We start from the raw sequence: 57671 nt of genomic DNA, 5'->3' as shown, positions 1-57671 counted from the left end.
AACTGGATGTTTAGAGGTTACTTTACCTATGGTGATTGGAAATATTCTGGTAAGGCTCCAATCGACATCATAGATGAGCAGTCTGGTAATCAGATCGCAGATAAGTTTGAAGTTGATATGAATGGCATTAAGGTTGGTGATGCACCTCAGGCTACCTTTGGACTTGGTACAGAGTATAAGAAGGGTGGTTTCAGGATTTATGCAGACTACAACCATTACTTCAATCTCTATAGCATGGTGCTGATTGATAAGATTGTAGCGAATGCTTCTAAAGGTGAGAAATATCAGTCAGATAAGTTGAATAATTATGGTTTGCTTGACTTGGGTGCTTCATATAGATGGACCTTGGAAAATAGTCAAGGGCTTGTCTTTAGAGCAAATGTTTATAATGTTCTAAATAAAACCTATGTGGTATCGCAGAGCAACTATGGTATCTATTATGGCCCAGGAACTACCTTTAACGTGGGCGTGACCTATGAGTTCTAATCTGCAAGCGAGATTATTTGACTATTTATATTAAGTCTATGGATAAGAAGATCCACATTATACCTTTTGCAGTAATGAATTGCTAAGGAATATAATCTGGATTAATTTAGAAGGTCCTAAATATTGCATCATGAGAGATGTGATATTTAGGACCCTTTATTTTACTGTTGAGTCGGTACCTACAATTAGAAGATAATAAGTGTGGCTTTGTTTTCCACATGTTTAATGAGTGAAAATGATCATTGTTATGACAAAAAGTTGTCCATTTGATACTTATCAGCTACCTCATAAAATTACTAATAGATTAGCTCTGGTAGAGTGGGTTGAAATAATTGGGAATCAGCCTTATTTTATGTAATTTTGCACGTCGAATGAAAAGAAAGCAAACTGCTTAAGATATAAGAAGTCATGGAGTATAAATTCACGGAAATCGAGAAAAAGTGGCAGTCTCTTTGGGTAGAGAATGAAACCTATAAGGTAAAGGAAGATCCAAATAAACCAAAGTATTACATTCTTGATATGTTTCCCTATCCATCTGGAGCTGGGTTACATGTAGGGCACCCATTGGGATATATTGCATCTGATATCGTTAGCCGATATATGAGACATAAGGGATTCAACGTATTGCATCCTATGGGCTATGATGCTTATGGCCTTCCTGCTGAGCAGTATGCTATTCAGACGGGACAACATCCAGAGAAAACAACTCAAATCAATATTGCACGATATCGTGAGCAGTTGGATAATATAGGCTTTAACTACGATTGGAGCCGACAAGTAATGACCTGTGATCCAGAATTCTACAAGTGGACTCAGTGGGCATTCATTCAGATGTTCCATAGCTACTACGACACAAAAGCCAATCAAGCCCGTCCAATTGCTGAATTAGTTAAGCACCTAGAAGAGCATGGCACAGAAGGGCTAGCCGCAGCAGAAAGTGAGGAGCTAATCCTATCTGCAAATGAGTGGAACTCGATGAATGAACGTGAGCAGCAGGAGGTACTGATGAATTATCGTATCGCTTATCAAGGTGAAACCATGGTCAATTGGTGTCCTGGCTTAGGTACGGTTTTGGCGAATGATGAAGTCAGTGAAGGGCTTTCTGTGAGAGGTGGCTTTCCTGTAGAGCAAAAGTTGATGAGGCAGTGGCAATTAAGAGTCTCTGCTTATGCTGACCGCTTACTGGAGGGGCTTAAGAAGCTAGATTGGAGTAATGCTATTAAAGAGACTCAGCGGAACTGGATTGGAAAGTCCAGCGGTGCTAAGGTTACTTTTGCCCTTAAAAATAGCGAGGAAAAGATAACGGTCTTTACCACAAGGGCTGACACTCTATTTGGTGTGAGCTTCATGGTACTGGCACCAGAGAGCGAATTGGTAGCCGCGGTCACTAGCGATGAGCAAAAGGAAGCTGTATCAGCTTACTTAGATAGGACTAAAAAGAGGACCGAACGTGAACGCATGATAGATCATTCCGTTTCGGGTGTTTTCAGTGGAGGTTATGCCATTCATCCAATTACAGGAGCCGAACTTCCTATATGGATCAGTGATTATGTATTGGCTGGATATGGTACTGGAGCTGTAATGGCAGTCCCAGCTCATGACGGTAGAGACTTAGCTTTTGCTCAGCACTTTGAATTGCCTATTACTCCTGTGGTCCAACCTAAAGGCGTAGAGGACTTTGGGGATCCTATGACATGGAAGGAAGCCTTGGATAGTCACGAGGGGATCATGATTAACTCGGGTTTTCTTAACGGCATGAAGGTCAAGGATGCTATCTATAAGATGATTGATTACCTTAGGGAAAAGGGCATCGGTAAGCGTCAAGTTAATTATAGGTTAAGAGATGCCATTTTTAGTCGTCAGAGATATTGGGGAGAGCCCTTCCCTATATACTATAAAGATGGTATGCCTTATACTCTTGATGAGAGTGAATTGCCATTACATTTACCAGAGATAGATAAATTTTTACCAACAGAGAGCGGTGAGCCACCTCTAGGGCGTGCTAAGAACTGGGTGACAAAAGAGAGCTATCCACTTGAACTCAATACGATGCCTGGTTTCGCTGGTAGTTCAGCATACTTCATTCGTTACATGGACCCTCGCAATAGTGAGGCGTTAGTGGGTAAGGAGAAAAATGAGTATTGGCGTAATGTGGACGTATATTTTGGCGGTTCAGAACACGCAACTGGGCACTTGATTTATAGTCGTTTTTGGAATATGTTCCTCTATGACATAGGTGTTGTTTGCGAGGACGAGCCATTCAAAAAGATGATTAATCAAGGTATGATCCAGGGGGTCTCTAGCTTTGTCTATCGAATAAAAGGTACGGACAAGTACGTGACTCTTGGTAAGAAAGATGAGTACGATGTACAGCCTATACACGTCCATGTACAGCTGGTCCATAATGATAAGTTAGATATCGAAGGCTTCAAACTATCACAACCTGATAGAGAGAATGCTGAATTCATCCTTGAGGACGATGGCAGTTATATCTGCGGAAGTGCCGTAGAAAAGATGAGCAAAAGTTATCTGAATGTGGTTAATCCAGATGACATTATCGAAGAGTATGGTGCTGATACTCTAAGAGTTTATGAGATGTTCTTAGGCCCATTGGAGCAATCTAAGCCATGGGACACTAATGGAATCGATGGAGTATTTAGATTCTTAAGAAGGGTTTATGGGCTATTCTTTGATGCCCAAGACAATCTTAGTATTTCTGATGATAAAGCGACACCAGAGGAGTTGAAAGTGATGCATACTGCTATAATGAAAGTCAATCAGAGCTTGGAGCAGTACAGCTTCAATACCTGTGTGAGTGCTTTCATGATATGCTGTAATGAATTGGTGGCTCTTAAGTGTAATAAGAGAGAGATACTAGAAGACTTTACCGTGCTCCTATCACCATTTGCACCTCACTTAGCTGAAGAGCTCTGGTCGTTACTAGGTCATAATGATAGCGTGGTAGATCAAGCCTATCCTAAACATAATGATGCCTACCTTAAGGAGAGTGAGATTAACTATCCTATCTCCTTCAATGGAAAAGTGAGAGTCCAGATGAAGTTGGCCGCCGAGCTTCAGCCAAAAGCTATTGAAGAGCAAGTTTTGGCCAATGAGGACGTTCAGAAACATCTTGCTGGGAAAGAGATAAAGAAGATCATCGTAGTACCGGGTCGAATAGTTAACATTGTTGTTAGCAAGTAACGGAACAAACATTATTTTAAATATATCATTTGCGTATGGAACAAAAGAATATGTGGCGTGAGGTAAAGGATTATTTCACGATAATTGTCGCCTTGATTATTTACCTGATAGCCTATTTTGGCTTTATCTATAGTAATGAGATTACTAGTGGTGGATTAGCAGGTATCTCTTCTGTTATTAGTTGGGGGTTAAATATCCCTTTCTCTGTGCCGTATAACGTCATCAACATTATTTTAGTCATTGTTGCACTGAAAGTTATTGGGCTAAAATTCATGGTGCGAACCTTATTCAGTGTCATCGTTCTCGCTTTTGCTACCACGGGTATTGAGACATGGGTCCTACCAAACATTAAGGACAGCTTGCCCCTTCAGAATGACCCTCTATTGGCAGTACTTTTTGGCTCTGTGTTAATTGGTATCAGTCTCGGGATGGTCTTTTCTGCTAATGGATCAACTGGCGGGACAGATATTGTAGCGACAATCATTAATAAGTACAAGCAAATTTCTATTGGTAGAGCTCTGATCTACATTGATGTAATCACACTAAGTGCTAGCTGGTTTATCTTCAAGGATGCAGATAAGTTAGTGTACAGTATTGTACAGGTCTTAGTCGCTAATACAGCTGTGGATTATTATCTTAATGGAGCACGCCAGAGTATGCAATTCTTTATTATTAGCCAGAAACATCAGGAAATCTCTGATGCTATCATCGGTAAAGTGAATAGAGGAGTTACCCTATTAAATGGTGAAGGGGCTTATTCTCACTCTGAGATGAAGATTGTCATGGTAATCGCTAAGAAAACCGAAAGTACCGATATCTTTAGAGCGGTAAAAGAAGTAGATCCAAATGCCTTTATCACTCAAAGCTTAGTACGTGGTGTTTACGGAAATGGCTTTGACCTTATCAGAGTAGGTGATGATAATAAGAAGGTGAAGGTAGCGAATGCTCCTGATGGTATTGCGATTGAAAATCCCGAACATTAAAAAGAGTGGATCTGTAAAATAAATGAAATCTAAACTACTTGTAGCGACACACAATAAGCACAAGCTACATGAAATCAAAGATATTCTAGATCGTGAAGGGGTAAATATAGAGCTCGTCTCTTTATTTGACCTTCACGACTTTGAAGATATTCCAGAAGATGGCAACACTCTAGAAGATAATGCACTCCAAAAAGCTAGGACAGTGTATCAAAGACACCATTTGGATTGCTTTGCTGATGATACAGGTCTGGAAGTTGCTGCACTTGATGGAGCCCCTGGAGTATATTCTGCACGATATGCAGGGCCGGATTGTGACCCAGAGCAGAACATTGAGAAGCTTTTGGGTCAGTTAGAGGGACACGGCGAACGTACGGCTAAGTTTCGTACAGTGGTCGCTTTAATCCTGGATGGTAAGGAATATCTATTTGAAGGAACTGTGGAGGGCGAAATTCTTAGTGAAAAGAGAGGGAGTAGTGGCTTTGGCTACGACCCTATATTTCTACCAAAAGGATTTGATAAGAGCTTTGCGGAAATGAGTGATTCGGAAAAGAATAAAATCAGTCATAGAGGACGAGCTATAGAGGCTTTAGCTAATTATTTGAAGGAGCATAAGTTTTAATGATGAGTTTGGGGAGTTTTGCATTTCAGGAAAATAGTCAGGGACTACAAGCATTGTCGCTTGTAGATCTCCTTTCTGAAGTGAGAGATGTCCTAAATAGATCTTTTCGTGATGCTATATGGATTATAGCCGAGGTTAATAGCTTTAATCGCAATAACTTTAGTGGACATTGCTATTTAGAGCTAGTCCAAAATGAAGCAGGAAAAATTTTAGCCAAAACGAATGCAACTCTCTTTGCAGGAGTTGCCAATCGTGTTATTCCTAAGTTTCAGGCAGTCACAGGATCAGCGATCCAGTCAGGGATGCAATTGATGTTGTTGGTTCGAGTCGTTCATAGTCCGCAGTGGGGCTTTTCATTAAATATACTTGACATAAACCCCGACTTTACGCTAGGACAGCATGAACGAATAAAGCAAGAGACGATAAAGCGTTTGCACTCTGATGGGGTATGGGACTTGAATAAGTCATTTCAGCTTCCTATGCTGCTTCAGCGGATTGCGGTGATTTCTTCTGAAACAGCTGCCGGGCTGGGTGATTTCAAACGACAGATAGAGCAAAGTGCTGTTGGTGGGTTGATACACCTAGAGTACTTCCCTGCTATCATGCAAGGGCAGTCCACCACGGCCTCTGTAAGTGAGGCACTAATGTCTGTATATAATCGTCTTAATGAATTTGACGCCGTTGTGATTATACGAGGAGGAGGTAGTAAACTAGATCTTGCTGCCTTTGATGAATATAATCTATGCTGCTACATCGCCAATTTTCCAGGACCTATTATTACCGGGATTGGGCACGAACGAGACGAGTCCGTGTGTGATATGGTGGCAAATACTAGCCTTAAGACACCAACTGCCGTTGCTGATTTTCTAATTCGTCGAATGGAGCAGGTCGTCCTGCAGTTATTTGATGCTGAGGATCGTCTATCTGAGTTGCTTTCGGATAAGCTAAAAGAGGTCGTCGATCACTCTTCATTGATGACCCGAAGATGTAATCAAGCCTTACTCTCACTAGAGAAGCAAGCAGAAGTACAATTGAATGGGTTTGCTTCGTATATCCAAGAGTATTTAAGAGTGATGATGATTCAGCAACTGAATCGCCAGAGCAAGCTAGATGATCGGTTGACTCACCAGCTGACTGAGGTGGAAAAATCCATAGACATAAGCAAACAAGTGATGAGATTATCACATCACCTGAATATTACTCAAGGAAAACTAGAGCAGAAGAGGCATATAATCTCCGAGGGACACAAGAGGTTAGAGCGTCTACTAATCCCCTTAGAGGAGCGGTTGTCTAAGGATTTAGATCAATTCCAACAACTGATACGTTTGCAGGATCCGCGTCACATTATGAAGCGAGGGTTCTTACCTGTCCTAAAAGATGGAATTAATATATCCAAAGCCGAGGGGCTAAATAAGGGCGACACCCTTGAAATTATTATGCTTGACGGTTCAGTAAAAACAAATATACAAGAAGTATTACCAAACGATTAAGAGATATATGAGTGATAAAAATAACAACGAAGACATCCTAACGCTCTCCTATGACCAAGCAGTCCAGGAGACCGAGCAAATTTTGGACGAGTTAGAAAAGGGGGATTTACCTATCGATAAGGTTCTTGAGAAAAGCCGACGCGTAGTCGCTTTGATAAGTCATTGTCGCACTCAGATTCAAAAGATTGGTGCCGAGGTCAATGATATACTCAAAGAATTAAAGGAAGAGGATAAAGGCAATTGACCTTTATATATACATAATGAACATTATGGAGCTATGGGGCATGATTGATAATGCTACCATAGCTTTTTTTATTGCCTATAATACCCTTTAACCCTTTTCCCTTTAGCCTAATTTGGGTATATTGTGGAAGTTTTGAATAATCTAATATTTTAATTTATAAAAAGCGTAATAAGTTATGAAGAGAAGAATGCTGAGCTTAGTTCTAGGGCTAGTGTTACTATTGGGAGCGATCGTAGCACCAACAGCAAACGCTTGTACAGGACTAATTGTAGGTAAGAAAGCTTCGACTGATGGAAGCGTATTTATCAGTTATGCAGCTGATAGCCATACTCTGTATGGAGCACTTTACCACTGGCCTGCAGCGACATGGGCTGATGGATCAATCCTTGATGTTGTAGAGTGGGATACAGGTAGCTACAGTGGACAGATTGCTCAGGTAGGTAAGACCTATAACGTTGTTGGAAATCTTAATGAAAAGCAGGTAGCTATTACAGAAAGTACTTGGGGCGGATGTGATATCCTACGTGGTACTGAAGGGCTGATTGACTATGGTAGCTTGATCTACATTACCCTTCAGCGTGCTGCATCTGCTCGTGAAGCAATCAAGATAATGACCGGTTTAGTCGAAAAGTATGGATACAAGAGTACTGGAGAGTCCTTCACTATCGCTGATAAGAATGAGGTATGGGTGATGGAGATGATCGGTAAGGGTAAGGGCGAAACTGGTGCTGTATGGGTAGCCATTAGGATCCCAGATAATGCCATTTCTGCTCATGCTAATCAATCACGTATCCAGCAGATCCCATTTGATGACAAGGAGAACTGTATGTATAGCCCTGATGTAGTGGAGTTTGCTAGAGAGAAGGGCTTGTACGAAGGCAGTGATGAGGACTTTAGCTTCCAGAAGGCTTATAATCCTTACGATTTCAGTGGTCTTCGTGGTTGTGAAGCACGTGTTTGGTCATTCTTTAATCGTTTTGCAGATGGCATGGATAAGTATTTGCCACTTGTAATGGGTTACGAGCCAGACGCAGAGCCAATGCCTCTTTATGTGATTCCTAATCGCAAGCTATCTCTATCTGATGTACAGAATATGATGCGTGACCACTATGAAGGTACTCCTATGGATATGACACAAGATATAGGTGCTGGTCCATATAAAGTTCCATATCGTTGGAGACCAATGAACTTCGAAGTAGATGGTCAGACATACCTTAACGAACGTGCTATTGCTACTCAGCAGTCAGGCTTCGTGCTAGTGACACAGCTAAGAGCAGATATGCCTGATTACGTGGGTGGTATCCAGTGGTTCGCTACAGATGATGCAGATATGTCTGTATTTACTCCTATGTATGGCTCTATGACTAAAGTCCCATGGTGCTATGATGAGAAAAATGGTAGTATGACTGAGTTCTCATGGACTTCAGCATTCTGGATGCATAACTGGGTCGCAAATATGGCTTATAATAAGTATAGCTATATGATTAAGGACATCCGTAAGGTTCAGCAAAAGCTTGAGAACCAATACCAGACTGATCAACCATCTATCGAAGCTAAGGCAATGGAGATTGCAAAGGCAGAAGGTGAGGAGAAAGCGGTTGAGTTCTTAACAAACTACGCGACTAAACTGGCTGATGATATGACTGCTGAGTGGAAGAAGCTCGGGGAATATCTCCTAGTTAAGTATATTGATGGTAACGTTAAGTTGGAAAAGGATGGTAAGTTTATCGAGAAAGATGGGCTTGCGGTATTCCCAGACCAACCTGGATATGATGAAGCTTACTACCGTACTATTCATGAAGGTAACTACGAGCATCTTAAGGTACCAGCTAAGAAGTAATACATATTAGACTATCTTATTTTAGTTGAAATTAGGCTGAAGGAGATTTGTTCTCGTTCAGCCTAATTTTTTGTGATCACTCCTATAGTAATTGGCATATTCCTATCAATTACGAATAGATGATACCTCAATTTAATGCCTGAAGCTTTAGACGAAAGACTAGGCGATACTGTCCCCAAAAAGTGTGTAAGTCCCAAGAATGTTATCTTTGAAAAGTTAAAAACAAAAGATAAACAAGAAGATGAGACTTACACAAATGCAATTTAAGGAAATTCTATCAAACGTGATGACAGAGCCAAATGGAGTTGGTCGTTTAATGGAGTTAATCATCGAAATAGCGATGCAAGGGGAGAGGGAACTGTATAAAGAAGATAGTGGCGATGTGAGCAATGGATACCGCCCCCGTCGCATCTTTGCGAGTGGTAATATGCTAGAATTACGAGTACCCCGAACTCGACAGCAGGGCTTCATGCCCTTGATTTTAGGCGTTCTCAAAGATCAAGAGAAAGAGATGGGAGAACTAGCAGGTTATCTATATAGCTGCGGTAATACGATGGAGGATATCTCTGGAGTATTCGAGCGTTTGTATGGTAAACGTTATAGTACGAGTCAAATCAATCGTCTCTCCTTATCGACCCAAGAAGCAGTAGAAGAGTGGCGTCAAAGACGTCTACCGAGGACTTTAGAGGCACTTGTTATCGATGCTACATATCTTCCTGTACGGAGAGGAGAAAGTGTGAGCAAGGAGGCATTTTTTGTAGTGATGAGTTTAGATAGCGAAGGACGTCGAGACATCGTGGGTGTCTATAATAATCCAACAGAGGGAAGCGGCATCTGGGGCGAGTTTTTTGAGGATCTAAAAAGCCGAGGACTCGAAGAGGTAGGACTAATCATTTCAGACGGGTTGAATAACATTGAAGAGGTTGCACGTGAGCACTTTACAGAAGTGGAAGTCCAGCTCTGCACGGTGCATCTACAGCGAGAAATAACTCGAAAGATACGCCCTCGAGATAAGTCAGCCATCGCAAGTGATCTACAGGAGGTCTTTAGTAAAGACGGCTCAAGAAGCTCACCTTTAGATGGCCTAGAGAGCTTTAAAAACTTTGCGTTCAGATGGCGTAAGAGCTATCCTTTTCTCACAAAAATAGCTAACGGTCAGAGGATAGAGTATTACTTCACATACCTAAAATACGACGTCAGTGTTCGCAAGTACATTCATAGTACTAACTGGATAGAACGCTTCAATAGACAGGTAAAGAAAGGGGCTCGATATAAATGTGCATTACCTAGCGTAGAATCCGCTCTACACTTGATAGGTAGTATTGCAATCAATGCAAACTATCTGAAGAAAAGAATAGGAGATCTAACTCTTGGACTTAGGAAGAACAATGAAAAGTAAATAACAACAATGTGCTTTATTTTCCAACACAAAGATATCAACCTAAAAGAATACGGCAAGGCGGTGTCTCCGCGGTGCTACGACAGCCTTGCCTTAATTCTTTATTGGTCTATCTTTAATGTTTATGGAAAACAAAGCGAAAAAATATGTAGGTTTGCTTTTCAGAGACGCATTCTGCCGTACACACTTTTGGGGACACTACCGACTAGGCATTCGGATGCACCGAAATTCTAGACATATAAAACATAATTATTTCCTATAGGAAGAAGAACTCCTTTATATGAGAAGAATTTTCGTTCCTCATAAGTGATTTTTAGCAAGATGGACGTTTCTATTTATTGATTGTAACACGCTTATTAATAAAGATATATGAAAATAGGGTGTTTAATTACCTGTGTCTTTTGAGGCCTTGATAACAACGTTACATAACTACATGATAAATTGATAAGAAGGGTCACAAGAAGTAAAACCATAATTGCAATATGAAATTCCGAAGGAACTATTAAATCGCTTAGATATCAAAAAGAAATTAAGCTTGTTTACGTAAAAAATAATCTCTAATTTTGCATGGTTTAAGATTTGGTTGTGAGCTAGAAGTTTCTTCTCTCACTGAAAAGGGAATCTGGTGAAAATCCAGAACAGTACCCGCTACTGTAAGTTCCATAAAACCCAGCAAAACATTAGTCCACTGTCATATATTAGTTGTGATGGGAAGGAGTTTTGGTGGGGGAATAAGTCAGGAGACCTACCAGAGAATAATTCATTTAATTAGCTACGCTTCCGGGTGTGAAGTTTAATGCTCAATAATACAAGTCACATTCGTAACTGCAGTGCGACTTCTTATGAGCAAACAAGTTTTGTTCAAGATATGATTAAGACATTTAGATTCGTTCTCCTTTTATCAGCTATGGTGATCCTAGTTGGTCAGTTAAGAGCACAGGCATATACTGGATCATCCATCCAGAATGATAGTGTATCTGTCCTATGGGATCAATATTTGGATGAATTAGTAGTGACGGCAACAAGAACTCCCAAGACACTATCTCGTTCGCCTATACTAACACGTCTCATAGGAGAACTAGAAATCAAGTCAAATAGCTACGAAAACGTCACTGAAGTCTTAGAATATAATCTTCCAGGCTTGTCATTCAAGAAAGATGGAAGAGGAATCAATATGCAAGTGCAGGGACTTGAAAATGATTATATATTAGTGCTTATTGATGGAGAGCAGCTCACATCAACAGCGGGAGGTAATATTGATCTCGGTAGAATTTCTCAATCGAATATTAAGCAGATCGAGATTGTGAAAGGAGCATCCTCATTACTTTACGGATCTAATGCAATCGGGATGGTCATCAATATTATCACTAAGAAACCGGTAAGAGAATTTGAGGGATCCTGTATGTTGCAATATGGGAAGTTTCAAAATGCTCTTGTAGATCTTATTGTGGGAGGGAAAAAGGGAGCCTGGTCAGGAAGAACTTCGATGTTTTATAATTCGACCAAAGGGTACAATCTCAATCCTGAAAATCAGCAGATATATACTGTAAACCCATATTCTAATTACAGTATTAACCAAAATGTATGGTGGGAAAAGAGGGCGACCGTTGTTTCTGGCGGTATTACTTACTTCCTTCAGAATCAATATAATCCACCCCTAAGTATTAAGGACGATAGGTACCGTAATAGTAACCTCACGGTTAATATCAAAGGAGAGCATCAAATTGACAGCCATCAGCTGAGGTTATCTTACTTTGCTGATCACTACATTAGATATCCAATTATTGCTGATGAGGTTAAATCAGCAAACACAAAGTCCGCTCAGCATTCTATAAGGTTTATAGATGATTATAACCCTACTGAGGATCTAGAGGTTGTCAGTGGTGCAGAAGCCAATTTTAATAACTACTACAGTGATACAAAGTTTGGCAAAGAGAATAACCATAGACACATTTACGATCTCAATGTATTTACACAAGGGGATTATCAACTTCATCCTGAAATTAATGTAACGGGAGGAGCACGATATACGTATCACTCGGCTTTTGGCGGAGCATTTACTCCGAAAATCAATTTAATGTACTCTCCTCATAATTTTAAATTTCGACTCGGCTACAGTTATGGGTTCAAAGCACCAGATGCTACAGAGCTCTATTCTGATTTTATGATGGGTACTGTTTCACATAATATTGGCAATCCAGATCTCAATGCAGAGCGTTCGCAGTATGGCTATTGTTCGTTGGAATATAGAAAACGAGCTTTTGCTATAAGTGGAGAGATCTATCAAAATTCTATTCGGGACAAGATTCAGCACAATTTTGTGAGGGTCGTTGATCATGATGGGAATAAATGGACTGAACTTAGGTACAAAAATATAGGTCAAGTTAGAATAAGAGGTGCTCAGCTTATCATTGATGCATATCCATGCCCGTTCCTGATGCTCAGAGCAAATTACTCATATACTGATGCAGTCAATATGGATAATCATTTGCAGCTGAGTGGTAATGCAAAACATGCCATTAATGGTTCGCTTTCTTTCAGAGGAAATATCTTTAGGATGAATAGTGCTTTATCCCTTTCAGGAAGATGGACTTCTGAAAAAATTAATGACCTAGAGCGTCAGATTACCAATAAAGAAACTGGTATGACTGATGTTATGATAGAACATAATCCTCAGAAAGCATACTCTATGTGGAAATTATCCGGACAGATAACTCCTTTTGAAAAAGGTGATATGAGTATTACCCTATCACTTGGGATACAAAATCTTTTCAATTTCACAGACCCTATCAATTTTACCACCTTTGATCCGGGGCGAAGAGTGCATGGAAAGGTTATATTTAATTTCTAAACTATAAACGATTTTATTATGAAAATGATGAACAAAATTTTACTTGTAGCTATAGCTCTTTTAGTCGTAACTGCTTGTGATAATGAAAAAGCTCCTAAGAGCTCAGTTGCTAATCAAGTAGTCATTGATGCAACAGACCATGCCCATTTTATTTACTTTTCATTCAAGAATGGTAAGACTATGAAGCTTACCGACGAAGAAGCCAGTAAAAGCATGGATTGGGATATTGCTTTCCGAGCTAACTATCCTAGGACTAATGGGGGTACCTCAGGAAAAGGTCAAGGGGCTGTCATCAAAACAGAGATGTTTGATTTCGATAATATCGTAAGTGTGCCTCAAGAAGGACATTGGACAGAAGATTCTATGATCAAAATCCCGATGGTTGACGAAAATGGTCACTTTATTATGCCGCCCAAATATGAAGATGTATCTGGAAACAAAGTCTTAAAGACATGGTTGGCTAGTGGTGGTAGACCTCCTCATAAATATGATAATTCTATATTCCTAGTCAAAACAGCTGCAGGTGAGCTTGCTAAAGTCCAGCTACTGTCTTATGAAAAAGATGGTAAATCTGGATATATAACTATGAGATATGAGTATCCATTTCATCCCAAAAAGAAATAATTTATGAAGAAGAGAAGTCTCGTCCTCGGTGGAGTAGTGCTACTGGCCGTATTGATAGCTGTATTTTTTGTGTACAGAAGTTTTATAGCACCCACTAAAATAGCATTGATTCATTTCCCATCCTATCAGGTATCAAACCTGGTTAATGCCAATGACGATTGGCAGACAAAGGTCGAGGTCGTTAATGAGGATGAGGCTTCTCATCTACCTAAATATGATGTGATATTGATATTCGGTGCCGGATTTCGTCCGACTCCGGAGCAACAGGTGGCACTCGAAAAGGCAAAGAATAAAGGCATCCCAATTTATTCTTATGTCATGAGATCCAATAGGATCCAAAATTCAAATATCACGGAGGAGCAGGATGAGACTCTGGACCAATACTACAAGTATAGAAGTCAGAAAAATTTTCGCAATCTGCTGAGATTCATCAGAGCAGAGCTAGATGGTCGTAAACTCTTTTCTAAGAAACCTGAGAAGCCTCAAATTCTTCCTGAGGATCTCTTTTATCATCTTGATAACGAGAGATTTTTCCTAAGCACTGATGAGCTAGTAGATTATCTCAGAGCTGAAGGTCTGTATCATGAACATGGACCCAAGATTGCCCTAATATCTGGGACTCTAGCACCGCTTGAAGGTAATAGAGCCTATGTGGACACTCTCATTAATGGGCTGATGTCAAGAGGATATAATGTGTATCCCTTTATCTCTAGTGAACATCGCTTAGAAATCTTGGATGAAATTAATCCGGATGCCTTAATCTATATCCCTATGGGACGTCTTGCATCCAATGATGGTGATGTATGGCTTAAAGAGAAAAACATACCGATTTTCTGTCCTATACCTGTGAATCAGACCGAAAAGCAGTGGGTGGAGGATAAGATAGGACTTTCCGCTGGCTCACTAACAGCTCGGGTCACCTTAGCCGAGCTAGATGGCGGATTATTGCCAATGGTGATTTCGACTGAAAATGAGGTGGGAGATAACCTTGTGACAGTCGAGGCCCAGCCTGAGGGGATTAAGGCTTTTATGGATACTGTAGAGCGGTACATGAATCTTAAGTACCGAAAAAATGCGGACAAAAAGATTGCGATCGTTTACTTCCGTGGTGCTGGTAATAATTCACTCGTCGCAACTGGGCTTGAAGTGGTTCCGTCGCTCTATAACTTCTTGAAAAGGCTTCAAGCAGAGGGATATAACGTATCTGGATTACCTGCCTCGCTAACTGAGTTTCGTGATCAGATCATGAAGCAAGGAGCCGTCTGGGGTAATCATACAGAGGGTATGTTGGCAAAGTTTATAGAGAAAGAAAATCCCGAACTTATAAAGGTCTCTGACTACGAACGCTGGGCTAAGAAGATGATTCAGCCAACCAAGTACAAAGAGGTCACTGACTTATATGGAGAAGCTCCTGGTAGCTATATGAATACTAGCACTCCCGATGGAGAACCTGCTATAGCGGTGGCTCGATTAAGGTACGGTAATGTTACGATTCTTCCACAGCAAATGTCATCATTTACCGAAGATCAGTTCAAGATGGTTCACGGGGTCGAGCTACCACCTCCACACAGCTATCTAGCCCCATACCTATGGATTAAAGAAGGCTTTGGAGCTGATGCGATAATTCACTTCGGTACTCACGGTAACCTGGAATTCACACCAGGTAAGCAGGTCGCACTCTCTCATTATGATTGGTCAAAGGCTCTTATCAGCGACTTACCACACTTTTACTACTATAGTATATCAAATGTGGGTGAAAGTGTCATAGCGAAGCGACGTGCCCAAGCTACAATTGTTTCGTATCTAACGCCTCCATTTATGGAGAGTCGTACGCGTGGGCAATACCAAGAGCTTTTCCATTTGCTAGAGCATGTCAGAATGGACAATGATAGGGTATCAGGATTGAAGTTTAAGGAAGAGTGTATTCGTCTAAATCTACATAAGGATCTCCAGTTGGATGATGATATGACGACTCCATATACAGAGGATGAAGTGATCTACATCGAAAACTTCCTAGAGGAGATAGCGAATGAAAAGATGACTGGAAAGCTTTATACGCTCGGTGAATCCTACTCACCAGCTGAAGTTGACGCTACCGCTATGGCTATGAGTATTGATGGGATTGCCTATCAATGTGCTCAGCTTGATAAGCATTTGGGTAAGATTACACAAGAGCAGTATGAAAGTCAAGCCTTTATGTCTAAGAAATATCTGCAACCCCTTACTGCATTGATTCGCCAAAATCTCTCAAAGGGTAATACGGAGTCACTGATGTCACACTTGACCAAGAATGTATATGCCAAGGATTCGACAAGTTTAGCTTTAGTAGATGAATTGAAAAGCTCTGTTCAGGATTTATTTACCTTTAGAGAGCAGTTGGAATCATCTCCTAGTCTTGAGCTAGATGGCTTAATTAGAGGGCTGAATGGTGGTTATATAGCTCCTGGACCAGGTGGTGATGCTGTAAGATCACCTAATGCACTTCCTACAGGTCGTAATCTTTTTTCAATAAATGTTGAGACTACGCCTACTGAAAAGGCTTGGAATACTGGTAAAGATCTTGCTAATAAGACCCTCGAGACCTATCTAAAAGAGCATGGAACCTATCCTAATAAGATTAGCTATACTTTCTGGGCAGGCGAATTTATAGAAAGCGAAGGAGCAACCATCGCACAAGTAATGTATATGCTTGGTGTAGAGCCGATACGAGATCGACGTGGTCGGGTTGTGGATCTCCGATTAATTCCAGCTAGCGACTTGGGCCGTCCACGCATAGATGTGGTCATTCAGGTCTCAGGACAACTTCGTGATCTAGCCACCTCGAGACTGATTCTTCTGAATAGAGCTATAGAGCTAGCGGCATCTGCTACAGATGATGTGGATAATAACTTTGTGCGTCATGGCAGTATAGAGGTTGAGCGTCAATTGATTGAGAAAGGTACACCTCCTGCTAAGGCTCGTGAATTAGCAAATATGCGTCTCTTTGGTGGACTCAATGGGCGTTATGGAACAGGGATCAAAGAGTTGGTAGAGAAGGGTGATGCTTGGGAAGATCGCTCAGAGATAGCCAGTACCTATATGAAAAATATGGGGGCTATATATGGCACTGAGGAGGAGTGGGGAGCGTATCACGAGCATCTCCTAGAGGTGGCATTGTCCAATACCGATATAGTAGTGCAGCCAAGGCAGAATAATACATGGGGAGCTTTGAGCCTTGATCACATGTATGAATTTATGGGCGGTATAAGTAATGCCGTAGAGGATGTGACTGGAAAGGCTCCTGAGATGTATCTGGCTGACTACCGTAATCGTTTCCGCCCAAGGATGCAAGGACTCAAAGAAGCCATAGGGGTAGAGAGTAGGACTACCATCTTCAATCCTGAATACATCAAAGAGAAGATGAAGGGTGCCGCTTCTTCTGCCAATACTTTTGCCAAAACAATTCGTAACTCCTATGGCTGGGAAGCCATGAGAGCGGATGCACTAGATGATAGTTTTTGGGATAAGGTCTATGAGGTCTATGTCCAAGATGAGTTTGACCTTAATGTTCAGGAGTATTTTGAGCAAACCAATCCTGCCGCTCTCCAAGAGATTGCCGCTGTCATGTTGGAGACCTCACGTAAGGGTATGTGGAGTGCCACTCCTGAGCAGGTAGCATCGTTGGCTGAGTTATATTCCGACCTAACGATTAAGTATGGTCCTAGTGGTTCTGAATTCTCTGATAGTAATGCTAAGCTACAGGAATACATCATGGAACAGCTTCCTAAGAACGCCTCTGAGTATAAAAAAGCTATGATGGAAGGTGCAGTTGATGGTAATAAGAAAGCTATGGTCTTAGAGGAAGATAAGATGACGATGAATACTGATCAGGAGAAAGCAACGACTGGCTTGGTGATTGGCGGTATCGCTATTGGTATCCTACTTCTTACACTTGTAGCTATTGTCGTGAGACGAAAAAAGAGGTCATAATGTAACACTAAGGAATGGGACTCACCCATTAGAATCAGTATTTGGTAGTTAAAATATAGATTTTAAAAGGCCTTTCTTACAATGATTTTTCATAGTGATCATAGTAGAATATGCATTTTCCTGTATTTGGAGTTTCTTGAAATAAGCAGAAGGTATTGAGGTTACCGACAGTGTGTTGTCAAGGTATAGGTAGAATTTTTAGACGATACCTATAAATTATCTTAGAAATATAGGTGGATTGTTTTGTGGGTATCTATAATTAATGTACATTAGTTTGAGAAGAGATAGTTTAAACTATCTAACGTGTCATACCTGTTAGAAACGTGAAAACTATCAAGGTTTTTTCGATTTTTTTGATATTAAACTAGTGTAGTGAGTTAGGTGTCAAAAAGATATATATCTACTAAACTTATAAAAAAACTAAATGTGTATGAAAGATCCTATGAAGAAAAACGGCCTAGATGAGAGTGCCGCCAGTAGAAATGATCACATTGGAGATCATCCAGAATTACGTACGGCGGCTGGAGCCCCTGTGTACTCTAATCAAGATTCGATGACCGCAGGTGCAAGAGGTCCTATTGCACTGCAAGACCAGTACCTGATAGAGAAGTTGTCACACTTCAATAGAGAAGTGATTCCAGAACGAAGGATGCACGCTAAGGGCTCTGGAGCATGGGGACAGTTCACAGTTACTCATGATATTAGCAAATATACTAAGGCTAAGATTTTCAATAAGATTGGAAATAAGTGTGAGCTCTTTATGCGTTTCTCAACTGTTGCAGGAGAGCGTGGAGCTGCTGATGCCGAACGTGATATTAGAGGATTCGCCATGAGGTTTTACACCGAGGATGGTAACTGGGACTTAGTTGGTAATAATACACCAGTTTTCTTCTTCCGTGACCCGAAGAATTTTATTGATCTCAACCACGCCATAAAGAGGGATCCTCGCACCAACATGCGTAGTAAAAATAATAACTGGGATTTCTGGACTAGTTTACCTGAAGCTTTGCATCAAGTAACTATTGTGATGAGTGACAGAGGTATTCCATCTTCATTCCGTTATATGCATGGGTTCAGTAGTCATGCGTATAGTTTTATCAACAAAGACAATGAAAGAGTCTGGGTGAAATTTTATTTGAGAAGCCAGCAAGGGATTCTAAATTTCACAGACCAAGAGGCTGAAATGGTAGTCGGTAAAGATCGTGAAAGTAGTCAAAATGACCTTTATAATGCGATTGAGCAGAAGAAATTTCCTCGATGGGAAATGTTTATACAGGTGATGACTGAAGAGCAAGCACGTGCTATGAAAACAAATCCTTTTGACTTAACAAAAACTTGGTCAAAAAAGGATTTCCCTCTTCAGCCTGTAGGGATGCTCGAATTGAATCGTAACCCAGATAATTATTTCCAAGATGTAGAGCAGGCTGCCTTCAACCCAGCAAATATAGTTCCCGGTATAGGATTCTCCCCTGATAAGATGCTGCAGGGGCGTCTCTTCTCTTATGGAGATGCTCAGAGATATAGATTAGGAGTAAACCATCATCAAATACCAGTTAATCAGCCTCGTGGTGTAGCTCACCCACACTCATTTCACAGAGATGGTCAGATGCGTGTGGATGGTAATCTAGGTTCAGAAGTACACTACGAACCCAATAGTTATGGGAATTGGCATGATCATCCTGAACTTTTAGAACCAAAACAAGATGGCGGGGATGTCTGGACCTATGATTATCGTGAGGATGATCATTACTACTTTACTCAGCCAGGTATGCTGTTCCGTGCCATGTCGCCTGATCAGCAATTGGTACTTGCAGAAAACACGGCTAGAGATATGTCAGACTCTACCTTACAGATAAAGCATAGACACATACGTCATTGCTACCAAGCTGACCCAAAGTATGGTGAGATGGTAGCCAAAGCCTTGGACATTGATCTCAACTCTGTAGACCTCAGTTATAATGGCTGTAAGAGCTATCAGGAGTGGAGAGAAGAAATGGGCAAGGATGCGGATAAAGATGTTCCTACCGATCCAGTTAAGCCAAAGAGTGCGATGGACTTGCCACCTGAGGGTCGTGATACTAATGTCAGCGACCAGAGCGTAGTAATAAATTGGGAAACGGATCCATATCTATTATAAAGTATTGGTCTAATCATTCATAATTATGAGGCGAGCAGAGGCAATAGAGGCCCTTTGTTCGCCTCATTTTTATAACCAATCTTGAGATCCCGTATCTTCCACGTGATACAACTTGAACTAAAGGGTGTTACGAGTTGTTTTATTAGTGGTCATAGATGATGGCAGGGGAGACATGGGAGAGATTTTAAAGTATATATATTATGAAAGAGAATTTTTACGAATTTGAAGCGACTACACTTCAAGGTAAGACAGTAAGCATGAAAGAGTACAAGGGTAAGGTTGTCCTTGTGGTAAATACGGCTAGTAAATGTGGATTGACTCCTCAATTGGAGGGGCTAGAGGAGTTATATGAAAAGTATAAAGAAGAGGGGTTTGTGATTTTGGGTTTCCCATGTAATCAGTTTGCCAATCAAGAGCCAGGAGACGAAAAGTCTATCTCTGAGGGATGTGTAATCAATTATGGGGTTACCTTTCCAATGTTTTCAAAAATTGATGTCAATGGCAAGGATGCACATCCTATATATAAGTACCTTAAAAAGCAACTAGGAGGTTTTTTATCTAGTTCTATAAAATGGAATTTTACTAAATTCCTTATCGATAAAAATGGGAAGCCGATTAAGCGATTTGCTCCGCAAAAGAAACCTGAAAGCATAGAACGCTATATTCAGGACGCACTGTCTAAGTAATAGCTTGAGGTGACTTATCAAATTTTCTTTCAAGTGATCTTAAATGTTAAGATTTATCTTGATGAGATCATCTTTTTGTAAGTGGTTATAGGGAACAAAGAAGTAGATAGAAAAGAACCGCCAGCAGAAAAATTCTTTCTGCTGGCGGTTCTTTATTTATATATTGCTTCTTAACGCAATGTCATAACGTTTATACCAATCCAGTGAATCCCATGAATGCCATCGCTAGGATACCAGCTGTGATTAATGAGATTGGAATACCTGCAAGGGAGCCAGGCACACTAGTTTTAGCTAACTGCTCACGAGATACAGCAAAAATGCCTATCGCAAAAGTGTAACCAATAGCTGAGGCAATGGCGTAAACAATAGACTGTGCTAGATTGAAATCACTTTGGATTACAGAGATTGCTACCCCTAATACCATACAGTTAGTGGTAATCAATGGTAGGAAAACACCCAATGCTGAGTATAGCGATGGAGAAATCTTCTTTAATACGATTTCTAGCATTTGCACAACCGATGCAATGACCAAGATAAATGCAATGTTCTGCATATACTGGATACCATATTTATCTAGGACTAGCTTCTGAATAGCAAATGTCACTAATGTCGCTATAGTAACAACGAATGTTACGGCTGCACCCATACCAAGGGCGGTATCAAGTTTCTTAGATACACCTAAGAATGGACAAATTCCGAGGAACTGAGAGAATACAATGTTATTAACAAAGATTGCTCCAATGAATAGTAATATATATTCCATATCTTATTTCTTTTCTTCTATTCCTTAATTCAATTTGCAGATTCTACAGCTTTTCCAGCATTAGCCTTAGCGACTGCTCTTGCTCTGCTTCTACGGTCGATGCTATTCTTAACACCAATAATAAAGCCAAGGGCGATAAATGCTCCAGGAGCTAGGATAAATACCAATGCACCATATTGCGATGGCATTACCTCCATACCGAAGATCATACCACTTCCCAAGACTTCACGAACCATACCTACTAAGGTCAGAGAGATAGTAAAGCCTAGTCCCATACCTAGTCCGTCAAGAGCTGAATCAAAAACACTATTCTTAGCGGCAAATGCTTCAGCACGTCCAAGTACCAGACAGTTTACAACAATCAGTGGTAGGAATATCCCTAGTGATGCGTATAGAGGGGGTACGTATGCTTCGAGCAACATCTGTACGATGGTGGTAAAAGCTGCAATCACAACAATAAACCCTGGGATTCGTACTGTGTCAGGGATAAGTTTCTTTATTATTGAGATGACGACATTCGAACATAGTAGTACAAATGTTGTAGCTAGTCCCATACCCATTCCGTTGAAAGCACTTGAGGTCGTTCCAAGTGTTGGACACATCCCCAATAGCAATACTAGTATAGGGTTTTCATTAATGAATCCATTTAGAAATATCTTTATTTTCTTCTTCATAATTCATTCGCTTTACTTTAGTTTACCTTCAGCTTTCGCATTTGTAACAGCTGTTTGAGCTGTGTTAAGAGCATCTAGAAAAGCTCTACTAGAGATTGTCGCAGCAGTGATAGCATCCACTTCACCACCATCCTTTGATACTGATAGAGGGGTAGATAGGTTTTTACCAAGTACACTCTGATTGGTGCCCTCGACTCTGAACCATTCCTGCATCTGATCACCAAGTCCAGGGGTCTCAGCATGCTGGAGTACCGTATAGTCGATAATGTTACTTTCGTTATTGATACCTACCAGGATTCTGATGAGTCCAGCAAATCCATTTTTTGTAAATGTTTCCGCTGCTACACCCTGGAGTTCACCGCCTTTTCGTGCAGGATAGATCTTTACGATACCACCATTGATCTCTACTTCAATAGCTTCTTCGTAGGGGTTGTTATCGTACTCTGGACTAACCTTATTGATACCCTCTAGCAAAGTATTCATTTGTGACTCTGCTATAGGGCCTGAGGTTACGTCAAAAACAAATGCCAAGAGGAGTGCTGCTGCACAACAGATAAGGGTTAGTGACAGGAGCATATTGGGAAGTGTTGAGGTTAATTTCTTCATAATGCTTATGCTACTTTAGGGGTTTTAGCCGCCTTATCACCGAAAACTCTAGGCGTCATATATCTATTAATAATTGGAGTGATACCATTCATAAATAGGATGGCGAATGATATACCCTCTGGATAAGATCCGAAGAGACGAATCAGCATTGTAATCAAACCGATGAAGAATCCAAAAAGGATCATACCACCTTTGCTCATTGGAGAGGTGACATAGTCGGTCGCCATATACAGAGCTCCTAGCATCATACCTCCTGTTAGCAGGTGATTGATTGGGTCAATGTATATTTCAGGATTTACTAGGTGCATGATACCTCCGAATATATAAGCTGTGACGAAAATAGCTACAGGTGTATGCCATGTAACCACTTTGCGGATCATAAGGAAGATAAAGCCTAGTAGTAGAGCTATCGCACTTACCTCACCGAATGAACCACCAGTCTGACCGAGGAGTGATTCGATGGCTGAAGGCATCTGATCCATCGTATTTGTTCCATGAATAATCCCTTTAGCAATTCCTAGAGGGGTAGGGGCTGATACTGCATCTATTGCGGTCTCAGCAAAACGGCTTGGTGGATAGCTTGTCATCTGCTGAGGGAATGAGATGATCAGCATAACACGACCCACAATGGCAGGGTTAAATATGTTATTCCCAAGACCACCATAAGACATCTTACCAATACCAATAGCAACTAAAGCACCTACTACTACAATCCATAATGGTATGCTGGATGGGAGGTTCATTGCTAAGAGTAGTCCGGTTAGTATGGCTGAGCCATCGGTGATGGTTAACTTTTTCTTTCCTAGCATAAATCGAGTGATAAACCACTCAATGATAACACAGGCGAAGATAGATGTTAGTGTTACCCATAGAGCATCTAGCCCAAAGTAATATATTGAAACAATCCATGCTGGCATCAATGCAAGTATCACGGCATACATATTCTTCTCGATAGAGTCTCCACTATGTATGTGTGGTGAAGGTGATACCAGTAGTTTTCTTGTACTTGACATAACTTCTTACTTTTTTCTTTTCTTAAATAGGTTACGACTTCCTCGCTCTGATGATACCCATTACCTTTTGCTTACCCAGTCGGATGTGATCTAGCAATGGTCGGTTGGCTGGGCATGTGAAACTACATGAGCCACACTCAATACAGTCAACAATATGTCCACTTTCACAATCATCCCAGTCTGCAAATGCTACATCACGCATTAGGAAAGCTGGATTTAAGCCCATTGGACATGCACTTACACACTTAGCACATCTGATACAGTTACGCATAGGCTTACGCTTAGTATCTTCTGCCTTCATGATAAGTATGCCACTGGTGCCTTTTGCGACAGGTACATTCTCTGTCATTAGAGCTTTACCCATCATTGGTCCTCCACTAATTACCTTTGCTGTGCTTTCTGGTAAGCCTCCTGCTGTTTCTATCAGCTTATTTGTACCAGTACCGATACGAACTAGCAAGTTACATGGATTAGCTACGTCAACACCTGTGACGGTAACCACGCGCTCAAAGAGTGGCTTATTCTTTTGGACAGCCTCATATATCGCAATGGTAGTCCCTACGTTTTGGACGATGGCTCCTACAGTGATTGGGAGCTGACCGCTACGCACTTGACGGCGAATTACGGCATCAATCAATTGCTTTTCTCCACCTTGAGGATATTTTACTTTTAGTGGGCAAATCTCAATACCCTGAAAGTTCTTTGCTAGGTTGGTAAGGTGTTCGATGGCATCCTTTTTATTATTTTCAATACCAATAACTCCACGGTTAACCCCAGCTGCCTTCATAAGAATAGATAGCCCGATGAGTAGCTCTTCACCACGCTCAAGCATCACACGGTGGTCTGCTGTAAGGTAAGGTTCGCACTCGACCCCATTGATGATTATGATCTCAGGCTTTGCATCCTTCGGCGGCATCAGCTTCACATTCGTAGGGAAGGTAGCTCCTCCCATACCAACGATACCGCACTCAGCTACACGTGCTACGATTTCTTCTTTTGACAGTTTGATCTCACGAACAATTTCTGGAGAGCGATCTATCTGCTCTTCCCATGTATCTGTACCATCAGCTTGGATCGTGATCATCAATTTCTTAAAACCAGAAGCATCTACAACCTCTTCTAGCTTTTTTACGGTCCCCGATACGCTCGAGTGAATGTTGGCGGATATGAATCCTCCTGCCTTAGCGATCAGTGTACCTACTTTTACTTCGTCTCCTTTTTTCACCACGGCTTGGGCTGGAGCTCCAATATGCTGGGCAACAGGGATGGTCACTTCTTCGGGTAGCTCGAGTACCTGAATTGATTTATCCGATGAGAGTTTTTTTTCTGGGGGATGGACACCACCAATACGAAATGTCTTTAACATCTTCTTATATCCTAGTATGTAATTTGATCATTATCTAATTATCTCACGCCTTGGCACTCACAGTAGTTTCTGCCTCTACTTTTGGTTTGCGTGGGGGGAAGTTCACTTCATGAATAGCTCCCGTTGGGCAAACCGCAACGCACTTACGGCATAGTCTACACTTGGTGTGATCAATGTATGCAAGGTTATTGCTAATGGTGATTGCTTCGAAGTTACATTCTTTGAAGCACTTAGAGCAGCCAATACATGCATTATCGCATGACTTCTTAGCAACGCCACCCTTTTCTTCATTCATACAGCTAACAAATATGCGGCGGCCTTTAGGTCCTTTTTTGCGTAGCTCTATGATCATCTTAGGGCAGGCTTTCACACACGCACCACAGGCAACACACTTGTCCTCATCCACCTCTGGTAATCCTGTGATAGGATTCATGTGGATCGCATCAAAATCGCATGCTAAGGTACAATCTCCCATGCCATAGCAGCCATATGAGCAGCCAGTCTCGCCACCATATAATGATGCTGCGATTGCACATGAAGTGGCTCCATCAAATTGATTCATACGTGGTCTAGCCTCGCAAGTCCCATTACAGCGAACCACTGCAATCTTAGGCTCTGCTGCTACAGCAGTTCGTCCTAACACAGATGCAACATCCTGCATTGTAGGATTTCCCCCAACGGTACAAAATAACCCGTCTAGAGAATCAGACTCCACACAGGCTTTCGCAAAGCTGGAGCAGCCTGGATAACCACAGCCACCACAGTTGGCACCGGGGAGAGCTTCGTTTACTAAATCAATTCTTGGATCCTCTTCTACACGGAATTTTCTCGAAATAATGTAGAGTAGTACGGCACTAAAAGCACCAACTAGAGATAGGAATGTAACAGTTACTACCATAAATCTGAATAATATCTTGATCTGAAATTTTACTCCTTAATTACTTTATGCTCTTTATTCGATGGGTTCAACTCTGAGTCTAAATTTCCTCTCGAAAAATTTTCGAAATACCCATAGAATAAAGGTGTATAGAGCTAGCGATGCGATAAGGATGACAAGAAGTATATTTTCCTCGACACCCATTATACTAAATAACACAACTTCTATTAGTAAGAGAACGAGGGGTATCACAAATGCGTAAAGCACTGCCTTCATCGGGTTACCACTTTTACTAGCCACGATTCTCACCCTGTCACCTACTTGTAGTCCCAATGGAAAGTCCGTAATAGTGAAGGTCTCATCTCTCCTATCAGCCGAACTACACATACCCTTGGCATGGCATCCACTGCAGGCTGAATGTCTTTCAACTAATACATCAATTGATCCATTGTGTATTTCTTGGACACGTCCTACTTTACAATCCATAGTGAGTCTAACAGAATGATTTTTTCTCTTACTTATTCCCTAGCCGCACAAAATTACCTAAATATTGTGACTCTAAAGAAGAATCTTTAGAGAAAAGTTTGTTATTGATATGAGAAGTGCTAAGAAATCTTTTTGTAAATGTCATATACCCGCCTTTGAATTATATATTTACCGATTCTCAAGGTACGTGTCGTGCCATGTAGGCTTCTTCACATTTTCGAGGCGACCCAAATTTTAGTTATATGAAAGAGATTTATTTCCTATAGGAGCGATATCTTTTTCCTATGAGAAGAATCTTTTCTCCTTATAGGATGGATTTCTCGGTTTCAGAGGGTGCTAACTTGAGTGTTGCTTTCATTTAGTAGTTCAGTTATCCATTGAGTCGTAAAGAGTCGAAAGTGTTAGCGTACAACTACTAAAGGGTTGCATAACGGTAAGCCGATATGGGGATTATACTCAATGAGCTTCTGATGATCAGTGATGGACTAATCACAATCATTATATTAATGATTGCCTCACGTGTGAGCTATTAATGATTACGCTAAAATAAGTATATTTGCAAAGGGTTAGAGGGGCTATTTATTAACCTCTAAGGTTTTACGTGAGTATGTTTACTCAGTTAGACTTTGGGTAATAATACTATTTATAATATGAGTAGTGAAAATAACTATGTAGTGATATTAGCGGGAGGTGTCGGCAAACGTTTTTGGCCATATAGTCGAAAAAGCCACCCTAAGCAGTTTCTTGATTTTTTAGGTCTTGGTGATACGCTTTTACAAATGACATATAGGCGATTTCGTAAAATGTATGCTCCTGAAAAGATCTTCATTGTTACAAACTCTATTTACAAGTCTTTAGTACAAGATCAGATACCAGAGGCCTTAGAAGAAAATATATTATTAGAGCCTACCTCTCGGAATACTGCGAGTGCAATTGCTTATGCTTCGTTTCATATTCATGCTTTAAATAAAGATGCGGTCCTTGTAGTGGCACCATCTGACCATTTAGTGACTAAGGAAGATGCCTTTATTACACGGTCACAGCAGGCTCTGGAATTAGCTTCCAATGAGGATTATATCGTTACATTAGGAATTAAGCCGACGTATCCTGAAGTGGGGTATGGCTATATTCAAGCGAAGATGGATGAGGTCAATGCTGAAGGTGCTGACGGAAGTGTCTTTGATGTGAAGACATTTATCGAAAAGCCAAGTAGAGATATGGCCACTGTCCTTGTGGATAGTGGAGAGTTTTATTGGAATGCTGGTCTGTTCATGGCAAGTACTCGGGTGTTGCTAGATGCTTTCAAGACACATGCCGAAGAGATTTATGAGCACCTTAATGAGCGTGCTGATGTTTGGGGCACTGATGAGGAGTTTGAATATGTCAATAATAATTATGTCTATTGTCCTAGCATAGCATTTGACTATGCGGTAATGGAGAAGGCTACGAACCTGAAGATTTTGATCTCTGATATTGGCTGGACTGACGTTGGTACATGGAGCTCTATATATAACTTATCGGAAAAGGATGAGTGTGGAAATGCTTTGGTTGGCAGGGCTAATCACATCTTTAGGAATAGTAAAGATAATCTAGTGGTCATTGATGATCCCGATATGTTGGTAGTACTACAGGGTGTCAATGACTTGATGGTCGTGCGTCGCGGTAACGTGGTGCTAGTCTGCCGAAGAGGTGAAGAGCATAAGCTCAAGCAGATATTGCCAGAGGCTCAAGGAATCGACGATAAGTATATTCAGTAAGAGAGTCCATAGTGCAAGTAAATAAGAAGCAGCGAGGAACAGAAGCCAAAGACCATGTCCGGATTAAGGAGATGGCCGAGACTGAACGTCCACGAGAAAAGGCTATCAAAAAAGGGATCAGAAGTCTCACTGAAGCTGAGCTTCTAGCCGTTCAGATAGGATCAGGCGTGAGAGGAGTAAATGTACTGGAGCTGTCGTATCAACTTTTGCGAGAAGCTGATAACAACTTATACAAACTCTATCAGATGCTATCTAATGGTTATGATCTAGGGATAAAAGGGTTAGGAGCTGTAAAAAAGATTCAAGTGCTTAGTGCATTAGAGCTAGGTGTAAGGATGGAGAGTGACAGGCAGGCGATGGATGGTGAGAAGGAGTCTCTCTCGAATAGTAGGTGTATCTATAACTTTATCTCTAGAGATCTATATGGATTGACACAAGAGGAACTATGGATTATCTTACTTGATAATCAGCATAATGTTAAGGATAAGGTGAAGATTTCAGAGGGTGGGCTATCTAGTTCGACTGCTGATATTCGGGTCATCCTACGTAAAGCACTCCAATCATCTAGTACTGCACTAGCTTTGGTGCATAATCATCCTTCTGGCTCGTTATACCCAAGTTCATCAGATGATGATATTACATTTAGGCTATATAAGGCCTGTAACATTATGCAGATAAGAATGGTGGATCATATTATCTATACCGAAAGTGGGTATTATAGCTATTTTGACGAGGGGCGGTTTGACAATTTATAAAAGAAATAAAAGATGAGAGATAAGGTAGTATGCCCATATTGTAATGCGGTAATAGAGGTTAAGTTATCTACACATGTAGATGCTGAAAGGGCTGAACAAGTAGTCTGTAATAAATGTCATAGACCAATAGCTCTATACAAGCATAGAGCTCAGGCTCTATTGCATACAGAGCGTTCCGTAAAGGCTATAAGTTTGGAGGATGCACGGTTTTCAGAGGATAGTATTTACTTGGAGTTTTTGGAAAATGAGTTCGCTCCTAGTCAGTCGCTTAGAGTCCCCGAAGGAAAGTCTATACTGGGGCGTTTTAACCCTCAGTCTACTGCTGATATGCAGCTGATGACTAGTGATCCGAGTATGGATAGAAATCATTCAGTCTTATTACTTAATAACAAAGGCTGGCTTACTATTATGGATAATGATAGCATGACGGGTACATTTGTTAATGGGTTAGAATTAGATCCAGGTGAGCGTCGTCGTCTCTCAGATGGTGATGTGCTCACTCTAGGTGCGACATCGGTGATAGTACATCTGGGCGGTGATGAGGATGAAATGTTAGATTATCTTTTGGATTGACTGAATAGTCTCCACCTGTCTAAGTCTTTGTATAGCTCTAACTCTTCTGAATTGGGAGAGGTTGATTAAGCTTTACATTGTTTACGTTGCTACTCGTTCATGTCATTCATGTTTTCCCGACCTATTTTTAATCACCTTGCTCTTGTCTGTAGGCTTGAAATGCTTTTCAAGCTCTAATAGGGTACCTGCTTGATTTGGCTTTACATTTAATAGATGATAATGTCGCTACCTTCTTTCGCAATCTTTGTAACTACCGACTATCGACACCGATATCATAAATAGTGATGATACTTCCTTTCATATCAAGTAGTTTGATCAACTCTTATATCGAATCAATTTTGTTCCTTTTGTTGAATATGAACACTTGGTTAATAGACGCAATCTGTCGAGATGGTAGCAATAGTAAAAAAAGAGTATTCATAAGTCCGTATAGTTTATATATTAAGTGCCTGATTATCAAATGAAAAACTTATCCTAAGAAAGGACAACCAGATGACTTTGAATGGATTGAGTTCATTTCTACCACTCTTAATGGTCCATCCTTAATTTTAATGTAAGTTATTTGTTGATTAAAAAAAATTATCGGACACCAATAATTATAAATACCCTGTCTTTTCACTACTGGATGCATTCGCAACTTATAGGTATAAGAGGTATCGCGTTGAGGTGCGATGTAATAATCTGTTAAACAATGAAGCATTGTTTATTTATAGAAGTATAGATGCCGACCAGCATCACTCATACTCTATGCTACGACCAAGACAGATAGTGGTAAGTGCTTTTATTAAGTACTAGCCCAGATCTAACTTCATTGTCTATGACATACTCTTTTTTGGTATATTTGATGTGATTTTAGAATATAAAAATGTGATTAATTGAAAAGATGAAAAGAATTTTAAGTTTCGTAGCGGTATCACTCATGGCGTTTCTCTGCATGTCAGAGGTGTCTGCTCAAGTTCGATTCGGTTTTATGGCAGGTGCTAATTTCAATAAGGCGTCTATTAAGCTTGATGACTATAAAACTGGTAAGAATATGACCGGATATCAGTTAGGTCCTGTAGTAGAGTACGATGTCAATCTAGGGGTAGCTACTGTCGGCGTCGAGAGTGCGTTACTATTCACTCAAAAAAGTGTAAATCTGGATAAACCATTGGATCAGATCACAGGGAAGGAAGCCCTAGAGAAGATTGCTGGTACCTTCAAGAGTAATTATATCGAGATACCGGTTAATGCCAAGGTGTATTTCGGTGTGGCACCAGCTGTCCGTATGTTTGTAAAGTCTGGTCCAAGCTTCAACTTTAACATCTCTAAAAAAGAGGTGGAGATAGCATCAGTTGAAGTGCCTGATTTTAATCGTAAGGTATTCAACCTAGCTCTACAAGCTGGGATTGGTGTAGAAGTGCTTAAGATGGTACAAGTATCAGCGGGTTATTCAGCATCAATGCTTCCTGATTATAAGTATGAGGGTGTTAAGCAGGTGGCTAGTGATTTCTTAAATACTAAGAATAAAGGTTTTTACCTAACTGCTGCGGTATTATTTTAAGTAGAAAGATATATCTATTGTGTGCTCCTTGGACTCTTGAAGTCTGAGGAGCTTTTTTTATACATCAAAGGTTAAATCACTAAATGTGGTGATGATAATATGTAAAAAGTAGTAAAAAGAATGTGTTTTCCTTGGTTGTTTCGTTATATATTTATAAATTAGTGCGTCGAAACACATTCGTAGGGATGCAAAGTAATATAAATAGCTGTTTTTGCAATTGTATAATTATTTGTTGTGAGGGAGTATGATAGAGGATAAAAATAGAAATAATACGGACGGTGGTATCCTGAAGCGCTTTCTCTTAATATGGAAGGACGGCCTCAAGAATATGACATGGGGTAAGCCATTGTGGATACTGAATATTATTAAGCTTCTAATCCTTTTCGGTGTTCTGAAGCTTTTCTTCTTCCCTAACTTCCTAAAGGATAAGGCTGATACTGAGGAGGGACGTCAAGAATATGTCTATCAAGAGTTAGTTAACCGTGTCTCTGATTAGATTTTTTAAGTCAAATATAGAGTCTGAATAAGATTAATAAATCACATTCAAGAAAATAGATTATGTTACTAAGTGCACTTATTGATTGGTCACGTCTGCAGTTTGCTATGACTGCAATGTATCATTGGATCTTCGTTCCGCTAACCCTTGGAATGGGAGTGATAATGGCTATTGCAGAGACAAAGTATTACCGCTCAGGAGATGACTTTTGGAAAGAAACTGCTAAATTTTGGCAGAAAATCTTTGGTATTAACTTCGCCTCAGGTATTGCTACAGGATTGATTCTAGAGTTTCAATTCGGTACAAACTGGTCGAACTACAGTTATTTTGTAGGGGACATTTTTGGGGCTCCTCTTGCTATTGAAGGGATTTTTGCTTTCTTTATGGAAGCCACCTTCTTTGCTGTCATGTTTTTTGGTTGGGGTAAAGTGAGCAAGAAGTTTCACTTAACTTCCACATGGCTTACTATTGTTGGTGCTACCTTATCTGCGTGGTGGATTCTGGTTGCTAATGCGTGGATGCAGTATCCTATAGGTATGGAATTCAACCCTGATACTGCTCGGCATGAAATGGTAGACTTTATGATGGTAGCTTTTTCTCCGACAGCCGTTGTGAAGTTCTTCCATGCTGTCATTTCTAGTTGGGTGTTAGGTGCTATTGTCGTGGTCGGTATCTCAGGGTATTATCTCCTTAGAAATAAACGTAAGGAGTTTGCCATGGAGAGCATCAAGATCGCTTGTCAGTTAGGCTTAGTAGCGAGTTTGATTACGATACTTACAGGTCACTTAGCTGCTAATCAAGTAGCAACACATCAACCTATGAAGTTGGCTGCTATCGAGAATATGTATGCAGGTCAGACCCAAGCACCTCTTAGTATTATCGGTATTCCTAATCCTGATAAGAAGCGTGCAGATTGGAATAGTGATAAGAAAGATTTTATCTTCAATATCTCTATGCCTTATGGTCTCTCTTTCTTGTCGTTTAATGACCCTAACAGCTATGTTCCGGGTATAAAGAATATTATTGAGGGCGGATATACTAAGCCTGATGGCACTATTGCTCTATCTGTAGAGGAGCGTATGGCTAGAGGAAAGAAGGCGATACATGCGTTGGGTGCTTACAAAGAAGCCCAGAAAGCAGGTGATACAGAGGAAATGAATGCTCAACGTGCTATATTGGATGAGAACTTTGAACACTTCGGGTATGGGTACTTTGATAATGTAGAGGAACTAATACCTAATGCTCAGTTTTTATACTACTCATTTAGAATAATGGTGGTGTTGGGACTGTTATTTGTTTTGGTCTTTGCATGGCCATTGTTTGCACTACGTAAGAATAGGGTGTCCTTCTCTAAAGCTCGTTGGTATCACTGGGTAGGAATACTTTCCGTACCGCTAGTGTATATAGCTTCTCAATGTGGTTGGATTGTTGCTGAGGTTGGTCGTCAACCATGGACAGTTCAGGATGCTTTGCCTGTAAAGGCGGCAGTTTCGAGCATCGCAGTTGCTAATGTTAAGACTACCTTCTTCCTCTTTATAGCACTCTTTACCGTAATGCTTATTGCTGAATTGAGTATCATGTTTACTGCGATTAAGAGCGGTCCTAAGACTGATGAAAAATCGAATAATATAAATAAACCAATTAGATAACCTGGAATAGATTCAATTATTATGGATAAGTATATGTTTCTACAAAATTATTGGTGGTTTATTATCTCTTTACTGGGAGGATTATTAGTTTTTCTATTGTTTGTACAAGGAGGACAGAGCTTTATATTCTCGCTCGGTAAGAGTAATTTAGATCGCCGAATGCTCGTGAATTCCACAGGTAGAAAATGGGAATTTACATTCACAACTTTAGTCACTTTTGGAGGCGCATTCTTTGCTTCTTTCCCTCTTTTTTACTCAACAAGTTTCTATGGAGCTTATTGGGTATGGATGTTAATTCTATTTTGCTTCGTTATTCAAGCGACATCATACGAGTACCAAAATAAGAAAGGTAATGTATGGGGAAAAAAGACTTTTCAGTGGGGATTGTTTATTAATGGAGTTTTAGGTCCGTTACTTTTAGGTGCCGCAGTTGCTACTTTTTTTACTGGCTCTGCTTTCTCCGTTGATAAGAGTGCCCTAACTAATCTTGGTGGAGAACTGTCTGTATCTATTTGGCATAATTCGCTACATGGACTAGAGGCGGTCCTCAATCCATGGAATTTAGTATTAGGAGTAGCTGTTCTTTTCTTAGCTCGTACTACTGGTTTGCTTTATTTTATTAATAATATTGTGGACCCTGATCTTAACAAAGCTGCAAGAAAGCGTCTCCTACCAAATGCGATTATATTCTTAGTTGCTCTCTTAGCATTCTTGGGCTTCTTATTCTTCACAAAAGGATATGCTGTTTCACCTGAGACAGGTGAAGTCTATATGGAGAAAGGGAAGTATCTTAATAATCTGATACAACAACCTTACCTGTTGGTAGCGTTATTGATTGGTGTGGTAGGTGTTCTATTTGGTATCATCAAGACGTTGCTCTCTACAACCTTTAGTAAAGGTATATGGTACCATGGGATAGGTACTGTCATAGCTGTGACTGTTCTATTTTTGATGGCTGGATGGAATAATACTTCCAACTATCCATCGTATCAAGACTTACAGAGCTCATTGACTATTTATAATAGCTCTTCATCACTTTATACACTTGAGGTGATGGCATGGGTATCTATTGCTATACCTTTTGTGCTAGCCTATATATTCTATGCGTGGCGTAAACTCGACTTCCATAAGATTGATAAGGAAGAGATGTCTAAGGGTCACCACTATTAATGAAGATAGTATATTACTAAGTGATAAAGATTAAGGGCTGATTTCCACTATAGGAAATCAGCCCTTAATCTTTATTGTTATATATTTTAACGCCTAATATCTGTTTGTAATTGTAATCCCATATATTGATTACTTACTACATCTACCTGGCAGGCCTCTATATCTATTTTCGATAACAGTGTAGAGACGATCACGAAGAGGCTCTACATCAATCTTATCTAACACGTCACTCATAAATGCAATAGTCAGTAGTAGCTTTGCCTCAACGTATGGGATACCTCTCTGCTGCATATAGAAGATAGCAGATTCATTGAGTTCTCCAGTAGTCATACCATGTGAGCACTTTACATCATCAGCATAAATTTCGAGCTGAGGCTTAGAGTACATCTTAGCACTATCAGCAAGAATAAGATTTTTATTATTCTGATAGGCAAGGGTCTTCTGTGCATCTGGAGCCACGTATATTAACCCACTAAAACTACCTACTGCTTTATCATTTATAGTGTATTTAAAGAGTTCGTCACTGTGACAGCTTGGTACATGGTGACGAATGATAGACCAGTTATCCAATAGTTGTTCATCATCAAGTATCCCAAGTCCATCTAAATCCAAGTGGGCATCCTTACCATGCAGATTGCAATAAAAGTTATTGCGTGTCTTACCATTCTTAATGGTCATATTATCAACTAGCACGGTAGAATTCTCATTTTGATGGATGTGAGTGTTAAATATTCGGAGTGAATCAGTGGAGGTTTCTTCGATATTGTAGTACTGTAATTCTGCATTTTTTTCTGCATAAACCTCCATGACTCCAATATACGTAGATTGATCCTTTGTAGCATGATCACAGAGGAGCAAACTACTCTTACTATCCTCTTCTGCAATCCATAGGATACGAGGGAAGGAGAGAGGGCTATTCTCGTTTTCTACTTCAGAATTGGGGTAGTGAATAAGATGAATAGGTTTACTCTGCTTAACACCCTTAGGGATATAATAGACTAACGCATCTGTAGCGAAGAGAGTATTTAGAGAAGATATGCGATCGTTATCTTCATGTAAAATCTTATTGTAATACTTTTCAGCAATTCCTGGATATGTCTCCTCAAACTCAGATATAGACCCAATGAAGAAATTATCCCCTTTATTTGGAGTGAACACCTTACCCTCTATTATGAAACATTGGATAGTGTCTGGATAGGTTAGGCGACATGAAAAAGGAGCTAAGTTAAGATTGCTATCCTTCTGTACCTGATGCTGTGATCTATCTTGATCAATTTCTTGATCGATCTTAAAACGCTGATAATCCTCATTTCTGTAACGAGGTAAGCCATCATTTTCTAACTCCTTAATGGCTTCAGATCTATATTTATTTAATAGATCTGGAGAGTGCGTAGTGATCTCCCTCTCACTTCGGGCAAAGAGATCTAAGTACTTTCTTGTAATATCTTCTTTCATGACACTCTTGATTAGTTATTCCCTTGATTCTCTTCACGAATCCAATCGTAACCACGTTTTTCAAGTTCTTCTGCTAATTCAGGACCTCCAGTCTTGACTATCTCACCATTCAGGAGTACATGGACAATATCAGGCTTGATAAAGTCTAGTAGTCTCTGGTAGTGAGTGATTACAATTGTAGAATTATCTGCTGATCTTAGGCTGTTGACCCCATGTGCAACGATTCGAAGTGCATCAATATCTAGTCCGGAGTCGGTTTCGTCTAAGATAGCAAGAGTAGGATTGAGCACTGCCATTTGGAATATTTCATTACGTTTTTTTTCTCCTCCTGAGAAACCAACGTTTACCGAACGGCTAGTAAGTTCGCGATTTAGTTCTACTAAGTCCTGCTTTTCTTTCATGAGTTTTAGGAACTCTGAGGCAGACATAGGATTTTCTCCCCTAGCTGCTCTTCTTGCATTGACAGCAGTACGCATGAAATTTACCATACTAACGCCTGGGATTTCTACAGGATACTGAAAACTCATGAAAATTCCTGCTTGTGCTCGTTCCTCTGGTTGCATATCCAATAGGTTATGACCATTATAGATGATAGATCCACCTGTGACATCATATCTAGGATTACCAGTTAGTACATTGCTAAGGGTGCTTTTACCAGAACCATTAGGGCCCATGATGGCGTGAACTTCACCTCTATTAACTGTTAAGTTTAGTCCCTTAAGTATAGTCTTATCTTCAATTTTTGCTTGAAGGTTTTTTATCTGTAACATATTTATATTTATCAATAATAGTTTTTCAATATGATTTAACCCACTGAACCCTCTAGTGAGATTGAGAGGAGCTTCTGGGCTTCTACGGCAAACTCCATAGGCAGCTGGTTCATGACCTCTTTGGCATAACCATTGATGATTAGACCAATTGCCTCCTCTGTCCCAATACCGCGTTGATTACAATAGAATAACTGATCTTCACTAATCTTAGATGTGGTCGCCTCATGCTCAATAATCCCCGTAGAGTTATTGATTTCAGAGTAGGGGAACGTGTGGGCACCACACTTATCACCAATGAGAAGGCTATCACACTGAGAATGGTTTCTCGCATTCTCAGCCTTGCTACTTATTTTAACCAATCCCCTATATGAATTGACACTCTTACCAGCTGAAATTCCTTTGGATACGATACGACTCTTAGTATTACGACCAAGATGAATCATTTTCGTCCCCGTGTCAGCTTGCTGATGATTATTGGTCACAGCGACAGAGAAAAATTCTCCTATAGAGTCATCTCCTTGTAGGATACAGCTAGGATATTTCCATGTGATAGCTGATCCTGTCTCAACTTGTGTCCATGAGATCTTAGAGCGATCACCGCGACATAGACCTCTTTTTGTAACAAAGTTATAAACTCCACCTTTACCATCTTTATCTCCAGGGAACCAGTTTTGGACGGTTGAGTATTTTACCTCTGCATCCTTTTCTGCTATAATCTCAACGATAGCCGCATGAAGCTGATTATCGTCTCTCATAGGAGCTGTACATCCTTCAAGATATGATACGTAAGCACCTTGCTCTGCTACGATTAAGGTTCGTTCGAACTGTCCTGTGTTCATAGCATTGATACGGAAGTATGTACTTAATTCCATGGGGCATCTTACGCCCTTCGGAATATATACAAAAGATCCATCTGAAAAGACAGCTGTATTGAGTGCTGCAAAGAAGTTATCTTTATAACCCACGACGCTTCCCATGTGCTTACGCACTAGGTCGGGATACTCTCTTACTGCTTCGCTAAACGAACAGAAGATAATACCTTTTTCTGCTAAAGTCTCTTTGTAAGTTGTTTTAACGGAAACACTATCCACAACAGCATCTACCGCTATTCCAGCTAGGGCCTTGCGTTCCTGAAGAGGAATTCCTAGTTTGTCAAAGGTTTTTTCTAATTCAGGATCAATCTCAGTATCCTTATCTAGCTTCTGTTTGGGTTCAGCAAAGTAAATGATGTCCTGAAAATCAATCTTAGGAATCTTAAGGTGTGCCCAGTCAGGCATCTCCATCGTTACCCAATGTCTGTAGGCCTTCAGTCTATGTTCGAGAAGCCATTCGGGCTCTCCTTTTCTTTTAGAAATAACACGTATGGTATCTTCACTAAGCCCCTTCGGGATATAATCTGTATCAATATCAGTTGTAAAACCGTATTCGTAATCGGTTTTTGTTACCTTATCAATAATATCATCAAATTGCTCTTTCATTTTTTTTGATCTCAAAAGAATCTTTATAGTCTTGTTGTATGAACAGCTGTTTAGGAAGTATTGTTCTACTAATCTCATTTATTACTGGGTAAACCTTTAAGTTTTCAGGCACAGGTGTCCAGTCATACTGCTCTCCGATATTACTGTAAAACCCTATCATGATAGAGAGAATAGTCGTTGTGATAAGAAAAGAAAGAGCTGCTCCAAGAATTCGATTAATAAAACCTAAAGCCACTTCAATTCCAGAAAGTAAAAAACGAGACAGTAGATAAAAAAGTATTAGTAAAGTGACAAATGACAATAACCAGCCAATCCATGAATTCGTCAAGGTGTGCCCCTCCTTTGCCAGTAAATCTAGTAAAAAGCTTGAGAAGGGCGTTGCTAGTAATAAAGCACCTATAACAGATGCTAGCTGTATTACTTGCTTTACAAAACCACTGCTGTAACCCCTAATGAGAGATATCAAAAGGAGCAACAGCAGTATAAGATCCAACCAATGCATTTATTATTGTGTTAGATTGTATGTTTATTGATTTTAAAGTTCTCTCTTAACTTTAACTTCTTCGTAAGCTTCAATGATATCACCTACATTAATATCGTTAAAGTTTGCAATGTTTAATCCACATTCAAAGCCTTTGCTAACTTCCTTTACATCGTCTTTAAAACGTTTCAGTGAGCCAAGTTCTCCAGTGTGAATGACAATGCCATCACGAATTACCCTTATCTTATCAGTACGAGAGACCTTACCAGTCTGTACATAACATCCTGCGATCGTTCCGACCTTCGAGATTTTATACACTTCACGAACCTCAATATTAGCAGTGACCTTTTCCTTGATTTCAGGAGATAGCATCCCCTCCATCGCAGTCGTTACGTCATTAATTGCATCATATATGATAGAGTATGTACGAATTTCAACCCCTTCTTCCTCGGCAAGACGTCTAGCACCTTGTGTCGGACGAACTTGGAACCCAATCACTATAGCATCTGATGCAGAAGCGAGAATAACATCACTCTCTGATATCTGTCCCACAGCTTTGTGAATTACGTTCACACGTATCTCACCTGTTGACAGCTTGACAATAGAGTCTGAAAGAGCTTCGACAGAACCATCCATATCACCTTTCACAATGATATTGAGTTCTTGGATCTGACCTTCTGCAATACGACGTCCTAAGTCCATAAGTGAAGGCAGTCTCTGAGTACGCTCTCTCTGTTCTCTTTTAAGCTGACCACGGCGAGTTGCGATGTCACGAACTTCTGCTTCAGTATCAAGAACATTCAAGATCTCTCCTGCCTGAGTAGCTCCATTTAGACCAAGAACCTTTACGGGCTCTGAAGGACCCACCGACTCTACATTCTGTCCACGTTCATTGAATAGGGCTTTTACACGTCCATAGTTGGCCCCTGCGATGATATGATCTCCCATATGCAGAGTTCCCTCTTGAATTAGGACTTTGGTTGTGTACCCTCTACCTTGCTCCATAGTACTCTCTAATACGGAGCCAATAGCCTTCTTATCAGGATTTGCCCGTAATTCCATAATATCGGCTTCGAGCAATACTTTTTCTAGAAGCTCATGTATCCCGATACCTTTCTTTGCAGAAATTTCTTGGCTCTGATACTTACCACCCCAATCTTCTACTAAGTAGTTAAGGTTAGCAAGTTCTTCCTTAATTCGATCAGGATTAGACTGAGGCTTATCAACTTTATTTATCGCAAAAATTATTGGAACATTAGCTAGGGATGCATGGCTTAAGGCTTCCTTGGTCTGAGGCATCACACCATCATCCGCTGCAACTACAATGATAACAATGTCAGTCACCTTAGCACCTCTAGCACGCATAGCTGTAAACGCTTCGTGTCCTGGAGTATCTAAGAATGTAATCTTTCTGCCATTTTCTAAAGTAACACTATAGGCACCAACGTGCTGGGTAATACCACCGGCTTCACCCTTAGTGACGTCAGCATTTCTGATAGAGTCCAGTAATGAGGTCTTACCATGATCCACGTGTCCCATGACGGTAACGATTGGAGCCCTAGGCTCAAGATCCTCTTCAGAATCCTCTTCGGTCTCAATCATATCAAGCATTTGTGCCTCTACGTACTCAGCTTTGTATCCAAATTCTTCTACAATTAGGTCTATAGTATCTTTTTCAAGACGCTGATTAATAGAAACCATCATTCCGAGGCTAAAGCATAGTGTGATGATATCATTGACAGAGACATCCATCATCTGAGCAAGGTCATTTGCCGTAACATATTCTGTCAGTTGTAGAGTCTTGTCCTGACGCATTTCCTGTTCCAGCAAGCTCTGCTCTTTTCGGTGAGCATCCCTTTTCTCTCGTCTGTATCGAGCAGATTGGTTTGTAGCCTTCTTACGACCACCTTGGATAGCGGCCATAGTTTCTTTGATTTGCTTTTGAATATCCTCTTGGGTTATTTCAGGCTTTTGCTCAATCTTTTGTCTTCTTTTCGCTTTACGCCCTTGATTACGTTTGTCGTTTCTCGGTGTATCATTTGGGCGTTTATTATTCTTATTAGCTTGTGAAGATTGGTTTTTGTTTTTGCTATCTTTCTTCTCTCCAGTAGTAGATTGTTGCTTTTGTTGTGCGGTCTGTTTTGCAACATCCACTTTACCCCCCTTTATACGCTCTCTTTTTCTACGTCTCCTCTTGTTATTGGATTCTATAGATGTAAGATCAACTTTCCCAACGACAGTGACACCAACATTATCATTCGTGCCAATTCTATATACGTTGCTCTCTTTGGGAGCCTCTTTAGTAGTCGGAGCTTTTTCCTCTGCAAGCTTTTCGCTCGGTTTGCTGTCTGTTTTTTGCTCGATAGTCTTTGGTTCCGATTTTTTAGCTGAATCTGTCACATTGACTTTGGGCGTAGACGCATTAGTGGTGGGTTCTTTAACCTCTTTTTCCTTCACCTTTTTCTTTTGTTCTTCCTCTTGCTTGTTAGTAGCCATAGCATCCTTTTTTGGTTCTGTCTCTACGGCCTCAGGTGATTTATTTTCAGTAACTGAGGTTGTTGTAGGCTCTATCTTTTTCGCTTTGACTTCTGTTTTAGGGGCTACTTCCTTTTTGGGCATTGCAGGTTTTACTTTTTCAACCTCTTCTCCCTTAGTAGTTATTTGGTCTTTTTCAAGGTTGGCAGTTTTCTCCTTTTCTACAATATCCTTCCCAGCAGAGGACTTTGTAGATGTCGATACAACCTCTTTCTTAGTCTGGATGACATTTCCTTTATCATCCAACTCAATTTTACCCTTAACTATTGGACCTGTTTTTCTTTCATTATTTTTATCAGAATCTTTAGATGCTGATGGAGTAGTTAACTCTTTCTGCTTTGGTGCAGGTGAAAGATACTTCGAAGTTAGAGCTTCACGTTCATTTTTCCCAAGATCCTTGCCAAACTTTCGGAGGGATTGTTTGAACTCGTCTTCAGTCAATTTACTATTAACGCTGAAGGTCTTATCTGGGAACTGTTTGCTCAAAAATTCGGTAAGAGTATGTACTCCTACCTGTAGTTCGCTTGCTACTTTATTTACTCTAATGCTGGGCATAAATCGTCTTATATTCTACTCTATCTTCTATTCTACTTACTTCTGAAACTCACTAGGTCATCCTATTAATATTCAGATCTTTCATCAGTGATTTCACCTTCAACCACAGGTGCTGAATCCCCATCCTCTTCTATAGGTAATGCTCTATAGCTTGGGTCGCGAGGAGGTAGGTGTGGATACTGATCTTCAGGCAATTCGTCATCGTCAAATTCGGCCATTAGGACTTGGATAAAGTGATCTACTGTGGACTCCTCTAGATCTGTTGCACGTAGTAAGTCCTCTCGAGATCTCTTGAGTACACTTTTCGCAGTGTCGCATCCAATACCCTTAAATGTATTGATGATCCAGTCATCAATCTCATCATTAAATTCTGTAAGGAATAGGTCACTCATATCTACATCTTGAGTCTCATCCCTATAGATATCAATTTCATATCCAGTCAGCATACTAGCTAACTTGATGTTTTGTCCATTTCGTCCGATTGCAAGTGATATTTGATCCCTTTGGAGATAAATATCTGCTCTCTTAGCTTCTTCGTTAATCCTAACCTCCATCTGTTTTGCTGGAGCTAATGCTCTCTGAATAAGCAAAACTGGGTTATCTGTATATTGAAGAACATCTATACTTTCGTTACGAAGTTCACTAACTACACCTTGAATTCGTGAACCCCTGACACCCACGACTGCTCCTACAGGGTCAATCCTTTCGTCATAGCTCTCTACAGCCACTTTTGCTCTATCGCCCGGGATACGAGCAACACTACGTATCGTAACGAGTCCATCTTGTATTTCTGGTACTTCTCGTTCGAAAAGTCTTATCAAGAATTCATCTGAGATACGGCTAAGAATAATCTTTGGGTTGTTATTATTGTATTCAACTCTATCAATGATTGCATTAACTCTATCTGCTTTTTTAAAGCGATCTCTAGGGATCGTAAGGCTACGAGGAAGTATAAGTTCGTTATCTTCACTATCCATTAGTAGGACCTCTTTTTTCCAAACCTGATAAACATCAGCGTTGATTAATTCACCGACGCGTTGGCTGTAGTTTGCATATAGAGTATCCTTCTCTAGCTCCATGATTTTTGAAGATAATGATTGTTTGAGGTTAAGAATAGCTCTACGTCCGAATGACTCTAGCTTCACTTCGTCCATAAATTCTTCACCAACCTCAAAATCATCTTCACCAGATATTTCAAAGACTTCGTCTAGAGTGACTTGGGTATTTTCGTTTTCCACCTCGCCATCCTCAACTATAATTCTGCGACGCCATATCTCTAAATCACCTGTAGTAGGACTTATGATGACATCGAAGTTATGGTCTGTACCATACATCTTTGCGAGTACATTACGTAGGGATTCTTCCATTACTTTTTGTAATGTATCTTGGTCGATATCCTTTAGCCCCATATATTCTGATAGGGCTGCCATTATGGTCGTCTCTTTTTTCTTGCTCATGAGCTAGTAATATATCTTGGTGTCTATGTTAATTCTTCTTTTTAATTGGTTTGGCTAAATACTTATTAAAACTGTATGAGGTAGGTCGCCTTCTTAACATCCTTATATTCTATATCCAGGATATGTTCAATGGCTTTTTTCCGTCTTTCTCCAGCTGGTTTTTCCATTCGGATTACCTGTAGTTGAAAGCTAGAGTCATTTGCGTTTACTAAGGTTCCTTTCTCTTTGATCCCTGTTTTCAAAAGGACCTCTAAGTCTTTACCTATAAATTTTCGATACCTTCTAGGACTTTCTAGTGGGGTTGTTAGTCCAGCACTAGAGACTTCTAGTTCGAAATCTTCTTTGTCTCTATCTAGGTGATCTTCGATAAATTTGGTAAGCTCTACAATTGTTTCGATGTCAATAGGCTCTGTGTCGTGATCAATCTCCACTGTAATTTGGTTAGCACCTTTTACTTCTGCTTTTACCAAAAAGAATCCCTCTTTGCTCGACAAGTACTCTTGTACAATATTTTTAACCTCAGTAACTTCTATCATTTGTTCTCTATTCAACCTACGCAAATATATATAAAAATGAGAAGACTACCCATTGAGTCCCCTCATTAACCATTCCAATGCAAAAGTACGAAAAATAATGCAATAAACCAATTCTTGAAATGCCGTGAGGTCTAGGAAACTGTAACCGATTTTTTGCTGTTTAAACTATTTATGAGCAAATGAAGATACAAAAAAAGAAGGATGTTGAAATCGCAACATCCTTCTTCTTTTAATAATTATCGTTAGTCATATTCAGGCATTGTGACCTTATGAGCACGAACGGAATCTAATTCACGTTTTGATTCAATTTCCTTTTTGGAAGCAACGATAATCTTTTCGTATTCACGTTGCCCTGTACCAGCAGGAATTAGGTGACCGCAGATAACATTTTCTTTTAGGGCCTCTAAGCTATCAACCTTACCTTCGATAGCCGCATTGTTAAGTACCTTTGGCGTTTCTTGGAAGGATGCAGCTGACATAAAGCTCTTGGTCATTAATGCAGCTCGTGTGATCCCCTGAAGTATCTGATTCGTAGTTGCTGGCAGAGCATCACGAACTTCCATAGGCTGAAGATCTTTTCTTTTTAGTTGACTATTCTCTTCGCGTAGTCGTCTAGCAGTAATGATCTGACCCTCATAATAATTTTGTGAATCACCCTTATTCGTAACAACTTTTTTGCCCCAAAGTCTATTGTTTTCTTCCTGTACATCCAGTTTATCTACCATCTGCTGTTCTAGGAAAGTAGTATCTCCTGGATCTAGTACCTCGACCTTGCGCATCATCTGACGTACAATGACTTCAAAGTGCTTGTCATTAATGGATACACCTTGCTTTCTATACACATCTTGTACCCCGTTAACGATATAGTTCTGTACCGAATTTGGACCAAGAATGGCTAGTATGTCTGAAGGTGAAATGGCTCCATCTGATAGTGCTTCACCTGCTCTAACAAAGTCATTCTCTTGTACTAATAGTTGTCGTGTTAGCGGTACTAAGTACTTGCGCTCGTCGCCCATTTTACTTGTTACGATAACTTCACGATTACCTCGACGTAACTTGCCGAGTGTAACCTCTCCGTCAATTTCTGTAACGATAGCTGGATTAGATGGGTTTCTAGCCTCAAATAACTCAGTAACACGTGGAAGACCACCTGTGATGTCACCTGACTTAACAACTGTACGAGGAATCTTCACTAGAATATCTCCGGCCTTAACTTTTGATCCATTCTCCTTACTAATGTGTGCACCTACTGGAAGGTTGTATGTTCGAAGGATATCTCCACTTTTGTCTGTAATGATTAGGGCAGGGGATAAGCTCTTATCTTTGCTTTCAATTATAATCTTATCAGAGTGTCCAGCAGCCACGTTTGAGTCCGTTTGGATTCTGTAAGTAGCACCTTCCTTCACATCTTCATATTTCAGTTTACCACCCTCTTCAGCAATGATTACTGCGTTGAATGGGTCTGTCTCAAAGATCACATCGTCTGCCTTGACCATTGAGCCTGGCTTAAAGAGAAGCTTTGCACCGTAAGGTATGTTATCAGAAATAAGAGTCATCTTAGTGTTTGGATCAATGACTCGCATTTCAGCCTGACGACCTACTACCACTTGGTAAGCTTTACCACTTTCATCAGTTGTATCTACCGTACGAAGTTCTTCGATTTCTAAAATACCATCGTATTTAGCTTTAAAGTTACGCTCAATAGTATCAGTACTAGCCACACCACCAGCGTGGAATGTACGGAGGGTCAACTGTGTACCTGGCTCACCAATAGATTGTGCCGCCACGACACCTACTACCTCTCCCTTCTGGGCAAGTGAGTTGTGAGCAAGGTTACGTCCATAGCACATAGCACATACTCCCTTTTTACTTTCGCAGGTCAGGACGGACCTAATCTCAACTTCATTGATAGGTGATGCTTGAATCTCTGCAGCTAGCTTTTCATTGATTTCTTCACCAGCCTTGACAATGATCTTTCCTGTGATAGGGTGGATAATGTCATGGACAGATATACGCCCAAGGATACGCTCATAAAGTGAAGCAACAACATTGTTACCTTCCTTAATCTCTTTGCGAACGATACCACGAAGTGTACCGCAATCCTCTTCAGTGATGATCACGTCCTGTGATACGTCTACCAAACGACGGGTCAAGTAACCTGCGTCAGCGGTCTTAAGAGCTGTATCCGAAAGACCCTTACGAGCACCGTGGGTTGAGATAAAGTACTCAAGCACTGATAGACCTTCCTTAAAGTTAGATAGGATAGGGTTTTCCATTGTTTGAGCTCCTTCACCACTTCTTTGAGGCTTAGCCATCAAACCACGAATACCACTAAGCTGTTGGATCTGGTTAGCCGAACCACGGGCACCGGAATCCATCATCATGTAAATAGGATTAAATCCATCCTTGTCCTCCTTTAGCTGCTTCATAAGAATAGCTGAGAGGTTGTTATTTACATTCGTCCAAACATCAATGATTTGGTTGTAACGTTCATTGTTAGTGATGTTACCAAAGCTAAAGTCTTCTACGATACTGCTAACTTCTTCGTATCCATCCTGAATTAGCTCTTCTTTCTCTTTTGGTATGATTACATCAGATAAGTTGAATGAAAGACCTCCCTTGTATGCCATGTAGAATCCAAGATCCTTGATGTTATCAAGGAATTCAGATGTAACAGCGATGCCACACTCCTTTATGACATTACCAATGATGGTACGAAGGCTCTTTTTACCTATCAACTCATTAATGTATCCTAGTTCTTTTGGAACTTGGTCATTGAATATAAGACGACCAACCGAAGTCTCTACTATATGTTGAATTGGCTGTCCTTCCTCATCAATATCATCAACAAGTACATTAATAATCGCATGCATATCAAGTTTGCCTGAGTTATGTGCGATACGAGCTTCTTCAGGACCGTAGAAAGTTAATCCTTCCCCTTTTTGTCCCTTTCTTAGTTTAGTTATATAGTATAGCCCGAGTACCATATCCTGTGATGGAACTGTAATAGGGGTTCCATTAGCAGGGTTTAGGATATTGTGCGATGCGAGCATGAGGAATTGAGCCTCTAGAATCGCATTATTAGACAGTGGTAAGTGAACAGCCATCTGGTCACCATCGAAGTCCGCGTTAAATGCGGTACAAGCAAGAGGGTGAAGCCTAATTGCTTTCCCTTCAATAAGTCGAGGTTGGAATGCTTGGATACCTAATCTGTGAAGAGTAGGGGCACGGTTAAGCAACACGGGGTGTCCTTTGACTACGTTTTCCAAAATATCCCATACTACTGGTTCTCTTCTGTCAACGATACGACGGGCACTTTTAACGGTCTTTACGATGCCACGCTCTATCAATTTACGAATGATAAATGGCTTGTAAAGCTCAGCTGCCATATCCTGTGGCAGACCACATTCATGCATCTTTAGATTAGGACCTACCACGATAACCGAACGAGCAGAGTAGTCCACACGCTTACCAAGTAGGTTCTGTCTGAATCGACCTTGTTTACCTTTAAGACTGTCAGTAAGTGACTTTAGAGGACGGTTTGAATCAGACTTCACCGCACCTCTTCTACCTGAGTTGTCAAATAGACTATCAACAGCCTCCTGAAGCATACGTTTCTCATTACGAAGAATGACTTGAGGTGCTCTAGTCTCAATTAGACGACGGAGGCGGTTATTACGAATAATAACTCTACGATACAGTTCATTCAAGTCAGAAGTAGCAAAGCGACCACCATCCAGAGGCACTAGAGGTCTTAGATCTGGCGGAATCACAGGGATTACCTTCATAACCATCCATTCAGGACGGCTATAACCCTCACTAGCTCTAAAACTTTCTACTACTTGTAATCTCTTCAGAGCTTCCTTCTTTCTCTGCTGCGATGTTTCTTTTGCTGCTCTAGATCTCAGATCATAGGAAAGTTTATCTAGATCAATTTTGATAAGCAGTTGTTCAATCGCTGTTGCACCAATGTCTCCAATGAATTTATCAGGATCATTATCATCAAGTGCTTGATTTCCCTCAGGCAGATTGTTCATATACTCCAAGTATTCTTCTTCAGTAAGAAGTGTACCAACTTCTAACTCTTCAGAATAGATACCAGGATTTACTACGACATAATTCTCGTAGTATATAATCTTTTCAAGTTTCTTAGACGGAATACCTAGGAGATATGCAATCTTATTTGGAATTGATCTAAAGTACCATACGTGAACAATAGGCACCTCTAGACGAATGTGTCCCATCCTTTCACGACGAACCTTCTTCTCTGTAACCTCTACCTGACATCTGTCACAGACAACACCCTTGTATCTAACTCTCTTGTATTTTCCGCAGTGACACTCAAAGTCCTTAACTGGACCAAAAATGCGCTCACAGAATAGACCATCTCTCTCTGGTTTGTATGTGCGATAGTTGATGGTCTCAGGCTTGAGTACCTCACCATGTGAACTTTCGAGAATCTCTTCAGGAGAAGCGAGACCGATACGTATCTGGTTGAAATTGGACTTTATCTTTAAATCTCTTTTAAAAGCCATATGTCTAAATTGAAATAAGGTGCTATGTATAAATTACTGAAGCTCGAAACAAAGGCCTAGACCCTTAAGTTCGTTTAGTAGGACGTTAAGCGATTCTGGAATTCCAGGGGTAGGCATTGGTGTGCCTTTTACGATAGCTTCGTATGCTCTTGAACGTCCAATTACGTCATCACTCTTAATGGTAAGTATTTCTTGTAGAATGTATGCGGCTCCATAGGCTTCGAGTGCCCATACTTCCATCTCTCCAAAACGCTGACCTCCGAACTGAGCTTTACCTCCAAGAGGTTGTTGCGTGATAAGTGAGTATGGCCCAATCGAACGAGCATGCATCTTGTCCTCTACCATGTGCCCAAGTTTTAAGAAGTATGTTACTCCTACTGTAGCTGGCTGGTCAAAACGCTCACCAGTTTCTCCATCATATAGATATGTTCTACCAAATTGAGGGATGCCAGCTTTATCAGTCCATGCGTTAATATCATCTAGTGAAGCTCCATCAAAGATTGGTGTAGCGAATTTTATATCTAATTTCTTACCAGCCCAACCTAAGACAGCTTCAAAAATCTGTCCCAAGTTCATACGTGATGGTACACCCAATGGGTTTAGACATAAATCTACAGGAGTCCCATCCTCAAGGAATGGCATATCCTCGCGGCGAACAATACGGGAAACAATACCCTTATTTCCGTGACGTCCTGCCATCTTATCACCCACCTGAATCTTTCTTTTCTTGGCAATTAATACCTTAGCATTCTGAATAATACCATTAGGAAGTTCATCCCCAAGGGTTGCGTCAAATTGCTTTCTCCTAAACTCACTCTCAAGCTTCTTCAACTTAGTTAGGTAGTTGCGAAGTAATTGACCAATAAGCTCATTAGTATGCTCATCATCGGTCCAGTTAGTGAATTCAATTTCTTCATATTGTAGATTCTCGAGGAGAGGTGTTGTGAATTTAACGCCTTCTGCTACTACAATGGCACCCATGTAATCAGTGATACCTTGGCATACTTTTCTGCTAGTCAATTTAGATAGCTTAGAGAGCATGATGCTCTTAAGATCTTCTTTAGCAGTAGCCTCCTCGTCTTCAAGTTTCTTTTTCAATTCCCGTGTTGTCGCACGAGCATTTTTACCCTTTACAGCACGGCTGAATAGGTGTGTATCGTACACAACTCCCGATAGAGAAGGGTTAGCTTTCAGTGAGGCATCTTTAACATCACCTGCTTTTTCTCCAAAGATAGCATGAAGTAGTTTTTCCTCAGGAGTAGGGTCACTTTCTCCCTTAGGAGTAATTTTACCTACAAGTATGTCTCCTGGATGAACTCTAGCTCCTACTCGGATGATTCCATTTTCGTCAAGATCCTTAGTGGCATCTTCACTTACATTAGGAATGTCACTTGTGAGCTCTTCCATACCTCTCTTGGTTTCTCGAACCTCTAGGTTGTACTCATCGACATGAACAGATGTAAAGTAATCTTCCATGACCATTCTTTCGCTAAGAACGATAGCATCCTCATAGTTATATCCCTTCCAAGGCATATAAGCTACAGTTACGTTACGTCCCAAAGCAAGCTCACCATTTTGGGTTGAATAACCCTCAGTAAGAATTTGACCTTTCTTCAGTTTGTCTCCTCTTTTAACAATTGGCTTAAGGTCGATTGTTGTACTCTGGTTCGTCTTACGCCATTTTGGAAGATGATACACAACTAAGTTGTCATCAAAGCTTACAAACTCCTCCTCTTCAGATCTATCATAGCGAACGTGAATCTCAGTTGAATCAACAAATTCAACAACGCCTTCCTTCTCTGCTACAATCTGTGTCCTAGAGTCCTTGACTAATAATCCTTCCAAACCAGTTCCCACAATTGGGGCATCAGTTTGAATTAGAGGAACAGCCTGACGCATCATGTTAGATCCCATGAGGGCACGGTTCGCGTCATCATGTTCTAGGAACGGAATTAATGAAGCAGCAATAGAGGCGATCTGCATTGGAGACACGTCCATCAAATCCACTTGTTGAGGAGACACTACTGGAAAGTCAGAACCGTAGCGTGACTTCACTGCAGAGTTGGTGAAATATCCATTTTCATCAAGTGGGGCATTACCCTGTGCAACTGTTTTATCTTCTTCCGCTTCTGCAGTATAATACTCAACACCAGATGCTGAGAAATCTACTTTACCATCCGTTACCTTACGATACGGAGTTGACAAGAAGCCTAGCTCATTTATCTTTGCATATACGCACAGAGAGCTAATTAGACCAATATTTGGACCTTCAGGAGTTTCGATAGGGCACAGACGGCCATAGTGAGTATAGTGAACGTCACGAACTTCGAAACCAGCACGATCACGACTAATACCACCAGGTCCTAGAGCTGATAATCTACGTTTATGAGTGATCTCAGCCAATGGATTGGTCTGATCCATAAACTGAGAAAGAGGATTTGTCCCAAAGAAAGAGTTAACTACACTTGAGATCGTTTTAGCATTGATAAGATCTACAGGTGTAAATACTTCATTATCACGAACATTCATCCTTTCACGAACGGTTCGTGCCATACGAGAAAGCCCTATACCAAATTGTTGATACAGTTGTTCTCCTACAGTTCTTACACGTCTATTACTTAAGTGGTCGATATCATCAACCGTCTCTTTTTCGTTTTTAAGAGCTACTAGATACTTAATGATAGCCGAAATATCCTCATTTGTAAGAACCTTTACGTCCTCATTAATTTCTAATTTTAGCTTCTTATTAATTCTATACCTCCCCACATCGCCAAGATCATATCTCTTTTCGGAGAAGAAAAGATTATTGATTACTTCCATCGCAGAGTTTTCATCTACTGGATCTTGACTTCTTAGCTGTTTATAAATATGATATGCAGCCTCTTTTTGTGAGTTTGAAGGGTCTTTTTGAAGCGTATTGGTAATAACGCTATAGTCCAGACCATTTTCTGCATCTTTAAGTAGCAGAATGTTTTTTGTGCCTGAATCAAGTATGAGTTCTGAGTTCTCCTCAGTCAGTTCCTCATCTCTATCAACCACTACTTCGTATCTTTCTAGAGAAACGACTTCACCTGTTTCTTCATCAACGAGGTCTTCAATCCAGCTATTCAAGACGCGGGCAGCAATCTTCCTGCCCAGGTTCTTTTTCAAGTTAGACTTACTAACTTTGACCTCTTCAGCTATACCAAATAGATTAAGAATATCCTTGTCACTCTCGTAGCCTATGGCACGAAGTAATGTTGTGACCGGAAGCTTCTTCTTACGGTCAATGTATGCATACATGACATTATTAATGTCTGTTGCAAATTCTATCCATGACCCTTTAAATGGAATTACCCTAGCTGAGAATAGCTTTGTTCCATTGTTGTGTACACTCTCACTAAAGAATACACCAGGAGAGCGGTGCATCTGAGATACCACCACTCGTTCAGCACCATTGATGATAAAGGTACCTGATGGAGTCATGTACGGGATCTGTCCTAGATACACATCCATGACAGAGGTATCGAAATCCTCATGTTCTGGATCCGTACAGTAAAGCTTCATCTTGGCTTTTAGAGGGACATTATATGTCAGCCCACGTATTAAGCACTCATCGAGTGAGTAGCGTGGTGGATCTATAAAATAATCAAGAAACTCTAGGACGAAGTTATTACGAGTATCTTGGATCGGGAAGTTCTCCATAAATACCTTATAGAGTCCCTCATTCTTACGCTTGTCCGAGGGTGTATCCAATTGCATGAAATCCTTGAATGATTGCAGTTGGATGTCTAAGAAATCTGGGTAATCCAGAGGGTTCTTGATGGCAGCGAAGTTTACTCTTTGTTTGTTATTATTATTGGACATAAAAAACCTTAAAAGCCGAATTTAGGGAAAAAGACACGAAAAGGTTAAAGACCCACTATATCGTGGGTCCTTAACCATCACCTGTATTATCTACAGGAGGCACAGTTACAAGCTTACGCTATTTCTACTTCAGCACCAGCCTCTTCGAGGACAGCCTTAAGTGCATCAGCTTCAGCTTTGTCTACGCCTTCCTTAAGTTTACTTGGAGCTGCATCTACTAGTTCCTTAGCTTCTTTAAGACCAAGGCCCATGTGTTCCTTAACAGCCTTTACTACTTGTAGTTTAGCACCACCTGCAGCCTTAAGAACTACATCAAATGTGCTCTTCTCTTCTGCAGCACCTTCACCGCCAGCAGCAGGACCTGCAACTGCAACTGCAGCAGCAGCTGGTTCAATACCATATTCATCCTTAAGAATGTTCTTAAGTTCTGTTACTTCAATTACAGTAAGGTTCACTAGTTGTTCAGCAATAGCTTTGATATCTGCCATGTTGTTATATATATTATTTGTGTTATATACTTTTTTGAAAAATCTCTTTTTTTGTAGGACAACTAAATATTAGTTGTTCTTTTCTTCAATTGCATCCAGCAGACCGTGGATAGTACCACCAGCTGAAGCAAGCTGCGAAACGACGCTTTGGATAGGTCCTTCAAGCATACCAAGGATATCTCCGATAAGTTCTTCCTTGCTCTTGATAGTAACCAACTCTTCTAGCTTCTCAGGACCAAGGTAAATGCCTTCTTGTACGTAGGCACCTTTAAGTTCTGGTTTTGCTTTTTGAGTTTCATCCTCAGGTTTGTTCTCTTTAATAAAGGCCTTGATTAGCTTTGCAGGTGCATTTGCTGTTTCAGCAAACATTACCGCAGTATTTCCTTTCAAGGTGTCATATAGTGGGGAGTATGCTTCATCGTTTACTTGGCTTAGTGCGATTCTCATAAGAGTGTTCTTCACCACTACCAATTTTACGTCACTTTTGAAGCACTCCTTACGCAGTGCACTTGTCTTATCAGCAGTTAGTCCCTCGATGTCAGTTAGGTAGAAGTTTGGATATTGTTCTACTAACTCAACCAATTGGTTAACCACTGTTGTTTTAAGTTCTTTCTTCATACTAATTGAATCCTTTTTTTCTTTTTCTCTGAATTATTATTCTCCAACAAAAGAGCGAGGATCCACCTTGATACCAAGGCTCATAGTACTTGATAAGAAAATACTCTTAATATAAGTACCCTTCGCAGCAGTAGGCTTAAGTTTCACGATTGTGTTGATAAATTCACGTGCATTATCACGGATCTTTTCAGCAGGGAAAGAAATCTTACCAACTGATGCGTGTATAATTCCAGCTTTATCAACCTTAAAGTCGATCTTACCTTGCTTAACCTCACGTACCGCGTTACCAATTTCGTTAGTAACGGTTCCACTTTTTGGGTTAGGCATAAGTCCACGAGGACCAAGAACTCTACCAAGTGCACCTATCTTTCCCATAACGCTAGGCATGGTAATGATAACGTCCACGTCGGTCCAGCCACCTTTGATCTTCTCAATGTATTCATCAAGTCCTACATAGTCAGCACCAGCTTCTTGTGCTTCAGTCTCTTTGTCAGCAGTACAGAGCACCAGTACCCTAGTTTCCTTTCCTGTTCCGTGTGGTAGTGATACAACACCACGTACCATTTGGTTAGCTTTTCTTGGATCTACACCGAGACGGATATCTATATCTACAGAAGCATCAAACTTAGTTGTTGTGATCTCTTTTACAAGAGCTGAAGCTTCCGTAAGTGTATATAGTTTCCCCGGCTCGACCTTACTCAAAGCTAACTTTTTATTTTTCGTTAGTTTACTCATAATAAATCGATTGTTTTTTATTCAACATTTTCCGGGAAAGCCCCTTTAATAGAAATACCCATACTCCTAGCAGTCCCTGCAACTAACCTCATAGCACTTGCTATAGTGAAGCAGTTTAGGTCTACCATTTTTGCTTCTGCGATCGTCTTAACATCATCCCATGTAATGGTCGCTACTTTCTTACGATTTGGTTCTGCACTACCTGATTTTTTCTTAGAGATCTCCAGAAGTTGAACAGCCACAGGAGGTGTTTTTACGATAAAGTCAAAAGACTTATCGCTGTAATATGTAATTATTACAGGTAAAACTTTCCCAGCCTGATCTTGGGTTCTGGCGTTAAATTGCTTGCAAAAGTCCATAATGTTGATCCCTTTTGCACCAAGTGCAGGACCAACCGGAGGGGACGGATTAGCCGCACCACCTTTGATTTGCAGTTTAAGTTGTCCAGCAATTTCTTTTGCCATGATTAATTAAACATTTAAAGTGTTAATAATTTTGTGATGAAGTTCAGTCGAGCACTTACCCCTTTATTTTCTTATTCAGCATTAATCTTGTATATGCACAAGTCGTAACAATTTTTGCATTTACAACAAGAAAACGAGGTCCTCTATATCCTAGAGGTGGGTAAAGTTATGGCATGCTCTCCTTTTCCACTTGAATAAAGTCAACTTCCATCGATGTCTCACGCCCGAATACTTTAACAAGTATTTTAAGCTTCTTACGATCATCTAAAACCTCAGTAATTTCACCAAAGAAACCTGAGAATGGCCCGTAAGTTACTTTTACTCGTTCTCCTTCGTGGAATGATAGTTCACCATCGTCAGGTGTATCACTTAGTTTATCAGCAACACTCTTCATCTGCTCTACGTCCTCTGTTGAGAGAGGTGTAGGATCATCTTCAGAGCCTAGGAAACCAAGTACATTGGGGATGCGACGAAGTGTAAACTTTGTCTCACCGACCAAATCTGCTTGTACGAACACATATCCAGAATAATATGGACGAGTGCGTTCCACACGGCCACCCTTAGCACTCTTATTGAGTTGATAATAGGTTTCCATAGGAATCAATATTTCTCCCACATTTTCCTTTAATACAGGGACTGCATCACGCATACCCTCTATGTATTCCTCTACATCCTTTTCTTTGCCCGTTATTGTACGGAGGACGTAGTATTTCATATCCTTATTGCTCATTACTAAATAAACTTACTTCCTTACGATAATTACCTATATCCGTATTAGATAAGAGTGCGGTATATACCTGTAACGATAAATTCGAACGCTTTGTCTACCAAGAAAATAAACAGTGACATGACTAGGGAAGCAACTAGTACTAGCACTGCACTGTTTGAAAGTTCTTTCTGGGTAGGCCAAGTCACCTTATAGCGAAGTTCTTTGTAGCACTCGCTAGCGTAAGAACCTAGTCTTACAAAGAAATTGTCTTTCTTCTTAGGGTTAGCCATAAAACCTTTTATTGTTTGTTTGTAAAACCTTTATTTCATGTAATCTATGTTTTAGACTACCCTTACGAAATAATGATTTCCATTACTATCTTAATTTGTAAAGAAACCTTTGGAAGGGAATTTACACCCTCCCAAAGGGTTCCTTATGATTTCTCTTGCACGGGCAGAAAGATTCGAACTCTCGACACCTGGTTTTGGAGACCAGTGCTCTACCAGCTGAGCTATGCCCGTTTATAAAGTGATGAGGGCGAGGATATAATCTTCGTACCTCATCACTTATTCTTATAATTCTAGGGGATGAGACCCTTTGAATTAGATTTTATTAGTCAAGTAGTTCAGTGATCTGACCTGCACCTACTGTACGACCTCCTTCGCGGATTGCGAAACGAAGACCTAGGCTACATGCTACAGGGTAGATTAGTTCTACTGAAATTGTTACGTTGTCACCTGGCATCACAATTTCCTGACCTTCTGGAAGAGTGATTTCACCGGTTACGTCTAGAGTACGAATAAAGAACTGTGGACGGTACTTGTTACGGAATGGAGTGTGACGACCACCTTCTTCTTTCTTAAGTACGTAAACCTCTGCCTTGAATTTTGAGTGAGGCTTAACGCTACCTGGCTTACAGATAACCATACCACGCTTGATATCGTCCTTGTCAATACCACGAAGAAGTAGACCTACGTTGTCACCAGCTTGACCTTCGTCAAGAATCTTACGGAACATCTCAACACCAGTTACAACTGACTTAGTCTTCTCAGCACCAAGACCGATGATCTGTACTTCATCACCTGTGTGAACAACACCTGTTTCGATACGACCAGTTGCTACTGTACCACGACCAGTGATTGAGAATACGTCCTCTACTGGCATTAGGAAGTCCTTATCTACAGCACGAGGTGGAATTGGGATCCATTCGTCAACAGCATCCATTAGCTTACGAACACTTTCTTCCCATTTCTCTTCTCCGTTAAGTGCACCAAGAGCAGAACCCTGGATAACTGGAGTGTTGTCGCCATCGAAGTCGTAGAATGAAAGAAGCTCACGGATCTCCATTTCTACAAGTTCTAGCATCTCTTCGTCATCTACCATATCGCACTTGTTCATGAATACAACAAGACGAGGTACGTTTACCTGACGAGCTAGAAGGATGTGCTCACGAGTCTGTGGCATAGGACCATCAGTTGCAGCCACTACGATAATAGCACCGTCCATCTGAGCAGCACCAGTTACCATGTTCTTTACATAGTCGGCGTGTCCTGGGCAGTCAACGTGTGCATAGTGGCGGTTAGCTGTTTGGTACTCAACGTGTGAAGTATTGATAGTAATACCTCTTTCCTTTTCTTCAGGAGCGTTGTCAATTGAGTCGTAAGAGCGTAATTCTGTATGTCCGTCTCTTGCTAGCACAGTAGTAATCGCAGCAGTAAGAGTAGTCTTACCGTGGTCTACGTGGCCGATCGTACCAATGTTTACGTGAGGTTTCGATCTGTCGTAATGTTCTTTTGCCATAGTCTAATAACAATAAAATATAGTTGTGTTTATAATATTTAATCCCCAAATATATGAAAAATGCCTGTGATAACCAAATCTTAGAGCATATTTCATATTTCTGAGCCGACGCCGGGAATTGAACCCGGGACCTCTTCCTTACCAAGGAAGTGCTCTACCCCTGAGCTACGTAGGCGTTAGAGCGGAAGACGGGGCTCAAACCCGCGACCCTCAGCTTGGAAGGCTGATGCTCTATCAACTGAGCTACTTCCGCATGATTTAAAAAAGTGTGGGCAGTGATGGATTCGAACCACCGAAGTCGAAAGACAGCTGAGTTACAGTCAGCCCCAGTTGGCCACTTTGGTAACTGCCCATTCTTTTTATTGTTCCCATTTATGGGATCGGTGGCAAAGTTACAAAAAGAATTTTGATCAGCAAAATATTTTAAACTAATATTTCGTTCAAATCGCTTTTTTTGATGTTTGTTTTAGTTGCCTTTGTTTATGGAGTTATTGCATTAGTCGCTCTGTGTCTATGATCTCTTATAGTAGTTCGTATCTATGAGACTCGATTTGTTAGTCCGTTTTTGATTTTTTGTGTCATTGATTTCTTAGACCATTGAAATATACATTGCTTATTATTCTCTTTTAAAAGTGTTATGTATCTAGAACGTGTTGCTGAAGGGCAATGTACTGCTTTTCGACTTAGGTACGGTTAACTACTATGATCACATACTACTAACTTTAATCTATCTTTCTATATTCCTTGCTATTTTATTCGCTGTTTCTTTTTCAGATGATTTATAAGCAAATCCATTATGGTCTTATATTTTTATCACTCTATCTTCTTTGCGTCATTATAACTTCTACAATATATTTATGTACTTTTGTGCCGTTCGTAATTTAATGTACTACATAATATAATGTGTATGAACGCAACATTGGTTTCTGTGTTTTTTGTAGCTTTAGGTGGC

General features: G+C 40.5%; 44 protein-coding genes, 4 tRNA genes and 1 riboswitch (2 of these 49 running past the window's edge). Of the genes, 21 read left to right on the top strand and 27 right to left on the bottom strand.

Annotated elements, in window-relative coordinates:
• The 13 genes from QYZ87_02045 to QYZ87_01985 form a co-directional block, all read left to right on the top strand.
• Window positions 1–486, top strand: partial view of a TonB-dependent receptor gene (locus QYZ87_02045; protein ID MDN4753317.1) — the end only. 2199 nt of this gene lie to the left of the window's left edge; 486 of the gene's 2685 nt are visible here — the last part of the coding sequence; the start codon falls outside the window, past its left edge; its stop codon occupies window positions 484–486.
• A 408-nt stretch (window positions 487–894) separates the two neighbouring features.
• Complete coding sequence (gene leuS, locus QYZ87_02040; protein ID MDN4753316.1) at window positions 895–3687, top strand: leucine--tRNA ligase; 2793 nt, start codon at window positions 895–897, stop codon at window positions 3685–3687.
• Window positions 3688–3722: 35 nt separating this feature from the next.
• Window positions 3723–4670: a YitT family protein gene (locus tag QYZ87_02035; protein MDN4753315.1), complete on the top strand. Its 948-nt coding sequence runs from the start codon at window positions 3723–3725 to the stop codon at window positions 4668–4670.
• Between the two features lie 22 nt (window positions 4671–4692).
• On the top strand, window positions 4693–5289 hold the full coding sequence (locus QYZ87_02030) for a non-canonical purine NTP diphosphatase (GenBank protein MDN4753314.1): 597 nt from the start codon (window positions 4693–4695) through the stop codon (window positions 5287–5289).
• A complete protein-coding gene (xseA, locus tag QYZ87_02025) occupies window positions 5289–6779 on the top strand; it encodes an exodeoxyribonuclease VII large subunit (protein MDN4753313.1) in 1491 nt (496 codons plus the stop codon). Before QYZ87_02030 ends, xseA begins: the two co-directional genes overlap by 1 nt.
• Before the next feature lie 7 nt (window positions 6780–6786).
• A complete protein-coding gene (xseB, locus tag QYZ87_02020; protein MDN4753312.1) occupies window positions 6787–7023 on the top strand; it encodes an exodeoxyribonuclease VII small subunit in 237 nt (78 codons plus the stop codon).
• A 187-nt stretch (window positions 7024–7210) separates the two neighbouring features.
• A complete protein-coding gene (locus tag QYZ87_02015; protein MDN4753311.1) occupies window positions 7211–8863 on the top strand; it encodes a C69 family dipeptidase in 1653 nt (550 codons plus the stop codon).
• 256 nt (window positions 8864–9119) lie between these two features.
• Window positions 9120–10262, top strand: a complete 1143-nt coding sequence (locus QYZ87_02010; protein MDN4753310.1) for an IS256 family transposase — start codon at window positions 9120–9122, stop codon at window positions 10260–10262.
• Between the two features lie 563 nt (window positions 10263–10825).
• Window positions 10826–11030: riboswitch (cobalamin riboswitch) on the top strand.
• 100 nt (window positions 11031–11130) lie between these two features.
• On the top strand, window positions 11131–13113 hold the full coding sequence (locus QYZ87_02005; GenBank protein ID MDN4753309.1) for a TonB-dependent receptor: 1983 nt from the start codon (window positions 11131–11133) through the stop codon (window positions 13111–13113).
• Between the two features lie 24 nt (window positions 13114–13137).
• On the top strand, window positions 13138–13737 hold the full coding sequence (locus QYZ87_02000; GenBank protein ID MDN4753308.1) for an HmuY family protein: 600 nt from the start codon (window positions 13138–13140) through the stop codon (window positions 13735–13737).
• Window positions 13738–13740: 3 nt separating this feature from the next.
• Window positions 13741–17706: a cobaltochelatase subunit CobN gene (locus tag QYZ87_01995; protein MDN4753307.1), complete on the top strand. Its 3966-nt coding sequence runs from the start codon at window positions 13741–13743 to the stop codon at window positions 17704–17706.
• 442 nt (window positions 17707–18148) lie between these two features.
• Window positions 18149–19843, top strand: a complete 1695-nt coding sequence (locus QYZ87_01990) for a catalase (protein MDN4753306.1) — start codon at window positions 18149–18151, stop codon at window positions 19841–19843.
• Between the two features lie 200 nt (window positions 19844–20043).
• Entirely contained in the window at window positions 20044–20529 is a 486-nt protein-coding gene (locus tag QYZ87_01985) for a glutathione peroxidase (protein MDN4753305.1), read from the top strand.
• Between the two features lie 190 nt (window positions 20530–20719).
• Here the strand turns inward: QYZ87_01985 and QYZ87_01980 are convergent, their stop codons facing one another.
• From QYZ87_01980 to QYZ87_01950, 7 genes are read right to left on the bottom strand one after another with little or no spacing between them, the layout of a single operon-like run.
• The gene (locus tag QYZ87_01980; GenBank protein MDN4753304.1) at window positions 20720–21292 is read right to left on the bottom strand and encodes an RnfABCDGE type electron transport complex subunit A; all 573 of its coding nucleotides are present in this window, start codon (window positions 21290–21292) and stop codon (window positions 20720–20722) included.
• Window positions 21293–21321: 29 nt separating this feature from the next.
• Window positions 21322–21966 carry an electron transport complex subunit E gene (locus QYZ87_01975; GenBank protein ID MDN4753303.1) on the bottom strand — a complete coding sequence of 215 codons (645 nt, stop codon included), beginning with the start codon at window positions 21964–21966 and terminating at the stop codon, window positions 21322–21324.
• Between the two features lie 12 nt (window positions 21967–21978).
• A complete protein-coding gene (locus QYZ87_01970; protein MDN4753302.1) occupies window positions 21979–22572 on the bottom strand; it encodes an RnfABCDGE type electron transport complex subunit G in 594 nt (197 codons plus the stop codon).
• A 5-nt stretch (window positions 22573–22577) separates the two neighbouring features.
• Window positions 22578–23585: an RnfABCDGE type electron transport complex subunit D gene (locus QYZ87_01965; protein ID MDN4753301.1), complete on the bottom strand. Its 1008-nt coding sequence runs from the start codon at window positions 23583–23585 to the stop codon at window positions 22578–22580.
• 31 nt (window positions 23586–23616) lie between these two features.
• The gene (gene rsxC / locus QYZ87_01960) at window positions 23617–24951 is read right to left on the bottom strand and encodes an electron transport complex subunit RsxC (protein ID MDN4753300.1); all 1335 of its coding nucleotides are present in this window, start codon (window positions 24949–24951) and stop codon (window positions 23617–23619) included.
• Window positions 24952–24994: 43 nt separating this feature from the next.
• Window positions 24995–25849, bottom strand: a complete 855-nt coding sequence (locus QYZ87_01955; GenBank protein ID MDN4753299.1) for a Fe-S cluster domain-containing protein — start codon at window positions 25847–25849, stop codon at window positions 24995–24997.
• Between the two features lie 54 nt (window positions 25850–25903).
• Entirely contained in the window at window positions 25904–26314 is a 411-nt protein-coding gene (locus QYZ87_01950) for a SoxR reducing system RseC family protein (GenBank protein ID MDN4753298.1), read from the bottom strand.
• A gap of 650 nt (window positions 26315–26964) precedes the next feature.
• On the opposite strand from QYZ87_01950, the gene QYZ87_01945 reads away from it, so the two are divergent.
• The 7 genes from QYZ87_01945 to cydB all read left to right on the top strand — a co-directional run bounded on the left by QYZ87_01945 (window position 26965) and on the right by cydB (window position 34257).
• Window positions 26965–28071 (top strand): mannose-1-phosphate guanylyltransferase, encoded by a 1107-nt coding sequence (locus tag QYZ87_01945; GenBank protein MDN4753297.1) that lies wholly within the window; start codon window positions 26965–26967, stop codon window positions 28069–28071.
• 11 nt (window positions 28072–28082) lie between these two features.
• Window positions 28083–28826, top strand: coding sequence for a DNA repair protein RadC (gene radC / locus QYZ87_01940; protein MDN4753296.1), 744 nt, complete (start codon window positions 28083–28085; stop codon window positions 28824–28826).
• Between the two features lie 12 nt (window positions 28827–28838).
• Window positions 28839–29399 carry an FHA domain-containing protein gene (locus QYZ87_01935; GenBank protein ID MDN4753295.1) on the top strand — a complete coding sequence of 187 codons (561 nt, stop codon included), beginning with the start codon at window positions 28839–28841 and terminating at the stop codon, window positions 29397–29399.
• An 883-nt stretch (window positions 29400–30282) separates the two neighbouring features.
• Window positions 30283–30942, top strand: coding sequence for a porin family protein (locus QYZ87_01930; protein MDN4753294.1), 660 nt, complete (start codon window positions 30283–30285; stop codon window positions 30940–30942).
• Window positions 30943–31186: 244 nt separating this feature from the next.
• Window positions 31187–31438: a DUF4492 domain-containing protein gene (locus QYZ87_01925; GenBank protein MDN4753293.1), complete on the top strand. Its 252-nt coding sequence runs from the start codon at window positions 31187–31189 to the stop codon at window positions 31436–31438.
• A gap of 62 nt (window positions 31439–31500) precedes the next feature.
• Window positions 31501–33087 (top strand): cytochrome ubiquinol oxidase subunit I, encoded by a 1587-nt coding sequence (locus QYZ87_01920; GenBank protein MDN4753292.1) that lies wholly within the window; start codon window positions 31501–31503, stop codon window positions 33085–33087.
• A gap of 21 nt (window positions 33088–33108) precedes the next feature.
• Window positions 33109–34257 carry a cytochrome d ubiquinol oxidase subunit II gene (cydB, locus tag QYZ87_01915; protein MDN4753291.1) on the top strand — a complete coding sequence of 383 codons (1149 nt, stop codon included), beginning with the start codon at window positions 33109–33111 and terminating at the stop codon, window positions 34255–34257.
• A gap of 129 nt (window positions 34258–34386) precedes the next feature.
• Here the strand turns inward: cydB and sufD are convergent, their stop codons facing one another.
• The 20 genes from sufD to QYZ87_01815 all read right to left on the bottom strand — a co-directional run bounded on the left by sufD (window position 34387) and on the right by QYZ87_01815 (window position 57071).
• The gene (gene sufD, locus QYZ87_01910; protein MDN4753290.1) at window positions 34387–35712 is read right to left on the bottom strand and encodes a Fe-S cluster assembly protein SufD; all 1326 of its coding nucleotides are present in this window, start codon (window positions 35710–35712) and stop codon (window positions 34387–34389) included.
• Between the two features lie 11 nt (window positions 35713–35723).
• Entirely contained in the window at window positions 35724–36482 is a 759-nt protein-coding gene (sufC, locus tag QYZ87_01905) for a Fe-S cluster assembly ATPase SufC (protein ID MDN4753289.1), read from the bottom strand.
• A gap of 35 nt (window positions 36483–36517) precedes the next feature.
• Window positions 36518–37960, bottom strand: coding sequence for a Fe-S cluster assembly protein SufB (sufB, locus tag QYZ87_01900; GenBank protein ID MDN4753288.1), 1443 nt, complete (start codon window positions 37958–37960; stop codon window positions 36518–36520).
• Window positions 37944–38462, bottom strand: coding sequence for a CvpA family protein (locus tag QYZ87_01895; GenBank protein MDN4753287.1), 519 nt, complete (start codon window positions 38460–38462; stop codon window positions 37944–37946). Before QYZ87_01895 ends, sufB begins: the two co-directional genes overlap by 17 nt.
• Window positions 38463–38495: 33 nt before the next feature.
• Window positions 38496–41531, bottom strand: coding sequence for a translation initiation factor IF-2 (gene infB / locus QYZ87_01890; protein MDN4753286.1), 3036 nt, complete (start codon window positions 41529–41531; stop codon window positions 38496–38498).
• Window positions 41532–41596: 65 nt separating this feature from the next.
• Window positions 41597–42988 (bottom strand): transcription termination factor NusA, encoded by a 1392-nt coding sequence (nusA, locus tag QYZ87_01885; protein ID MDN4753285.1) that lies wholly within the window; start codon window positions 42986–42988, stop codon window positions 41597–41599.
• A 65-nt stretch (window positions 42989–43053) separates the two neighbouring features.
• On the bottom strand, window positions 43054–43524 hold the full coding sequence (gene rimP, locus QYZ87_01880; protein ID MDN4753284.1) for a ribosome assembly cofactor RimP: 471 nt from the start codon (window positions 43522–43524) through the stop codon (window positions 43054–43056).
• Between the two features lie 242 nt (window positions 43525–43766).
• The gene (rpoC, locus tag QYZ87_01875; GenBank protein MDN4753283.1) at window positions 43767–48059 is read right to left on the bottom strand and encodes a DNA-directed RNA polymerase subunit beta'; all 4293 of its coding nucleotides are present in this window, start codon (window positions 48057–48059) and stop codon (window positions 43767–43769) included.
• Window positions 48060–48092: 33 nt separating this feature from the next.
• Entirely contained in the window at window positions 48093–51905 is a 3813-nt protein-coding gene (rpoB, locus tag QYZ87_01870) for a DNA-directed RNA polymerase subunit beta (protein ID MDN4753282.1), read from the bottom strand.
• A 113-nt stretch (window positions 51906–52018) separates the two neighbouring features.
• On the bottom strand, window positions 52019–52393 hold the full coding sequence (gene rplL / locus QYZ87_01865; GenBank protein MDN4753281.1) for a 50S ribosomal protein L7/L12: 375 nt from the start codon (window positions 52391–52393) through the stop codon (window positions 52019–52021).
• A gap of 69 nt (window positions 52394–52462) precedes the next feature.
• Complete coding sequence (gene rplJ, locus QYZ87_01860; GenBank protein MDN4753280.1) at window positions 52463–53011, bottom strand: 50S ribosomal protein L10; 549 nt, start codon at window positions 53009–53011, stop codon at window positions 52463–52465.
• A gap of 36 nt (window positions 53012–53047) precedes the next feature.
• Window positions 53048–53746: a 50S ribosomal protein L1 gene (gene rplA / locus QYZ87_01855; GenBank protein MDN4753279.1), complete on the bottom strand. Its 699-nt coding sequence runs from the start codon at window positions 53744–53746 to the stop codon at window positions 53048–53050.
• Window positions 53747–53763: 17 nt separating this feature from the next.
• Window positions 53764–54210 (bottom strand): 50S ribosomal protein L11, encoded by a 447-nt coding sequence (rplK, locus tag QYZ87_01850; protein MDN4753278.1) that lies wholly within the window; start codon window positions 54208–54210, stop codon window positions 53764–53766.
• 166 nt (window positions 54211–54376) lie between these two features.
• The gene (locus tag QYZ87_01845) at window positions 54377–54925 is read right to left on the bottom strand and encodes a transcription termination/antitermination NusG family protein (protein ID MDN4753277.1); all 549 of its coding nucleotides are present in this window, start codon (window positions 54923–54925) and stop codon (window positions 54377–54379) included.
• 59 nt (window positions 54926–54984) lie between these two features.
• Window positions 54985–55209 carry a preprotein translocase subunit SecE gene (secE, locus tag QYZ87_01840; protein ID MDN4753276.1) on the bottom strand — a complete coding sequence of 75 codons (225 nt, stop codon included), beginning with the start codon at window positions 55207–55209 and terminating at the stop codon, window positions 54985–54987.
• Between the two features lie 158 nt (window positions 55210–55367).
• A tRNA-Trp gene (locus QYZ87_01835) sits at window positions 55368–55440 on the bottom strand.
• Window positions 55441–55531: 91 nt separating this feature from the next.
• The gene (tuf, locus tag QYZ87_01830; protein MDN4753275.1) at window positions 55532–56719 is read right to left on the bottom strand and encodes an elongation factor Tu; all 1188 of its coding nucleotides are present in this window, start codon (window positions 56717–56719) and stop codon (window positions 55532–55534) included.
• A 103-nt stretch (window positions 56720–56822) separates the two neighbouring features.
• Window positions 56823–56894 (bottom strand) — tRNA-Thr (locus tag QYZ87_01825).
• A gap of 5 nt (window positions 56895–56899) precedes the next feature.
• Window positions 56900–56972: transfer RNA gene (locus tag QYZ87_01820), tRNA-Gly, on the bottom strand.
• 16 nt (window positions 56973–56988) lie between these two features.
• Window positions 56989–57071 (bottom strand) — tRNA-Tyr (locus tag QYZ87_01815).
• A gap of 555 nt (window positions 57072–57626) precedes the next feature.
• Between QYZ87_01815 and QYZ87_01810 the strand changes: the two genes are divergently transcribed.
• Window positions 57627–57671: the 5' end (the start) of a CrcB family protein gene (locus QYZ87_01810; GenBank protein MDN4753274.1), read on the top strand. Its footprint extends 351 nt past the window's final position; 45 of the gene's 396 nt are visible here — the first part of the coding sequence; the start codon lies at window positions 57627–57629; its stop codon lies beyond the right edge, outside the window.

This window comes from Porphyromonadaceae bacterium W3.11 (assembly GCA_030434245.1).
Lineage (GTDB): Bacteria > Bacteroidota > Bacteroidia > Bacteroidales > Porphyromonadaceae > Porphyromonas_A.
This window is presented reverse-complemented; position numbering and strand designations above follow the sequence as displayed.

Coding starts and splice junctions, on each gene's coding strand:
- leuS (MDN4753316.1), top strand. CDS start 895: ATGGAGTATAAATTCACGGAAATCGAGAAAAAGTGGCAGTCTCTTTGG.
- QYZ87_02035 (MDN4753315.1), top strand. CDS start 3,723: ATGGAACAAAAGAATATGTGGCGTGAGGTAAAGGATTATTTCACGATA.
- QYZ87_02030 (MDN4753314.1), top strand. CDS start 4,693: ATGAAATCTAAACTACTTGTAGCGACACACAATAAGCACAAGCTACAT.
- xseA (MDN4753313.1), top strand. CDS start 5,289: ATGATGAGTTTGGGGAGTTTTGCATTTCAGGAAAATAGTCAGGGACTA.
- xseB (MDN4753312.1), top strand. CDS start 6,787: ATGAGTGATAAAAATAACAACGAAGACATCCTAACGCTCTCCTATGAC.
- QYZ87_02015 (MDN4753311.1), top strand. CDS start 7,211: ATGCTGAGCTTAGTTCTAGGGCTAGTGTTACTATTGGGAGCGATCGTA.
- QYZ87_02010 (MDN4753310.1), top strand. CDS start 9,120: ATGCAATTTAAGGAAATTCTATCAAACGTGATGACAGAGCCAAATGGA.
- QYZ87_02005 (MDN4753309.1), top strand. CDS start 11,131: ATGATTAAGACATTTAGATTCGTTCTCCTTTTATCAGCTATGGTGATC.
- QYZ87_02000 (MDN4753308.1), top strand. CDS start 13,138: ATGATGAACAAAATTTTACTTGTAGCTATAGCTCTTTTAGTCGTAACT.
- QYZ87_01995 (MDN4753307.1), top strand. CDS start 13,741: ATGAAGAAGAGAAGTCTCGTCCTCGGTGGAGTAGTGCTACTGGCCGTA.
- QYZ87_01990 (MDN4753306.1), top strand. CDS start 18,149: ATGAAGAAAAACGGCCTAGATGAGAGTGCCGCCAGTAGAAATGATCAC.
- QYZ87_01985 (MDN4753305.1), top strand. CDS start 20,044: ATGAAAGAGAATTTTTACGAATTTGAAGCGACTACACTTCAAGGTAAG.
- QYZ87_01980 (MDN4753304.1), bottom strand. CDS start 21,292: ATGGAATATATATTACTATTCATTGGAGCAATCTTTGTTAATAACATT.
- QYZ87_01975 (MDN4753303.1), bottom strand. CDS start 21,966: ATGAAGAAGAAAATAAAGATATTTCTAAATGGATTCATTAATGAAAAC.
- QYZ87_01970 (MDN4753302.1), bottom strand. CDS start 22,572: ATGAAGAAATTAACCTCAACACTTCCCAATATGCTCCTGTCACTAACC.
- QYZ87_01965 (MDN4753301.1), bottom strand. CDS start 23,585: ATGTCAAGTACAAGAAAACTACTGGTATCACCTTCACCACACATACAT.
- rsxC (MDN4753300.1), bottom strand. CDS start 24,951: ATGTTAAAGACATTTCGTATTGGTGGTGTCCATCCCCCAGAAAAAAAA.
- QYZ87_01955 (MDN4753299.1), bottom strand. CDS start 25,849: ATGGTAGTAACTGTTACATTCCTATCTCTAGTTGGTGCTTTTAGTGCC.
- QYZ87_01950 (MDN4753298.1), bottom strand. CDS start 26,314: ATGGATTGTAAAGTAGGACGTGTCCAAGAAATACACAATGGATCAATT.
- QYZ87_01945 (MDN4753297.1), top strand. CDS start 26,965: ATGAGTAGTGAAAATAACTATGTAGTGATATTAGCGGGAGGTGTCGGC.
- QYZ87_01935 (MDN4753295.1), top strand. CDS start 28,839: ATGAGAGATAAGGTAGTATGCCCATATTGTAATGCGGTAATAGAGGTT.
- QYZ87_01930 (MDN4753294.1), top strand. CDS start 30,283: ATGAAAAGAATTTTAAGTTTCGTAGCGGTATCACTCATGGCGTTTCTC.
- QYZ87_01925 (MDN4753293.1), top strand. CDS start 31,187: ATGATAGAGGATAAAAATAGAAATAATACGGACGGTGGTATCCTGAAG.
- QYZ87_01920 (MDN4753292.1), top strand. CDS start 31,501: ATGTTACTAAGTGCACTTATTGATTGGTCACGTCTGCAGTTTGCTATG.
- cydB (MDN4753291.1), top strand. CDS start 33,109: ATGGATAAGTATATGTTTCTACAAAATTATTGGTGGTTTATTATCTCT.
- sufD (MDN4753290.1), bottom strand. CDS start 35,712: ATGAAAGAAGATATTACAAGAAAGTACTTAGATCTCTTTGCCCGAAGT.
- sufC (MDN4753289.1), bottom strand. CDS start 36,482: ATGTTACAGATAAAAAACCTTCAAGCAAAAATTGAAGATAAGACTATA.
- sufB (MDN4753288.1), bottom strand. CDS start 37,960: ATGAAAGAGCAATTTGATGATATTATTGATAAGGTAACAAAAACCGAT.
- QYZ87_01895 (MDN4753287.1), bottom strand. CDS start 38,462: ATGCATTGGTTGGATCTTATACTGCTGTTGCTCCTTTTGATATCTCTC.
- infB (MDN4753286.1), bottom strand. CDS start 41,531: ATGCCCAGCATTAGAGTAAATAAAGTAGCAAGCGAACTACAGGTAGGA.
- nusA (MDN4753285.1), bottom strand. CDS start 42,988: ATGAGCAAGAAAAAAGAGACGACCATAATGGCAGCCCTATCAGAATAT.
- rimP (MDN4753284.1), bottom strand. CDS start 43,524: ATGATAGAAGTTACTGAGGTTAAAAATATTGTACAAGAGTACTTGTCG.
- rpoC (MDN4753283.1), bottom strand. CDS start 48,059: ATGGCTTTTAAAAGAGATTTAAAGATAAAGTCCAATTTCAACCAGATA.
- rpoB (MDN4753282.1), bottom strand. CDS start 51,905: ATGTCCAATAATAATAACAAACAAAGAGTAAACTTCGCTGCCATCAAG.
- rplL (MDN4753281.1), bottom strand. CDS start 52,393: ATGGCAGATATCAAAGCTATTGCTGAACAACTAGTGAACCTTACTGTA.
- rplJ (MDN4753280.1), bottom strand. CDS start 53,011: ATGAAGAAAGAACTTAAAACAACAGTGGTTAACCAATTGGTTGAGTTA.
- rplA (MDN4753279.1), bottom strand. CDS start 53,746: ATGAGTAAACTAACGAAAAATAAAAAGTTAGCTTTGAGTAAGGTCGAG.
- rplK (MDN4753278.1), bottom strand. CDS start 54,210: ATGGCAAAAGAAATTGCTGGACAACTTAAACTGCAAATCAAAGGTGGT.
- QYZ87_01845 (MDN4753277.1), bottom strand. CDS start 54,925: ATGAAATACTACGTCCTCCGTACAATAACGGGCAAAGAAAAGGATGTA.
- secE (MDN4753276.1), bottom strand. CDS start 55,209: ATGGCTAACCCTAAGAAGAAAGACAATTTCTTTGTAAGACTAGGTTCT.
- tuf (MDN4753275.1), bottom strand. CDS start 56,719: ATGGCAAAAGAACATTACGACAGATCGAAACCTCACGTAAACATTGGT.